General features: G+C 39.3%; 50 protein-coding genes, 7 tRNA genes, 1 pseudogene and 2 riboswitches. Of the genes and pseudogenes, 39 read left to right on the top strand and 19 right to left on the bottom strand.

Translation table 11 applies throughout. The features are described 5' to 3' along the window. Window positions 1–111: 111 nt before the first annotated feature. The gene (locus KI363_RS16670) at window positions 112–1,239 is read right to left on the bottom strand and encodes a PH domain-containing protein (protein WP_212967026.1); all 1,128 of its coding nucleotides are present in this window, start codon (window positions 1,237–1,239) and stop codon (window positions 112–114) included. Beyond that, complete coding sequence (locus KI363_RS16665; protein ID WP_158324266.1) at window positions 1,236–1,730, bottom strand: PH domain-containing protein; 495 nt, start codon at window positions 1,728–1,730, stop codon at window positions 1,236–1,238. Before KI363_RS16665 ends, KI363_RS16670 begins: the two co-directional genes overlap by 4 nt. Before the next feature lie 447 nt (window positions 1,731–2,177). Between KI363_RS16665 and KI363_RS16660 the strand changes: the two genes are divergently transcribed. Next, a complete protein-coding gene (locus KI363_RS16660; RefSeq protein WP_212967025.1) occupies window positions 2,178–2,684 on the top strand; it encodes a hypothetical protein in 507 nt (168 codons plus the stop codon). Window positions 2,685–2,697: 13 nt separating this feature from the next. On the opposite strand, the gene KI363_RS16655 is transcribed toward KI363_RS16660, so the two are convergent. The 3 genes from KI363_RS16655 to KI363_RS16645 all read right to left on the bottom strand — a co-directional run bounded on the left by KI363_RS16655 (window position 2,698) and on the right by KI363_RS16645 (window position 5,504). Continuing rightward, window positions 2,698–3,120 (bottom strand): hypothetical protein, encoded by a 423-nt coding sequence (locus tag KI363_RS16655; RefSeq protein ID WP_212967024.1) that lies wholly within the window; start codon window positions 3,118–3,120, stop codon window positions 2,698–2,700. Between the two features lie 213 nt (window positions 3,121–3,333). Then, window positions 3,334–4,233: a hypothetical protein gene (locus tag KI363_RS16650; protein WP_158324269.1), complete on the bottom strand. Its 900-nt coding sequence runs from the start codon at window positions 4,231–4,233 to the stop codon at window positions 3,334–3,336. A 443-nt stretch (window positions 4,234–4,676) separates the two neighbouring features. Beyond that, window positions 4,677–5,504 carry a sugar phosphate isomerase/epimerase family protein gene (locus KI363_RS16645; RefSeq protein ID WP_212967023.1) on the bottom strand — a complete coding sequence of 276 codons (828 nt, stop codon included), beginning with the start codon at window positions 5,502–5,504 and terminating at the stop codon, window positions 4,677–4,679. A gap of 189 nt (window positions 5,505–5,693) precedes the next feature. On the opposite strand from KI363_RS16645, the gene KI363_RS16640 reads away from it, so the two are divergent. Then, the gene (locus KI363_RS16640; protein ID WP_158324271.1) at window positions 5,694–6,797 is read left to right on the top strand and encodes a hypothetical protein; all 1,104 of its coding nucleotides are present in this window, start codon (window positions 5,694–5,696) and stop codon (window positions 6,795–6,797) included. An 85-nt stretch (window positions 6,798–6,882) separates the two neighbouring features. On the opposite strand, the gene KI363_RS16635 is transcribed toward KI363_RS16640, so the two are convergent. Next, window positions 6,883–8,814 carry a heavy metal translocating P-type ATPase gene (locus KI363_RS16635; RefSeq protein WP_158324272.1) on the bottom strand — a complete coding sequence of 644 codons (1,932 nt, stop codon included), beginning with the start codon at window positions 8,812–8,814 and terminating at the stop codon, window positions 6,883–6,885. Window positions 8,815–9,102: 288 nt separating this feature from the next. Here KI363_RS16635 and KI363_RS16630 point away from each other — a divergent pair, with 288 nt between their 5' ends. The 9 genes and pseudogenes from KI363_RS16630 to tnpA (KI363_RS16590) all read left to right on the top strand — a co-directional run. Beyond that, window positions 9,103–9,774, top strand: a complete 672-nt coding sequence (locus KI363_RS16630; protein WP_158324273.1) for a TetR/AcrR family transcriptional regulator — start codon at window positions 9,103–9,105, stop codon at window positions 9,772–9,774. An 82-nt stretch (window positions 9,775–9,856) separates the two neighbouring features. Next, complete coding sequence (locus KI363_RS16625) at window positions 9,857–10,780, top strand: ABC transporter ATP-binding protein (RefSeq protein WP_306345185.1); 924 nt, start codon at window positions 9,857–9,859, stop codon at window positions 10,778–10,780. Between the two features lie 4 nt (window positions 10,781–10,784). Continuing rightward, entirely contained in the window at window positions 10,785–11,621 is an 837-nt protein-coding gene (locus tag KI363_RS16620) for an ABC transporter permease (RefSeq protein WP_212967021.1), read from the top strand. A 33-nt stretch (window positions 11,622–11,654) separates the two neighbouring features. Next, window positions 11,655–13,973: an ABC transporter permease gene (locus KI363_RS16615; RefSeq protein WP_246516916.1), complete on the top strand. Its 2,319-nt coding sequence runs from the start codon at window positions 11,655–11,657 to the stop codon at window positions 13,971–13,973. Window positions 13,974–13,994: 21 nt separating this feature from the next. Next, window positions 13,995–14,753: an ABC transporter ATP-binding protein gene (locus KI363_RS16610; RefSeq protein ID WP_158324277.1), complete on the top strand. Its 759-nt coding sequence runs from the start codon at window positions 13,995–13,997 to the stop codon at window positions 14,751–14,753. Window positions 14,754–15,722: 969 nt separating this feature from the next. Then, window positions 15,723–16,121, top strand: coding sequence for an IS200/IS605 family transposase (gene tnpA / locus KI363_RS16605; protein ID WP_212967020.1), 399 nt, complete (start codon window positions 15,723–15,725; stop codon window positions 16,119–16,121). A gap of 16 nt (window positions 16,122–16,137) precedes the next feature. Next, window positions 16,138–16,917, top strand: coding sequence for a hypothetical protein (locus KI363_RS16600; RefSeq protein WP_212967019.1), 780 nt, complete (start codon window positions 16,138–16,140; stop codon window positions 16,915–16,917). Window positions 16,918–16,927: 10 nt separating this feature from the next. Next, on the top strand, window positions 16,928–17,653 hold the full coding sequence (locus KI363_RS16595) for a hypothetical protein (RefSeq protein WP_212967018.1): 726 nt from the start codon (window positions 16,928–16,930) through the stop codon (window positions 17,651–17,653). A 330-nt stretch (window positions 17,654–17,983) separates the two neighbouring features. After that, window positions 17,984–18,346 (top strand): annotated as a pseudogene (tnpA, locus tag KI363_RS16590) (IS200/IS605 family transposase); the annotation flags it as partial. A gap of 18 nt (window positions 18,347–18,364) precedes the next feature. Here tnpA (KI363_RS16590) and KI363_RS16585 read toward each other — a convergent pair. The 3 genes from KI363_RS16585 to KI363_RS16575 form a co-directional block, all read right to left on the bottom strand. After that, a complete protein-coding gene (locus KI363_RS16585; protein WP_158324404.1) occupies window positions 18,365–18,736 on the bottom strand; it encodes a YxeA family protein in 372 nt (123 codons plus the stop codon). 120 nt (window positions 18,737–18,856) lie between these two features. Then, the gene (tenA, locus tag KI363_RS16580) at window positions 18,857–19,543 is read right to left on the bottom strand and encodes a thiaminase II (RefSeq protein ID WP_212967016.1); all 687 of its coding nucleotides are present in this window, start codon (window positions 19,541–19,543) and stop codon (window positions 18,857–18,859) included. 109 nt (window positions 19,544–19,652) lie between these two features. After that, a riboswitch (TPP riboswitch) is annotated at window positions 19,653–19,756 on the bottom strand. Between the two features lie 113 nt (window positions 19,757–19,869). Next, entirely contained in the window at window positions 19,870–20,157 is a 288-nt protein-coding gene (locus KI363_RS16575; protein ID WP_158324402.1) for a hypothetical protein, read from the bottom strand. A 222-nt stretch (window positions 20,158–20,379) separates the two neighbouring features. Between KI363_RS16575 and mgtE the strand changes: the two genes are divergently transcribed. Next, the gene (mgtE, locus tag KI363_RS16570; protein WP_246516915.1) at window positions 20,380–21,729 is read left to right on the top strand and encodes a magnesium transporter; all 1,350 of its coding nucleotides are present in this window, start codon (window positions 20,380–20,382) and stop codon (window positions 21,727–21,729) included. A gap of 157 nt (window positions 21,730–21,886) precedes the next feature. Here mgtE and srtD read toward each other — a convergent pair whose 3' ends face one another. Next, window positions 21,887–22,489, bottom strand: a complete 603-nt coding sequence (gene srtD / locus KI363_RS16565; RefSeq protein ID WP_158324400.1) for a class D sortase, LPxTATN-specific — start codon at window positions 22,487–22,489, stop codon at window positions 21,887–21,889. A gap of 271 nt (window positions 22,490–22,760) precedes the next feature. Between srtD and KI363_RS16560 the strand changes: the two genes are divergently transcribed. After that, window positions 22,761–23,201: a cell wall hydrolase gene (locus tag KI363_RS16560; protein ID WP_158324399.1), complete on the top strand. Its 441-nt coding sequence runs from the start codon at window positions 22,761–22,763 to the stop codon at window positions 23,199–23,201. A 322-nt stretch (window positions 23,202–23,523) separates the two neighbouring features. Here the strand turns inward: KI363_RS16560 and pflA are convergent, their stop codons facing one another. Both pflA and pflB read right to left on the bottom strand, forming a co-directional pair. Further along, window positions 23,524–24,285 (bottom strand): pyruvate formate-lyase-activating protein, encoded by a 762-nt coding sequence (gene pflA / locus KI363_RS16555; protein WP_212967015.1) that lies wholly within the window; start codon window positions 24,283–24,285, stop codon window positions 23,524–23,526. A 498-nt stretch (window positions 24,286–24,783) separates the two neighbouring features. Next, window positions 24,784–27,009 carry a formate C-acetyltransferase gene (gene pflB, locus KI363_RS16550; protein ID WP_212967014.1) on the bottom strand — a complete coding sequence of 742 codons (2,226 nt, stop codon included), beginning with the start codon at window positions 27,007–27,009 and terminating at the stop codon, window positions 24,784–24,786. 367 nt (window positions 27,010–27,376) lie between these two features. On the opposite strand from pflB, the gene KI363_RS16545 reads away from it, so the two are divergent. From KI363_RS16545 to KI363_RS16535, 3 genes are all read left to right on the top strand, one after another. Then, window positions 27,377–28,120 (top strand): metal ABC transporter ATP-binding protein, encoded by a 744-nt coding sequence (locus KI363_RS16545; protein ID WP_212967013.1) that lies wholly within the window; start codon window positions 27,377–27,379, stop codon window positions 28,118–28,120. Next, window positions 28,120–28,980, top strand: coding sequence for a metal ABC transporter permease (locus KI363_RS16540; RefSeq protein WP_212967012.1), 861 nt, complete (start codon window positions 28,120–28,122; stop codon window positions 28,978–28,980). Before KI363_RS16545 ends, KI363_RS16540 begins: the two co-directional genes overlap by 1 nt. Window positions 28,981–29,120: 140 nt before the next feature. Beyond that, window positions 29,121–30,059 carry a metal ABC transporter solute-binding protein, Zn/Mn family gene (locus KI363_RS16535; RefSeq protein ID WP_246516914.1) on the top strand — a complete coding sequence of 313 codons (939 nt, stop codon included), beginning with the start codon at window positions 29,121–29,123 and terminating at the stop codon, window positions 30,057–30,059. A 317-nt stretch (window positions 30,060–30,376) separates the two neighbouring features. On the opposite strand, the gene KI363_RS16530 is transcribed toward KI363_RS16535, so the two are convergent. Beyond that, a complete protein-coding gene (locus KI363_RS16530) occupies window positions 30,377–31,072 on the bottom strand; it encodes a hypothetical protein (RefSeq protein WP_212967010.1) in 696 nt (231 codons plus the stop codon). Window positions 31,073–31,216: 144 nt separating this feature from the next. On the opposite strand from KI363_RS16530, the gene KI363_RS16525 reads away from it, so the two are divergent. The 3 genes from KI363_RS16525 to salA all read left to right on the top strand — a co-directional run bounded on the left by KI363_RS16525 (window position 31,217) and on the right by salA (window position 33,952). Next, window positions 31,217–31,654 carry a DUF2521 family protein gene (locus tag KI363_RS16525; protein WP_158323533.1) on the top strand — a complete coding sequence of 146 codons (438 nt, stop codon included), beginning with the start codon at window positions 31,217–31,219 and terminating at the stop codon, window positions 31,652–31,654. 61 nt (window positions 31,655–31,715) lie between these two features. Continuing rightward, window positions 31,716–32,435, top strand: coding sequence for an N-acetylmuramoyl-L-alanine amidase CwlD (gene cwlD, locus KI363_RS16520; protein WP_212967009.1), 720 nt, complete (start codon window positions 31,716–31,718; stop codon window positions 32,433–32,435). Window positions 32,436–32,929: 494 nt separating this feature from the next. Further along, window positions 32,930–33,952 carry an iron-sulfur carrier protein/transcriptional regulator SalA gene (salA, locus tag KI363_RS16515; protein WP_373306802.1) on the top strand — a complete coding sequence of 341 codons (1,023 nt, stop codon included), beginning with the start codon at window positions 32,930–32,932 and terminating at the stop codon, window positions 33,950–33,952. An 80-nt stretch (window positions 33,953–34,032) separates the two neighbouring features. Here the strand turns inward: salA and gerD are convergent, their stop codons facing one another. Then, window positions 34,033–34,617 carry a spore germination lipoprotein GerD gene (gene gerD / locus KI363_RS16510; protein ID WP_158323536.1) on the bottom strand — a complete coding sequence of 195 codons (585 nt, stop codon included), beginning with the start codon at window positions 34,615–34,617 and terminating at the stop codon, window positions 34,033–34,035. 171 nt (window positions 34,618–34,788) lie between these two features. Here gerD and KI363_RS16505 point away from each other — a divergent pair, with 171 nt between their 5' ends. Further along, window positions 34,789–35,469, top strand: coding sequence for a KinB-signaling pathway activation protein (locus tag KI363_RS16505; protein ID WP_158323537.1), 681 nt, complete (start codon window positions 34,789–34,791; stop codon window positions 35,467–35,469). Between the two features lie 23 nt (window positions 35,470–35,492). Here KI363_RS16505 and KI363_RS16500 read toward each other — a convergent pair whose 3' ends face one another. Further along, window positions 35,493–36,242 (bottom strand): polysaccharide deacetylase family protein, encoded by a 750-nt coding sequence (locus KI363_RS16500; RefSeq protein WP_158323538.1) that lies wholly within the window; start codon window positions 36,240–36,242, stop codon window positions 35,493–35,495. A gap of 148 nt (window positions 36,243–36,390) precedes the next feature. On the opposite strand from KI363_RS16500, the gene KI363_RS16495 reads away from it, so the two are divergent. The 8 genes from KI363_RS16495 to KI363_RS16460 all read left to right on the top strand — a co-directional run bounded on the left by KI363_RS16495 (window position 36,391) and on the right by KI363_RS16460 (window position 38,780). Then, window positions 36,391–36,465: transfer RNA gene (locus KI363_RS16495), tRNA-Asn, on the top strand. A 1-nt stretch (window position 36,466) separates the two neighbouring features. Then, window positions 36,467–36,539 (top strand) — tRNA-Thr (locus KI363_RS16490). A 258-nt stretch (window positions 36,540–36,797) separates the two neighbouring features. After that, the gene (locus tag KI363_RS16485; RefSeq protein ID WP_158323539.1) at window positions 36,798–37,820 is read left to right on the top strand and encodes an AI-2E family transporter; all 1,023 of its coding nucleotides are present in this window, start codon (window positions 36,798–36,800) and stop codon (window positions 37,818–37,820) included. A gap of 269 nt (window positions 37,821–38,089) precedes the next feature. After that, a tRNA-Glu gene (locus KI363_RS16480) sits at window positions 38,090–38,164 on the top strand. Window positions 38,165–38,361: 197 nt separating this feature from the next. Next, window positions 38,362–38,434: transfer RNA gene (locus KI363_RS16475), tRNA-Val, on the top strand. A 53-nt stretch (window positions 38,435–38,487) separates the two neighbouring features. Beyond that, window positions 38,488–38,572, top strand: a tRNA-Tyr gene (locus KI363_RS16470). A gap of 56 nt (window positions 38,573–38,628) precedes the next feature. Then, window positions 38,629–38,703 (top strand) — tRNA-Gln (locus KI363_RS16465). Window position 38,704: 1 nt separating this feature from the next. After that, window positions 38,705–38,780, top strand: a tRNA-Lys gene (locus KI363_RS16460). A 95-nt stretch (window positions 38,781–38,875) separates the two neighbouring features. Here the strand turns inward: KI363_RS16460 and KI363_RS16455 are convergent. Next, window positions 38,876–39,043: an aspartyl-phosphate phosphatase Spo0E family protein gene (locus KI363_RS16455; protein WP_158323540.1), complete on the bottom strand. Its 168-nt coding sequence runs from the start codon at window positions 39,041–39,043 to the stop codon at window positions 38,876–38,878. Window positions 39,044–39,256: 213 nt separating this feature from the next. On the opposite strand from KI363_RS16455, the gene sigW reads away from it, so the two are divergent. The 5 genes from sigW to glmM all read left to right on the top strand — a co-directional run bounded on the left by sigW (window position 39,257) and on the right by glmM (window position 44,079). After that, entirely contained in the window at window positions 39,257–39,820 is a 564-nt protein-coding gene (gene sigW, locus KI363_RS16450) for an RNA polymerase sigma factor SigW (protein ID WP_158323541.1), read from the top strand. A gap of 17 nt (window positions 39,821–39,837) precedes the next feature. Then, window positions 39,838–40,458 carry an anti-sigma factor family protein gene (locus KI363_RS16445; protein ID WP_158323542.1) on the top strand — a complete coding sequence of 207 codons (621 nt, stop codon included), beginning with the start codon at window positions 39,838–39,840 and terminating at the stop codon, window positions 40,456–40,458. Window positions 40,459–40,630: 172 nt separating this feature from the next. Next, a complete protein-coding gene (gene cdaA, locus KI363_RS16440) occupies window positions 40,631–41,461 on the top strand; it encodes a diadenylate cyclase CdaA (protein WP_158323543.1) in 831 nt (276 codons plus the stop codon). Then, on the top strand, window positions 41,454–42,695 hold the full coding sequence (locus KI363_RS16435; protein WP_212967007.1) for a CdaR family protein: 1,242 nt from the start codon (window positions 41,454–41,456) through the stop codon (window positions 42,693–42,695). The genes cdaA and KI363_RS16435 overlap by 8 nt, the downstream gene beginning before the upstream one ends. A 31-nt stretch (window positions 42,696–42,726) precedes the next feature. Continuing rightward, window positions 42,727–44,079, top strand: a complete 1,353-nt coding sequence (glmM, locus tag KI363_RS16430) for a phosphoglucosamine mutase (RefSeq protein ID WP_212967006.1) — start codon at window positions 42,727–42,729, stop codon at window positions 44,077–44,079. Window positions 44,080–45,044: 965 nt separating this feature from the next. On the opposite strand, the gene KI363_RS16425 is transcribed toward glmM, so the two are convergent. After that, on the bottom strand, window positions 45,045–46,166 hold the full coding sequence (locus tag KI363_RS16425) for a methionine biosynthesis PLP-dependent protein (RefSeq protein ID WP_212967005.1): 1,122 nt from the start codon (window positions 46,164–46,166) through the stop codon (window positions 45,045–45,047). A 77-nt stretch (window positions 46,167–46,243) separates the two neighbouring features. After that, window positions 46,244–46,351, bottom strand: a riboswitch (SAM riboswitch). A 151-nt stretch (window positions 46,352–46,502) separates the two neighbouring features. Here KI363_RS16425 and KI363_RS16420 point away from each other — a divergent pair. The 4 genes from KI363_RS16420 (at window position 46,503) to KI363_RS16405 (ending at window position 49,041) form a co-directional block, all read left to right on the top strand. After that, window positions 46,503–47,108: a class I SAM-dependent methyltransferase gene (locus tag KI363_RS16420; protein WP_212967004.1), complete on the top strand. Its 606-nt coding sequence runs from the start codon at window positions 46,503–46,505 to the stop codon at window positions 47,106–47,108. 117 nt (window positions 47,109–47,225) lie between these two features. Beyond that, the gene (yfkAB, locus tag KI363_RS16415; RefSeq protein WP_212967003.1) at window positions 47,226–48,356 is read left to right on the top strand and encodes a radical SAM/CxCxxxxC motif protein YfkAB; all 1,131 of its coding nucleotides are present in this window, start codon (window positions 47,226–47,228) and stop codon (window positions 48,354–48,356) included. Between the two features lie 99 nt (window positions 48,357–48,455). Then, a complete protein-coding gene (locus KI363_RS16410; protein ID WP_212967002.1) occupies window positions 48,456–48,737 on the top strand; it encodes a hypothetical protein in 282 nt (93 codons plus the stop codon). A 52-nt stretch (window positions 48,738–48,789) separates the two neighbouring features. Then, window positions 48,790–49,041, top strand: coding sequence for a hypothetical protein (locus KI363_RS16405; RefSeq protein WP_212967001.1), 252 nt, complete (start codon window positions 48,790–48,792; stop codon window positions 49,039–49,041). A 216-nt stretch (window positions 49,042–49,257) separates the two neighbouring features. Here the strand turns inward: KI363_RS16405 and KI363_RS16400 are convergent, their stop codons facing one another. Continuing rightward, window positions 49,258–49,665 carry a hypothetical protein gene (locus tag KI363_RS16400; RefSeq protein ID WP_212967000.1) on the bottom strand — a complete coding sequence of 136 codons (408 nt, stop codon included), beginning with the start codon at window positions 49,663–49,665 and terminating at the stop codon, window positions 49,258–49,260. 270 nt (window positions 49,666–49,935) lie between these two features. Here KI363_RS16400 and KI363_RS16395 point away from each other — a divergent pair, with 270 nt between their 5' ends. Together KI363_RS16395 and KI363_RS16390 are read left to right on the top strand one after the other, a co-directional pair. After that, on the top strand, window positions 49,936–51,318 hold the full coding sequence (locus KI363_RS16395) for an MATE family efflux transporter (RefSeq protein ID WP_212966999.1): 1,383 nt from the start codon (window positions 49,936–49,938) through the stop codon (window positions 51,316–51,318). A gap of 317 nt (window positions 51,319–51,635) precedes the next feature. After that, window positions 51,636–52,112 carry an SRPBCC family protein gene (locus tag KI363_RS16390; RefSeq protein WP_212967027.1) on the top strand — a complete coding sequence of 159 codons (477 nt, stop codon included), beginning with the start codon at window positions 51,636–51,638 and terminating at the stop codon, window positions 52,110–52,112. A 135-nt stretch (window positions 52,113–52,247) separates the two neighbouring features. On the opposite strand, the gene KI363_RS16385 is transcribed toward KI363_RS16390, so the two are convergent. Continuing rightward, window positions 52,248–52,529 carry a divalent metal cation transporter gene (locus KI363_RS16385; protein ID WP_212966998.1) on the bottom strand — a complete coding sequence of 94 codons (282 nt, stop codon included), beginning with the start codon at window positions 52,527–52,529 and terminating at the stop codon, window positions 52,248–52,250. Window positions 52,530–52,877 lie beyond the last annotated feature (348 nt).

The following is a 52,877-nucleotide window of genomic DNA, read 5'->3' as shown; positions in this document are numbered from 1 at the left end:
CACATTTACTCCTTTTTAACGGTGAGAGTTTTCGTTATAAAGAATCATTAATACAGCAATAATTGGAGGCGGTAAGTGGCATGCATTTTTAAATGCCATTTCATACATTTTTTACTTGCCAAATACAATGAGCCAGAACCAGCTTGGCCAGAAAATGCGTATCCAAAAAGATTTTTTGGGAAGACGAATCATTTTCTGGGTAATCGAATAGGATGGCAAAGTGTCCGAAATCATTTCATATGCCTTGTTAAGCGGCAGGAAAGGGTAGAGTGTATTCACTTCGAGGGTATCTTCCTCGGATTGTAAACCTGCACTTGTTAGCTTCACTTCGGCAAGACCAAGTAATCTTTTCATCATTGATTGTTTCATTTCAATCGCCTGCACCTTTTCTTTTGAAATGGAGAAGGCTGTTTCATCGATGACACCTTTCGTAATATAAATATGATTTGAATCTGACGATATTTCATATTTCCCATACTTTAAATAGGTTCTCACGATTCCGAAGGTTGCGGAAGCAATAACGAGTATGATCACAGTGATTGTCACAACCCACCACGAGCCGATCATCTTTTCAAAGAATCCCTCTGCCATATCTTCCACATGAAAAATTTGATTGATTTTGTAATAAAATGAGCCAATTAAAGGGATGAGTACTAAAAAGCTCCAAGATGAAAAGGATGCCTTTAAAATGTCCTTTTTCGTCGGTTGAAAATGGATGGTTCGATTCGGCTCCTGATGTTGTTCTACTTCAACCTCCATTTCATCGTATTTATGATTTTGCTCCTCCGTATCCTGATCCGCATTTTTAAGATGGGCTTCTATCCGATCAGCCTCTGCTTGAGAAATGACCGCAAATGTTATATTCGCATTTTCACCGGTCATGGCTGTTTCAAAATGAATAGAAGTCATATGAAAGATACGATGGAATATCGATGTGTGACGATTAGTGTTTTGAATTTTCGAGAATGGAATTGTTCGTTCCGATTTGTTGAAAAGTCCTTTATACAAATGAAATGCCTCATCATCAAGTTCGTATTTGTGGGTGAACCATTTATAAATGATTGAAAACAATGTTAATCCAACCACGAGCAGGAAAACAATCCGGCCGTATTTGATTAAGGCTGATTCCGAGCCCGCCTTTAGCACATATAAATAAAACACAAAGAAAAAGGAATTCCTTAATAATTTGCCTAAATCAAAAAACATAACAAGTGGAGAATAACGTCTTATCTTTGTCATTGTTCCACTTCCTTAATTTTTGCGTATTGAGCAATCTGATTCCTCAACTCAACAGCCACCTCTTTCGGGAGGACAGGTATGGTGTGAGAAGATCCCATTGTTTCGACCGACACGGAGCAGAGCCCGTATTTTCTCAGAATCGGCCCTTGTTCGGTCATAACCGATTGGATTTTTGTCATCGGGATAAGTTGATGCGTTTCATTGATTGCACCTGATTTCAATTGTAAAAACTCTTTATCTACATCGTAACGCCAATTTTTATAAAGTAAAAAAGGACGAATCAATGACCACCCGGCTCCAATTATAGTTAGCCCTGTAATGCCTATCAGTATCCACTCAATCCATTCTATCCATGAAAAGCGATAATCAAGGTAAAATAAGACACCTAGGATAAGAAAGCCAATGACATTCGTAATCGTATCACTGATGAGCCAAACCTTGATTGCATCCTTCGATAAACGTTTTTGAGGGGAATTTATTGAAGTATACAAAAAAACACCACCTATTATTTCTCTCTATTCTTCAGGCGTAAATTCAATCGTATTCACAACTACATTAGAAAACTCGGCTGAATAATACGCAGTTAATAATAAAATACCAATCGAAAAATTCCCGCTTACTGATGACGTACACACATTGCTACTACCTTCTTATGTTATCAAACTTACACTATTATAAGTAGGCAACCTTAAGTCATCTGAAACATCACCTTAATTTTTCCTTAATTCTTCAACATTTTGGATTAAGATGATATGATAGCTAGTAGATAAAAACGATGCACAAAACATTGCCAATAAAAAGAATCCGCTGATAGTCAAGAAGTTTGTGTGAAAACGCTCTCCCTTTTTGGGGAAAGACAAGAAATTCAAAGGATAAGCTAAAAGATAAACGTATCGCCCTTGTAGTCATTTACCATTTTAATAGGTTTGGGGAGACATATGAAAAATATAATTTCGTGGTTGTTGTTAGCATTTATTTTAGTAGGCTGCTCCAATAATGTGTCAGATGAAAGGAATAGCGCAGGGAAAAAGGCCGATGTGAATAAAGAAGAAGGTTTAAATAAGGAAGATGAGAAACCACCATTACCTTTTGACGTAAATTCTTTTATAGAGGATTTAAAAAAAGAAGTTGATCTGGACCCTGATGAGGTTGATATCTACGTCGTGAATGTATCCGAAGAGTTACTGATAGCGAATTTTGATTCTCTCACTGAAAATGTTTTATTTTTAGAACTGCTTGCTTCATATCTCGATGATACCGAAGATCAAATAAATGAATTAATAAAGGAATTGGAAGAGTATGATAGCTCTGTGGAGAATTATAGCAGCACAATAAAAATAGATGACGTTCGAATTATTACAACTTTAATTGATCATCAAGTCGTTATTAGTGTTTTTCGTGGTGATTGGGTAGAAAAGTCTGTGGAAAAGGAATTACAGGAATAATTTGCTTGTATTATTAAGACCTTATACTAAGTAATACTTCATTCATCCGATTTATGTTTTCTCGGATCTTTGCGGCACTTAAGTAATCAATTTTATTATGGTAGCTCTCGGTTTGCTCCAATTGTTCCTCAAGGGACATTTGTTCATATTGGTTAATCTCATTTCCCGTTGAATGTTTATAATTCTCTAATAAGCTTGCTTCTAATTGTTGTACCAGGTTATTTATTTCTTCCAAATTTATCGTCATGGAAACAGCTTTATCCACCTGTTCCTCAACGGTGTTATTTGTAGACTCTGCAATTTTCGTGTTTTCCTCATTTAACCCATTTTTTATATGCTGAAGTATTTGATCAAGATTCGGATCTACTTCCATGTGGTCAAGAATTTGTATTGTATCACCCATTAATATTTGCAATCGTTTTAAGGCACCTTGCATTATAGACTCCCACCTTTTTAACATATTCCTTTATAATATATATCAAATCATTACATAATATACGGAAGATGAACAGTCTTCGTTGTCAATAGGAGTCTTAACCAGCTGTACTTCCGCAAAATAGTATCAGTAAACAGGTCTTGATATAACGAAGTTCACTAATTCTCGCAATGTGCAAAAATCTGGAATTTTGTTTAAAAAGGTTTCTCGTAGTTAATACATAAGTCGATAAAAACCTATGAACAGTGGTAAGAAGAGAAAAATCAGTAAAATTCGTAATTTGAAGAATGAACTAATTACTTCAAGAAATGATAAATTTGCAATAAACACATTGTAAGGATTTTTCTTAGGTACAGCAATTTTAATGGAATCACCAGGTTCATATTTACTATAAGTGCGAGCAGATACCTCCTTATCTACTACAGTATATTCATCTTTAGAAATTTCATAGCCTATTTCCAGTCTGTGGTAAGAATCGTGATTAGAATTATAATCATAATCTTTAGATATTACTTCCGCTACAAGTATATCTTTATTAAAAGGAATGAACTTCTGGCCTAAATTGGCGAAAAAAAATAGGGAATAAATTAATATAGGGATTATGAGGCCAAGCAAAATAACTCTTTGAATAAGATCATCCTTTTGAAAGATAGGTAGTTTACCCAAAAGGCGAAGGAATGGTCTAAATACTTTGTACTGTGTCATCCAAAGCAGGAGTGTGATGCAAAGTAGCAGAATGCCGATAGAAATAAATAACAGATACATCGAGCTATTATAAAGCACATCTTGGAATGTATGGAAGTCTGTTCCATCGGCTGTGTAGCCGTTGATTGCCTTGCCATTCCTAGCCTCCATTACCTGCCTTTTTGAAATTCGAATTTCTTGTGGATAGATATTATCAGTCGGTTGATCTGCTTTCAATTCAACTTTGGCAAGATAAACAGGCGGAGTATACAGTCCTTTTTCCGTATTAATATCAAAAACAATTCCTTTTGCTTTCTTGAAATCTTTAATCGGGTAATCATATAAAAATTCCTCTGTAAAGTTGTGGGTACATGCCGAAATTGCAGTAGTGGTAAGTAAAAAGGCAAGAAAAACCCAAAATTTTTTCATTTTTCATCTCCTCATACATGGCCACGTATTCCTCTTTAAGGTTGCCGAATAGATATCTGTTCATATTAGTTAGAATTCAGTATACCTCATCTTCATAAAAACTCAATGTTTCCAAAGATCGAAATTTAGTTATCTACCCACTGCCGGATAAGTGTGAATCGACAGAATTGGACAAGGTGCTGGCATCGCACTTAGGAATTCTCGATGAGCAAATAAATAAAGGATGTAAGGAATGTTTAAACGTAGGGAGAGCGATAACAGGGAAATCAAGATAGGTGGTATGATTATAACTTGATTGATCAAACGGCGGTGATGAGTGCTTCAAGTGGTGATTGGGCAGAGAAACCTTTAGAAGATAAGTGAGATTGATCTGAGAAAAACAAGAAGATAATAAAACTAAAAAACGATGCAACTAGGCGCAATATTGTTGCATCGCGATGACTTTATAAGTAATCCTCTACAATTACCTTCGCTCGTTCTATCCCTTCCCACATATCACCCGGTCCGTCATAAATTAAGACAATCGGTCCGTTATAATTCGCTTGTTTCAATAGATCCAAACAATGTCTGAATTCCTCTTCATCAGGTATTCCTGCAGCATTGTAATGTGGCTTTGCATGAATCGATTCACTATAAGGGATGGTGTTGGCTAATTCATTATATTTTTCATCCCCACTCATATTCCCAAAGTCTGTAATCAATCTAACCTGCCCGTTAGACTGATTCACAATATAAAGGCAATTTTCACTCGTACTTGAAAGAGTACGGAAATTTTCTGTCACGATCTTTACTCCTTGCTGATGCGCATAGGCAGCAAGTTCGTTTAAATGTTGGGAAACGCGTGTCAGCGCTTCTTGGTCATCTGCCGGGGCATCTCCTGCAATCACTCTCACACGTTCCGCACCCACGGTCGCTGCTATATCAATCCATTCTCTTATTAACTGCACATCTGCTTCTACACGCAACTTATCCGTAGATGAGAGATCTCCATAATCTAATAAGAGAGTGTATAGGCGTATTTCGGCATCCTCACAAGCCTTCTTTAATCTTTGCAAATAGAGGGCATCTGTAAGAGGAAAATGGAAATGGCAAAGTTCAAAAGCTTGAAAACCCTTTTCCTTTAAAATCGCCGGTAAATCCAACAAATCAATGACGGTCTCCTGTTGTTCTATTTTTGTAATATGCTTTTTTTGTTTGTCATCCCAAGCGGTCCAGCGTAAAGGACCAAGCAATCGATGTAAACTCCAAGTACTGACAGATAAATAAGACATAAAAAAGCCCCTTCCGAAAAGAAATTCTTATTTTAAAGAATTCGATCTAAATTCTATAACTCCTTTATTTCAATGTATTTAATTCATGCCAATGCATAATCCCTTTTTCACATTTAAAAGTTCTGAAGAATTTTACGGTTAAGTTTGTTAAGATATAGTTACTTATTTTGAGATTGGTGGGGATGCAAATTGAAAAAGACAATCATCATGATCTCGATTATTCTTGGAGCGGCTTTTTTAATTTTTGTTCTTCCTGTTTTGGTGATAGGTTATATGATGTCGCATGAGGTTCAGAAAGTAAAAGATGCATATGGTTATTCAAATGAAGATATTATCGAATATGTGGAGGAAGAACACGATTTTGAGGTGGAGGTATTAAGGAATGAAGGACGTGATCCGGGGAGTAAGGGATTACATGTTCAAGATGCTCGTGTCCGTCAAATGGAGGACGATCAATTAGAATTTGATATCTTTATTAATACATTTGGTAGAATTACGGGTGACAATTATAAGGAAATCAAACAAAGGTTTGATTTAAATCAAGCTTATCGCAATTCCGAGTTATTCCATGACCTTCAGCAACTAGGGTTTATCAATCTTTCCTTCGGAGAAGAATCGGATGATCCACAGTTTTATATCGCTTTACCAGAAAACAGGTATATGGCGGACCGGGAAACATTACAAATGCTTTTCGATGCGCTTCCTTTACTTAAAAAGCTACAGGCTGAAGTAGCAAAGGAAGGGTATGAATTGGCTGAAGTTTCAGTTCATGGGGCAAATTTGGTCATAGATGCTGATTACCAGTCTCCAGAAGATTTGGGAAACCAATTCGCCGCTCGTAATATTCCTAGTTTCGTATACCAGTTTATAGAGGATGATCGGGATCAACTTCGGGAGATTTTGCCTCAGCTGCAAAGCTATGACTTCAATAAAGATGGCAATAATTCAATGTTGGAATGCTATGAGATTGTAGAATATCATCAGTGTCACGCCTATGAATTGAACTTATATCCGTACGAAGACCCAGAGGCTGATCACGATTTTTTTCGTTATGACGATGAAAATGATCGAAAGAATCTGTTTCAAGCGATCATGGAAATTAAAAAGATAGAACTGCCGATTAAAAAGATCCGAGTAAACTCTGTATACTCTCCGGAAAATCCGGATGACCAGCTTTATTCAGAGGAAGAGCTGAAGGCACGAGATGAGATTGTGCACTTCGCAAAAAGAACGGTTGAAATCATCAACTTTGATAAACTAGAAACCGCGAAGGATATTGAATTCATTTATTGAGAAGGAAGCTGAATTCGAAACAAAGCCTATACCCATTATTAAAAACAACTATTTCGATTCATCAAAAAAACAGCGGGGCTAAATTTTAGCCCCGCAACAATCTTAAGCCGTTCATAATGACCAGAATCGTACTGCCTTCATGGCCGATTACACCGAGCGGTAACGATAGATCCTGCATGAAGTTCGCTGCAATGAGCACCACGATGACAGCAACGGAAAATACCATATTTTGTTTGACAATCCGGTTCATCCTTTTGGATAGTCGGATTGTGTTGGGAATTTGGCGCAAGTCGTTCTTCATGATCACAACGTCTGCTGTTTCAAGAGCGGCATCGGTCCCTGCTCCCATGGCAATCCCGACATTTGCCATCGCAAGAGCAGGCGTGTCATTTGTTCCATCACCCACCATTGCTACCCAACGGTATTTTTTTGTTAGCTTCTTGATCTCTTCCAGCTTTTCATCGGGCAAGCACTCGGCTTTATACTGCTTCACGTCTATTTCGTGGGCGATTTCACGAGCGGTTTCCTCGCTGTCACCCGTAAGCATAAACGTATCGATGCCTGCTGCATTAATAGCTGATATGGCTTCCTTCGCATCTGAACGTACTATATCTCTTAAGGCCAGCGCTCCGATGATTTCTCGATCTTTTTTTACAAACACAATCGTTTTTCCTATTGCCTCCAAGGGCGTTGTGGTTAAAAATTCTTTAGCGGCTTCCTTTCCGACAAAATCTGCTTTTCCGATTTGATAGCGAACTCCGTTCACCGTTCCTTCTATGCCCCAACCAGGTACATCCTTAATGTCTTCCGCTTCAAGCAAAGGGATCTCCGCCTTTTTTGCCCTTCTTATAATGGCCGAAGCGAGCGGATGATTGGAGTAGTGTTCTATGGATACCGCGATCTGCAGAATTTTATCTTGGTCCCATCCGTCGCGAGCTACGATATTTGTGACTTCGGGTTTACCGATGGTAAGCGTGCCAGTTTTATCAAAAGCAATCGCCGAGAGCTTCGCTAATCCTTCTAAGTGCACGCCGCCTTTAAACAGCACACCCTGGCGGGAACCGTTGGATATAGCTGAAAGGACCGCAGGCATTGTCGAAGCGACAAGTGCGCAGGGCGATGCGACAACAAGAAGCACGAGTGCCCGATAGATCGTCTCATTCCAAGACCATCCAAACAGATAGTGCGGCAAGAACATCATCAAACCAGAACCAATCAGTACGACCATGACGTAGGCATTTTCAAGTCTTTCGATGAAAAGGTGTGCTGGCGGCTTTTCCTCCTGAGCGTTTTGAACAAGCGTGATAATTTTTTGAAAGAGCGTATTCTCGTTTGTTTTGCTAACCTTGACATGTACAACTCCATCGAGATTGACCGTACTGGCAAGGACTTCTTCATGTTCCTTTTTCCCCACCGGCATCGATTCCCCCGTGATGGCCGACTCATTGACAGAGGTTTTCCCTTTTACTACAACACCGTCAGCCGGAATGAGTTCGCCCGGTTTGACAAGAATGGTGTCACCGATTTCCAAATCTTTGGCAAGTATGCTTTCTTCCTTTCCATTACGGAGAACTCGTGCCGTTTCGGGTTGAAGCGACATCAAGGCGGAAAGCTCATTTTTGCTTTTGTTCATGGTATATGTTTCAAGTGCCCCACTTAGCGCGAAAATAAAGATCAACACAGCACCTTCCAGCCAATAACCAATAATCGCTGCACCGATCGCGGCGAGAAACATGAGCAATTCGACGTTCAACGTTTTATCTTTGATGGTTTCCTCAATGCCTTCTTTCGCTTTTGCGAAACCACCAATCACGAAAGCCGCAATAAACAGGATATTGATCACGGGGCCGGACATCACAATTGAAAGACCCCATCCAATCAAAATCAAAACACCTGCGACAAGTGCCGCAACCATTTCACCATGTTTTTGAAACTGTTCTTTCCAACGAGTTTTCTTGTCAGCCGAAGGGTCAGGAGTCATTTTCATGAATTGCTGTTCCGGAATTCCCATATTCATCTCTCCCTTTCTAATTGAGAATGAAATTCAAATTCATTCGCCTTAAAATACCGAAAGCTGCCGCTATATAGCGACAGCAATCATTATTTAAAAACATTACAATATTATATTTATTTTAATATACCATATATCTAGACCAAAAGCAAAGCAAATGTTAACTAAACAGGTAGGCTCTTTAATACTAATTTGAGTGAGCCCTTTTTCTGAAAATCCGCTTGACTTTATCCATAGGTAGATGTTAAATTCATTATAGACTGACGGTCGGTCTATAAAATTGGAGGTAGTAACATGCGAATGACAAAAGATCCGGATGAAAGAAGAATGGAAATAGTGGACGCTGCAGAATATCTTTTTACCACAAAAGGTTATACAAACACGACCATCAATGACATTTTAAAAAGAGTGGGGATCGCAAAGGGAACGTTTTATTATTATTTTCAATCCAAGGAAGAGGTTATGGATGCGGTTGTGATGCGCTTTATTGACATGGGCGTCAAAGCAGCTAAAGCGATTGCGGCTGACCCCCACCTAAACGCCCCAGAAAAAATGTTTCAAATCATTATGGCGCAAAGACCTGACTCGCTGTCTGAGGAAAGCAAGAAGGAAGAAATGATTGAGCAGTTACATGAAGTGAACAATGCAGAAATGCATCAAAAAAGTTTAGTGGAGACGATTTTGCAATTAACGCCCATTCTAACAGAAGTAATCGAGCAAGGAATTGAAGAGGGGATTTTTCATACCCCTTATCCCAGAGAGACGGTTGAGTTTTTATTAGTGTCTTCTCAGTTTTTACTTGATGAAGGAATTTTTCAATGGGAGCCCCAAGAACTCTTACAAAAGGCAGTAGCCCTAGTCCATATCATTGAAACGACGCTGGAAGCAAAAAAAGGGAGCTTTGCTTACATTTTGGAGATGTATCAAGAAGATATGCTCAACCAAACGGAAGGAGGAGGGAAGTGAGACTTGGTTATTCTTATGAAAAATAATTGAAGATGCAATAAGCCCGTCAAGAAAATACGGAACGTTTGCAAAATTAAAAGAGGTGATATTCTTGAAAAAGATCATAGTTGTTCAAGACTTTGTGAAAAAATATGGTCATTTTACAGCGGTGGATCATGTTTCTTTTGAGGTTGAAAAGGGAAGTATCTTTGCCTTTCTAGGACCAAATGGAGCGGGGAAAAGTACCACAATTCATACCCTATGTACAATTCTAGAAAAAACTTCAGGTACGATGCTTATTGACGGTAAAGACGTTGATCGAGATAAAAGTAAAGTGAGGGATGTGATCGGTGTTGTTTTTCAAGACTCCACCCTCGATAGTAAAATGACAGTGGAAGAAAATTTAAAAATGCATGGCCATTTCTATAATCTACCCAAGTCGATAATGGGTGAGCGAATCCAATTTGTTTTGGATCTAGTTGATTTGACAGATTGGAAAAAGGAAATGGTCAGCCGTTTATCTGGAGGAATGAAGCGGAGAGTAGAAATAGCAAGAAGCCTTTTACATTTTCCGAAAGTATTGTTTTTAGATGAGCCGACAACAGGCCTTGATCCACAGACAAGAGCCAATATTTGGGATTATCTTATCAAGCTACAAAAGGAAAAAGAAATGACGATTTTCTTGACGACACATTATATGGATGAGGCGGAATTTTGCGATCAGGTTGCTGTCATGGATTATGGCAAAATAATTGCTTTTGATACCCCTTCAGTTTTAAAACAAAAATATACAAAGGATATAGCACAAATAACAAGCGAAGATACAGAGGGCTTAGAAACCCTGCTTCAAGCGTCTCAAATGAAATTTACGAAAAAGGGCAATACCTATTCGGTTGAATTAACGGAATTATCGGAATTGATTGCGATACTTGGTGAAATTCGATCAGCCATTCAAGGTTTAGAAATAAAAAAAGGCACTTTAAACGATGTGTTTCTAGAGTTGACAGGAAGGAATATAAGGGGGTAATCGTATGAGAGTAATTGCTGCATTATGGTGTAGAAATGTAAAATTATTTGTGAGAAATCGGACCCAACTAATTTTAATCTTTATTATGCCGTTTTTTTACTTATATTTAATCAGTACGATATTTGAAAGTGCCTTCATTAGCAATCCAGAAAATTATGTCCTATCAGGAATTGTGATCATTGTCGTGTTCCAGACCTCACTCAATATCGCTACCTCAACGATTGATGATATTGTTTCGGGCTATATGAAGGAAGTCCTTGTTAGTCCGGTCAAACGAATCCAAATTGCTGCTGGGCAAATATTGTCATCGACAACGATTGCCACGTTTCAAGGGATCATTATTTTATTTATCGGTTATTTCATCGGTTTAAAATATACCCATATGATGACACCCGTTTTTGTAATTGCCTTTATGATTTTTGTCGGGCTTGTCTTTTCGGCATTTGGTTTATTTATAGCGACTGCTGTAAAGAATTCACAGACATTTCAAATTGTTTCTATGGCTATCACAACTCCCATTACTTTTTTATGTGGTGTCTATGTACCATTGAGCCTCTTGCCAAATGGCTTACAATTTCTTGCTCTATTCAATCCAATGACGTATGCGACTGCCTTCTTTCGGACCCTGAGCTTGGAAAAAATGTCCTTCTCTGTAGAGGAGCTACTAGAGGAACAACTTGCTTTTAAAGTGAGTGAATTTGTTATTACACCACAAATTAGTATGCTTATTGTTCTATCATTTGGTTTATTATTTTTATTCCTTTCAACGATGGCCTTTTCTAAAGTCGATTTTTCAAGAATGAATCGTGCGAAGAGTCAAAAGGATATTTTCCAGCAATAGTTTCTGATAATAGGAGGGGGAGTGGGATCGTAGGTGCTCATAAAAATCTTACACAAGGATTTTCTTAAAAATAAGGTTATTTATATAACGTTATGCCTTTTCATCGCCTTATCCGCATTACTCGTCGCAAGTGGTACCAATATGATCACAGAATTAGTTCATTCGATGAATGCCTTATTTGCCAAATCAAATGTACCTCATTTTGTCCAGATGCATGCAGGTAAGATTGATCGAGGGGAAATCGACACATTTGCGGAAGATAATCCTCTAATTAAAAACAAACAGATCGTAGAGATGCTCCACATTGACGCCTCTAATATTGAATTAGGAAATCATTTAACAGGAAAACATAGTGTGATGGATCATTATTTTGTCAAACAGAACTCCACTATGGACCGATTGCTTAATTTAGATAGCGAGGTACTACAAATTTCCAAAGGGGAAATAGCTGTTCCGGTCTATTTTAGGCAAAGGGCTGGTATAAAGCTTGGAGATAAAGTCAAAATTCCGAACAAAGATTTTGATATGGAATGGACTGTTGTCGATTTTGTTCGAGATGCGCAGATGAATCCCTCCGTTGTTCATTCCAAGCGCTTTGTCCTTCATGAAACAGATTTAAATGATTTAAAAAATCGTCTTGGTGAAGTGGAATATCTAATTGAGTTTCAACTGAAAGATCCAGCTACATTGAATGAATTTAGAAATATCTATCAATCTTCTAACCTGCCTCAACAAGGACCAGCCATTGATTACCATTTATTTAAGGCCTTAAATGCCTTAACAGACGGGATTGTGGCGACTGTCGTTTTATTGGTTAGCCTATTACTGATGATAATTGCTATTCTTTGTATAAGGTTTACTGTTCATGCTGCTATTGAAGAGGATATCAAAGAAATCGGCGTCATGAAGGCGATCGGCATCAGCTTGCAAGCTATGAAAAAAATCTATTTGTTCAAGTATATTATTTTAGCTGTCGTTGCTTCTCTTATTGGCTATATCCTATCTACATTCCTTAGTCATTTATTTACAAACAATATTATGTTGTATATTGGCATGGCTCCAAAAAGTCCCTTTCTCAAGATGCTTCCTTTGCTAGCAGTATTCTGCCTATTTATGATCATCGTATTCTTTTGTGTGATGGCCTTCAATGTTATGAATAAGATTAGCGCCGTGGAGGCATTACGGTCGGGCAGTATGAGAAAAACAGATCGGGTCAAAGTTTCTTTTCCTTTAAGTAAGAATAAGTTTATGGATGTTCCGACCTTCCTCGGCTTTGCGGATATTTTCGGACGATTTAAGCTGTACCGTTTATTATTATTTGTCTTCTTCTTATGTTCCTTTATCATCATTGTTCCAGTCAACTTTCTTAATACAATCCAGTCGTCTGATTTTATTCAATATATGGGAGTGGAGCGAAGTGATGTACGAATCGACATCCCGCAAGTAGATTCACAGCGATTCGCTGAACTTATTGCCCATATTCATAATGACCAGGATGTAAAGCGTTACGCGCCACTGAGTACGAGCCAGTTTAAGGTCCTCAATCAAGAAGGGATAGAGGAGAACATCATGGTTGAAATAGGGGATTTCTCTATTTTCCCATTGGAATATTTAAAAGGAAGCGCCCCTATACGTAAAAATGAAATCGCACTTTCATATTTAAATAGTAAAGAAATGAAAAAAACGGTTGGCGATACGTTGCGCTTAATTTTGCAAGGAAAAGAGCAAGAATTGGTGATCAGTGGGATTTACCAGGATGTAACGAATGGCGGACGGACAGCCAAAGCCTTATTACCAATGAATCATCAACCAGTGTTGTGGTATGAAGTTGCGGTAGATTTTAAAACGGGTATTGATATTCAAGCGAAAAAAGAGGAATATGCGCAAGCTTTTTATCCCTCTAAGGTTACCGATCTAAAGGAGTATTTAAAGCAAACGTTTGGAAATACAGTGGACCAACTTAAATTTCTTACGACTTTAGCCATTATCATTGCTTTGTTCATATCCACACTCATCACCTCCTTGTTTTTGAAAATGCTTGTGGCTAAGGATTTCTCAGAAATTGCCATTATGAAAAGGATTGGATTTTCCCCCTATCATATTCGCAAGCATTATATCGTCAAAATTGGCTTTGTGCTGGGAGTGGGGATCATTTTAGGAACGATCACTTCAAATACAGTTGGTGAAAGTCTAGTAAGTGGGATGTTGTCTCTGATAGGTGCTGCAAAAATTACGTTTGTCATTGATCCTGTGAAGACATATATTCTCTGCCCATTGATCGTTCTGTTTGTTGTGATCACCACAACAATTCTTAGCACGGTATCAGTGGGAAAGATTCGTATGGAAGATTGATCGCATCAAAGGAGGAGTTAGATGGAATTCGTTATAGAAGCAAAGAATTTGAGTAAAACATATTCTATCGGTAAGGATAACAAGCAAACCGTACTTAAGGATGTGAATCTCCAAATTAATAAGGGGGAGTTTGTATCGATTATGGGTCCATCTGGTTCTGGGAAATCAACTTTACTTTACACAATTAGTGGCATGGACCGAATGACAACAGGCTCTGTTGTATTCCAAGGAAAAGAGCTTTCTTCCCTTTCGGAAAAAGAGCTGTCATCTATACGACTGCATAACATGGGGTTCATTTTTCAACATGTTCACCTTTTGAAGAACCTGAATATGTTTGATAATATCATTCTTTCGGCCTATTTGGCGAAAAAAAGAAGTCACAAAAAAATAAACGAACATGCCCTAGCACTTATGAAGCAAACAGGTATTACGGAGATTTCTAAGCATGATATGACGCAGGTATCAGGTGGTCAACTACAAAGGGTGGGAATATGCAGGGCTCTTATCAATAATCCGGACATCCTGTTTGGTGATGAACCGACAGGAGCACTTAACTCGAAAGCAGCTAGTGAAATCATGGAATTATTAACAGATATTAACCATGCGGGAACAGCCATTTTAATTGTGACGCATGATGTCAAAGTTGCTGCTAAAACCGAGCGAGTACTCTATATGTACGATGGGGTTATGATCGGTGAGAAAAGGCTCGGAAAATATGCAGGTGATGATAAGCAACGAGAAGAACGGTTATCGAATTGGTTAATGGAAATGGACTTTTAAAATAATAGTCGTAACAAAGCTGCGAGATGAAAGGAAGAAGGTGAGATTTCAATCAGCAGGGATTTTCTCATAGAAGCAGTTCCTAGTAAACGAGTAATTCTTAAGATAATAAAAAACTTGTCGGAATTCTCATATATTTGTTACATCCCCCTTTTTAAAAATGGAAAAAAATGTTAATCTATTAATATTCAGATATATATCCTGGAATAAGGTTCGAATTACACCTAAAGTACGAATGTAATTTTGAAAAGTCGTTCTTTAACATCATTTACTTTTACAAGGTAAATCCAGTTCTCAAAAAAGTCTGCAAATGTTGTTTTTCTATAAGCAAGTTCTTTACCTTCTCCTTTCGCTAATTCCATTTCTAATGCCCAAAGTTCTGCTTCCCTCTTTGTTGGAAAAGTTTTAGAAAATTTTTTTGTTCTCCTCGTTTGTATAAAGAAACTTGCGCCCGATTTTCCTCTATTTATTTTTCTGTCATATTTTGTCGCACGAGAACCTTTTAACCAGTATTGACACTAATAGGGTTGTTTGTTACGTTGGTATCAGTACATAATTTATGTACTAAAAGGTATAAGGAGTCAAGTCCACAATCTTATGTAAAATAGCCTAACAATTTTTTGGGTACCCCAAATGTATTTGGCAATCAATTGATGTAGTTAATGGCAATATATTTATTTACTTTTTGCCATAATTATACACGTGCATTTTGTCGCTTGACATGGAGCCTCTGCGAGTGTGGTATCTAGCGAAGGGCGAAAGGTTAGTAATTCTCCCTTTCGCAAGGCGAAAAGCCTACCACACACGCCACTCCATGTAAAGCGTAGCGTTATACAAATAATACACTGCCACAACTTACATTTTTAAATTGCCACCAACAAAGCAATCCGGATATTCTTATAAAATACTTCAATTATATTTGAGTATGCTCATATTCAATACATACACAAAATATGTTATAATAGGAACATGATAGAAGAATATAGACATACCAAAACCACTGTAAGCCTTCTCAACTATCATTTTGTGTTTTGTCCTAGATACAGGCGAAAAATTTTTTTGAACGAGGCGGTAGATTTAAGATTTAAGCAACTCGTTCAAAAAATTTGTGAGAAGTATGGATTCAAGATAGTCGCAATGAAGACTGATAAAGATCACTGCCACTTAATTGTGAACACACTTCCTACTTTCAGCCCAGCGGATGTCATGAACAAAGTGAAAGGAGGAACTTCAAAGATACTTCGGGAAGAATTCGCACACTTGAACAAAATGCCAAGTTTGTGGACTCGAAACTACTTTGTTTCAACTGCTGGTAATGTATCCAGTGAAACCATTAAACGATACGTTGAGATGCAACGAAAACGCTAGAGAGGGGACGAAATCAATGGGGAAATCGAATACGCCTAGTTATGTCCTTGAATTAGAACTTGATGTAAACAAGAAGGATGTTGTTATTCTCGAAAAGAAAATGCGAATAGCGAAAAACATCTATAATTCATGCCTTAGGTACGCTCTCAAACGTTTAGCTGAACTACGCTCAGACAAAGAATATCGTGAACTTGTGAAAGATAAGAAAGCTAAAGCTAGAACGAAACGGCTAAAGGAAATCGAACAGTCACACGGTTACTCTGAATACCAACTTCATGATTTCGTAAAACCAATACAAGCGAAGTATAAGAAAAATATCGGTTCCTTTGAAGCACAGAAGCTTGCCTCACGTGCATTCAATGCAGTAGAGAAATTGAAGTTTCGACAAGCACAACATGTTCACTTCAAACGACCTGAAGACGATATGTCCGTAGAGAACAAATCCAATGGTACAGGGCTTCGTTTTGATGGCGAATTTCTTCTTTGGGGAGAACAAACTCGGGTATCTAAGAAGAATCCTGTAAGTCAACCTACGAAAGGTGCTCTGAAGCTGAGGGGATTCGTGAAGCCAAATGATCTCTATGCTCAAGAATCCCTTAGTGACAGAACAAAATATTGTCGGGTTATTATGCGAGAAATCCGTGGGACAAAACGTTTCTTCGTTCAGCTGGTACAAGAAGGATTCCCTCCTGTAAAACGAGATAAAGACACTGGTTTAAAAAAACACCCTGTCGATAAGTCAGACAAACGGGTTGGCATTGATATCGGTCCATCCACCATAGCTACTGTTGGCTGAGAATTGCATTATGGATGCCAAAAAGCTTCGCCATATTGAGCGAAGAATGGATAGGTCGAAACGTGCATCCAATCCAGACAACTACAATGAAGATGGCACCATCAAACGTGGAAAAAAACTTTCTTGGAACTTTTCTAAGCGATACATGAGCTTGAAAGCCAAAAGGAAGGACATTCATAGAAAACTTGTGGCTAAGCGAAAACAAGCGCATGAAACACTTGCCAACGATATTCTTTTCCAAGGTTCGGATGTTCGAGTAGAAACCATGCGCTTTCAATCTCTTCAAAAGAAAGTGAAGAAGACGACTCGAAACAAAAAGAATGGTCGTATCAATAGGAAAAAACGGTATGGAAAGAGCCTATTGAACCATGCTCCTGCTATGTTGATAACGATACTTGACCGAAAACTTGGCTATCAAGGAAAATCGGTCAAAAAAATAGATACATATGCCACAAAAGCGAGCCAGTTCAATCATGGGACTGGTGATTATACAAAGAAACAACTCAACGAGCGTTGGAACAACATCCTAGGTTTTCCAGTCCAACGTGATATATACAGCGCTTTCCTTATTAGGAACACCAAAGATAGCCTAGATACCGTTGATGTGGGTCTTTGCAACACACAATGGGATGATTTTTTAGAACTGCACAATCGTGAGATTGCACGAATTCAACAATCATCAAGCAAGACACTCTACTGGTTTGTGAAGCCAGACAAAACGAAAAGGCTGCCGTAGCAGCCTAGGAATACAAAATCAAATTAGGTTGTCGCTTGGACTGACTGGCACCAAGAGAGTTCTCCTTAAACTCAAGTATGCGATAGTGAAGTCGATGTACGGTCTCTTTTGAGGCTAGGCATGTGTAAGCGAGCTATACGCCACGCGCTATCGTGAAAGACTTGCTAAATTCATCCAGTGCTTAGGATGCAAACTCAATCGCAAGGTTGATAAGGTACCTTTGAGAAGATGAAACGCTTGTATTCTTCGCGGCATACAGGCTGCAAGCCACCTGCTGTCTAGGTCGTGGGAACCCCACGTCTTTAGGCGTGGGAGCCGTCAGTTACGTATCAATTAGTGATTGTCACGAAGAATCGGCATACCTTTATTACAACGGAAATGATGAGGAAGTTTAAGCAGTTGGCCAATTTTCATTTCGAAAGGTGGGGATGCGAGGCTTTAGAAGTAAATGGAGAAGAAGATCACCTCTCTATTGTTTTTTCAGCAACACCCCAAGTTCAGCTATCACAGATGATTAATCACTTTAAGTTAGAAACGACGAAATCATGGAAACGAACTACGATTCACCATGATGCTGGTTTTTCACTCTGGAGTTCAGGATATATGCTAACAACTATAGGGAAGATTGGACATAATACTGTTCTTGAATATATTGTCGATCAAGGAAGAAAGGAAAATCCTTTAAACCATTGATTTAGAAAACCAGGCTCTTCAATTAGAAGATGCCTGGTTTTCTAGCTTTTCCCTTACCTCATCTGGGAGCTCTTCCCATAATACCTCTTCCCAAGTTTTGATATATTTTCCTTTCGAATCGACTCGGAGAAAAGCTAAATCCCGCAATTCCCCTCCAGCATAGAAGGTGACCGTTCGTTCTTTTCCCGATTCATCAAAACCGGAAAGCGTATAATCAAACCCGCCTGGAGAACGCGGGGTGCCTTTTTCCGTTATTTGAACGTAAATATCTTTCCTCGGAACAAGAGGATTAAATCGATCCGTAACCTCATTATGAAAAATGAGAGAGGCGGCCACCAAACTCCCAACGAGTATGAATATAGTAAGTAAACCAATGAGCCAGCTTTTCATTCGCTCCCTTCCTTTCTCCTTGTTTATTGCTAAGTTTAGCAAGGAGTTTCACAGAGAGCGATCTAGATTACTTACACATAAATTACATTTTTGTAAGGATTATAAGATTTCATACTTAGATCAGGGTTGAACTACTGGCGTTTGTTCAGATAGCCACTTTTCCTCCTGATAAGCCATCTCCCAAAAAGCTAGCTCATACTCTTTAGCGATGACAAACTGTTCTTTAATTTTCTCCTTTTCTGCCACGGTAGCAGTGGCAACGATATGATTCAATAAGTCGATTTGCTCTTGTGTGGAGGATTGGAACCATTCACTAGCATAGGTTTCAATCCATTTTTGGTAGATCGGCTCTTTGGGTGTCGCATGTTCGTATGTTTTTCCAATATCTGCATAAAGCCAATAGCAAGGTAGCATTGCAGCAATCGTTTGGGCAAAGCTGCCAGAAAGAGCGGCTCGATACAAATGGGATGTATAGGCATAGGCAGTTGGCGCTGGACGGAAGTTTTCCATTTCATCTTCTGTAATATTCAAGATTTTGGCGTGTTCCTCGTGAACGGTTAGCTCTGCCTGGGCCGTTAACTGGGCTTTTTTAGCCAATAATGCCGTATGGCTAAAGTCATCAGCCTGTGCAGCAGCCAGCGCGTGGACTTTTCCGTAATGTTTTAAGTAGTAAATATCCTGGAGAATGTAATATTTAAATTTTTCTAAAGGTAAATCTCCTTGGACGATCCCTAATACGAAGGGATGCTTCAAACTAAGCTCCCAGCTGTGTTCAGTAGCTTGTCTTAATTCCTCTGTAAAATGCATAAAAAAATCCTCCTCTAATTCATCATCGTTTCCGACTGACGGGAGAAGGGTGGTGTTTTTTCCCGAAAAGAATGCTCTGCGCTCGTAGCAAAACAAAGGGGCCTCTCAGGATAAAAATTTTCCACTTCCCTCCGCTGGTATTAACCAGTTCAGGTTCTAAGGGTCCTAAAGAATTCTTTAATCTCAGCCGCAATGGCTCCCCTAGCAGAAACAAATGATTTGATTTTTTGAAAAACTCATATCGATCTTAACATAATAAACCAGAATGTCAAATACTGGCAGAGACCGTGTGTAAAATAGCGTATGCCTTCCTGCTCATTCTGTATCTAGTAACCGGAGGCAGCAGAGGAAAGAATAAGTACAATCCAGAATCCTATTTTATATACAAACGTTAAGGTCCCTAAAATAATTCCTGTGATTGCAAATCCCTTTTTCACCGGGTTCCGCATACCGATAAATCCAAAGATGATAGCCAGTAGCCATAAAGGTAATGTAAACCAACCAATAAAAGGAATGACACCCAGAATAATACCAATAATTCCTAGTACCATTGCAGCTGTTGCAAGGCCGTTTGTTTCTTCTTTTTGAATAATTATTTTTTCTGTATTGTCCATAAACAACACTCCACTTCTCATAAATAAGTAAATTAAAAATACCATCCTTATCATAAGGTGTATTTCAGAATATTTCAATAGAATCAGAGAGATTAATAGTATAAATATCCTGGATAATATGTTTTGGTTTATATAAACCAACAATCGTCCAACAGCATGGAAATGGTTTGACTAAAGAAAAAAGGGGATATAGATGAGTATGGGAAGTAGAGGAGGGTTCGAATGTTAAGTGACAGGGAATGTGAGCAATTAGCCCTTGAAGTCGTTGAATACATGAATAATGAAAAGTTTAACGAAGTGAATGATCTTTTAAAAGAGAAGCATCCCTATAATTTAAGTGTGATCTTTCAAAGCTTACCAGAAAAATATAGAGCCCCATTTCTAGAGCATCTAGAGGATTCGATGATCGCAAGTATTATGAAGAAACTCAGTACAATGCAACAAATGGAAGCTTTGGGGAAAATTGGACCTGAGAAGGCTAACAAGATACTAACGCTGCTCGACGGAGATATTCTAGCCCATCTGTTAAAAGTATATCCAGATGCTCATTTAAAACGTTATTTATCAGGACTGGGAACAGAACAATCAGCTTTTATTCAGAAAAAACTAGGATATCCAGATGGGACTGCGGGGCGTTTAATGAGTAATCAATATATTGCTTTGCAAGAATCTCTAAATGTAGAAGAGGCAATCCTTAAAGCACGGGAATTAGCTTTTTACTCGGAAAGTTTACATTATATTTACTTGCTTAATGAAAACAAACAATTGACAGGTATCATTGCTTATAGAGATTTGGTTATAGCTGCACAAGATGAAAAGCTAAAAGACATTATGAATAGACAAATGATTTGTGTATCAGCTCTTACGAAACGAGCGGAACTTGCTCGGTTACTACAAAGGTATGATTTAAGTGCTTTACCCGTATTGGATGAGGAAAGTCGGCTTATTGGCGTCATCAAATTTGAAGATATTGTCAAGGTGCTCATTCATGAAGCAAGTGAGGACTACGGCAAGTTTTCAACGGCTAGTAAAGAAATTGATTTTCAGACTAAGCCATTAACAGCAACTCTTCGGCGATTGCCTTGGTTAGTTGCTCTTTTATTTATTGGGCTTGTTTCTGGAAGTATTATTGCGAAATTTGAAGGAACGTTAGAACAGGTCGTGGCGCTTGCCTTTTTTATGCCTCTTATTGCCGGAATGACAGGAAATACTGGTACACAATCACTGGCTGTTGTTGTAAGAGGTCTAGCTGAGCAAGAGGTTGGATTGAAAAAGGCGGCCAAGTTACTTTTACGAGAAGCATGGGCTGGAGTATTAATAGGAATCATTTGCGGGCTATCGATCGCGGTGATTGCTTATATATGGCAAGGAAATATATATCTTGGCATTGTTGTAGGAGGATCATTGTTACTAACTTTAATTATTGGCACCTTGGCTGGGACGATTATTCCCCTCCTATTATACAAATTTGGAATAGATCCAGCGGTTGCCTCAGGCCCATTAATTACCACGATTAACGATATCTTCTCTTTATTTATTTTTCCATTGCTTCTTTCTTTTTGGATAAACTAGTATAGTCCGGATGGAGCGCAAGTGTTTTCAATCCTGTATTTATCCCCTCTATTTTTTGCCGTAATGCTTTTTGTAAACAATCGTCGCTAACATAGTTAACAAGAGCCTTCCTCTTTAGTAAAAAGGGGAAGGCTCTCCTCAATGTCATTTCAAAACCTTATTCTTTATCCTTTAGGGGTGTGGCATAAAGGATATAACGATCAGGCGCATTTCCTATATAATGGAAAGGATAACAGGTCGTAACCGTGAGCATTTCTTCTTGGTATTCCTCGGGGTTGATCACAGTAAGGTCGTCTTCCGGAACAATCTCTGAATCTTGAATCGTATACTCAAATGAACCATAGGGCATTTCAACAATAAAGCTGTCCCCAATTTCTAATTCGCCAAATTGGCGGAACACGGTATCCCGATGACCGGATAACACGATTTGGCTTTCCTGTCCAGGGTAAGCTGTCCCCGGATAATGACCAACACCACGTTGTAACTCATCTTCTTCAACCCCCGCTACAATCGGCAATTCTCTGTCTAAAGAAGGGATTTTTAAAATTCCAATGACATCACCTTGATCTGCATGGAATTCAACAGCCTCTGTTTCATTGGCTTGTGAATTCTGTTGTTTTTGACTGGATGATGTAACCTTTTCTTTTGCTTCCTGAATCGCCTTTGCTTGTAATCGATCGGCTTGCCATATCTGCCAAACACTAAAAAGAATTAAAAAGCCACCCCCTACAATGAGCAGGAGAGGAAAGATTTTTTTCATCTCATGATCTTCCTTTCCACTTGAAATACAAATTGGTAAGAACAATATGATAAGTAATTATTTATATTATACCTGTTTATCGCCCTATTTGGGAGTGTAATTCCCCTATTATTTAACTTTTCAGAGATATTGGAAGAAAATGAAACCGGGGTCCTGTATATGCTTCACCAAGAAGGAAAGCCCTTAGTAGATAAGGATTTTAGAAATTAGTAAACCACTTGACATTTTTGCATGCCGTTTTTAATACATTTCTTGATAGGGGTGATGAAAAGTGGCGAGAGTAAAGTACAGAGATAGTGACATTGATTTAATTGCACGGATGATGCGGGCAGAGGCTGAGGGCGAAGGGCGACTAGGGATGCTTATGGTTGGAAATGTCATTGTCAATCGAACGGTAGCTGATTGTTTAGATTTTAAAGATTTAAGAACCATACGGGATGTAATTTTTCAAGTTCAAGGTGGAAATTACTCTTTTGAAGCAGTACAAAAAGGAAATTTATTTTACAGTCCAGCAAGAGATGTAGAGAGAAATTTGGCACGAAAAGTAGTAAAGTCTTGGGGACAACATCCTTCTAAGTATGCTCTTTGGTATTTTAATCCGTATGCTCCGTGTCCACCTACATGGTATGATCAACCATTTGCGGGGCAATATAAACAACATTGTTATTATGAGCCACAGGCTAATACATGCGAAAGTGCTTATAGGTATTAGCGACAGTTGTTACCTGTTACCCATATACACACTTCAAATTAAAAAGAGGCTGGGACAAAAGTGTTTTCACCAAAGAAAAAACCGAACTAGTATGATGCATGTCCCCGCTCCGGAAATATACTTCGCTTTCCGCGGGCGGCTGGTGAGCTTCCTCGTGCTATCGCACTCCGGGATCTCACCGATGCCTTTCCTCCCGCTGGAGTCTACGTATATTTCCTCCGCTAAGGTAATGCATTGTTCGGTTTTAGAGCTTATTTTTTTATTTTTGTCCCAGCCCCTTTTTTTGTTGCAGGAAATTATAAGTCTTTGGCCACTTTTTATATCATTTTCTTTGTAGAACCTGATCTTCATTTGTTAGTAAGTTGTAGGCCCAGTTTACTTTCTCCTCTGATGGTGTTTGTACACCCTTCAATTTATAATCTAATCCCATTGCCTCATATTTATAAACGCCTAATTGGTGGTAAGGGAGGATTTCAATTTTCTCAACATTGTTTAAGCTATGAATGAAAGTGGATAACTGTCGTAAATTATCTTCATCATCTGTCCAACCTGGTACAAGAACGTGGCGAATCCAAACCGGCTTTTGCTTTTCTTCCAAATAATGAGCAAAATCAAGAATATGTTGATTAGATACATTGGTTAAAGCTTTATGTTTTTGCGGATCGATTTGTTTTACATCTAATAAGACAAGATCGGTCACTTCCATTAGAGCATCTAGTGATCGGATAAATCTCTCTTTTCTTGTGAAGCAGCCCCCTGAACTATCGATACATGTATGGATCCCGAGTTTTTTACATTCGGTAAATAACTCTGTTATGAACTCTGTGTGCAACAGCGGTTCACCACCACTTACTGTCACCCCTCCATTAGAGGCTTGTAGAAAAGGAAGGTAACTTCGTATATCCTTCATTAACTCTGCTATGGAAATTTCCTTCCCTTCTCCTCTGCCAAAGGCCCAAGTATCTGGATTATGACAATATAAGCATCGTAATAAACATCCCTGTGTAAAAATGACATATCGTAAACCAGGACCATCGACTGTCCCGCAAGACTCTACAGAGTGAATCCTTGTTTGCACTTTCATCCTTCTAACCCCCTTTTCGGTAAAATTGAAGATCGGTCTGTCACCCCTTGGATGCATAGGTGTGACAGACATTGTCTTCCTATTCCAGGGCGCTTGCACCTTTGTTCTTGTTAAACTATAAAATTCTAGCTTGCGGATAAGATCTAATAGTGGGTATTGACGTCTGGCTCCAGCGCCCAGCGACTAGCAAACTTTCGGTGCCTGCTTGCGTAAGTCAACATCGATTCACCCTTCGGTGTCTAGCTACAGGCGGTAGGGGCTCGAGGTCAAATAACCCTAAACCTAGGAAGGGAAAAACCGCCCTTCCTAGGTTTAGGAACATTTGCTTGTCGCCCCTAAACAACCGCCTTCCGCTTTTCGTGGTTCATCGTGTTTCCTTTATCTCAGGCCAACAGGATGTTGGTCAGAACGGCGTTGCGCCAGGACGGCGCGATTTTAGCCGTTCAACCTTATTATCCAAGTTTGTACGTCGCTAAACGGGCGCTTGCGCCTTTGTTTTCACATTGTTTCATGGAAGGTACGATTAATTACGTCGATTTGTTGTTCTCGTGTTAATTTTATGAAGTTAACCGCATATCCTGACACCCGAATGGTTAATTGGGGATATTGTTCAGGATGCTCCATCGCGTCTAGTAATGTTTCTCTATTGAAGACATTAATATTTAAATGGTGACCTTTTTTCACCATGTATCCATCCAGAATAGCGGCAAGATTCGTATTCCTTACTTTTTCTTCTTTTCCTAGTGCTTTTGGAACGATGGAAAAAGTATTGGAAATGCCATCAAGCGCATAATCATAAGGTAATTTGGCAACAGAGCTAAGGGATGCAAGCGCACCTTTTTGATCTCTTCCGTGAAGGGGATTTGCCCCTGGTGCAAATGGCTCACCTTTACGTCTACCATCTGGCGTGTTTCCGGTTTTTTTGCCGTATACGACATTAGAAGTAATCGTTAGAACAGATAGAGTCGGAGTAGCCCCACGGTAAGCCTGATGCTTCTGAAACTTGTTCATAAATGTTTTCACAACTTCAACGGCGATCTCATCCACTCGATCATCATTATTTCCATATTTAGGGAAATCACCGTCAATATCAAAATCAACGACAAGCCCATCCTCATCACGAATCGTTTTCACCTTGGCGAATTTGATGGCACTTAAGGAGTCGGCCACAACCGATAAGCCCGCAATCCCTCCAGCCATCGTTCTTAAGACATTTCGATCATGCAAAGCCATCTCAATCCGTTCATAGCTATATTTATCATGCATATAATGAATCACATTTAATGTATTCATATATAGCTTTGCTAGCCAATCCATCATTTGATCAAACTTCTCTATGACTTCGTCAAATTGGAGATATTCTGTGGTAATCGGAGCAAATCCAGGTCCAACCTGAACTTTTTGAAGTTCATCGACTCCGCCGTTAATGGCGTAGAGCAATGCTTTAGCTAAGTTCACACGTGCCCCGAAAAATTGCATTTGTTTTCCGATCCGCATCGCGGATACACAACAAGCAATCCCATAGTCATCCCCGTAATGTTCCCTCATAATATCGTCATTTTCATATTGAATCGAACTTGTTTGAATGGACATCTGGGCACAGAAATCTTTAAATGCCTTAGGTAGTTTAGGCGACCACAAAACCGTTAAATTAGGCTCAGGAGCTGGGCCAAGATTCTCTAGAGTATGCAAGAAGCGAAATGAATTTTTCGTTACAAGTGGTACTCCATCAAGGTTGACTCCGCCAATCGATTCTGTCACCCATGTTGGATCCCCGCTAAATAACTCATTATAATCAGGTGTTCTTGCAAATTTTACAAGTCTTAATTTCATCACAAAATGATCAACAAGCTCCTGCGCTGCTATTTCAGTCAATGTTCCATTCCGTAAATCTCGTTCAATATAAATATCAAGAAAAGTAGAGACACGTCCTAAACTCATGGCAGCGCCATTCTGTTCCTTAATCGCAGCTAAATAGGCGAAATATAACCATTGGAAGGCCTCACGTGCATCTTTAGCCGGCTTTGAAATATCGAAGCCGTAGCTTTGGGCAAGCTCTTTTAATTCATGAAGCGCTCTAATTTGTTCGGCGATTTCTTCTCGTTCACGAATGATTACTTCTGTCATTGTGCCATCACTAAGCATTAAATCCTTCTGTTTCTCTTGGATGAGGAAATCGACTCCGTAAAGAGCCACCCGGCGATAATCGCCAATAATTCTTCCGCGACCATAGGCATCTGGAAGGCCTGTGATAATTCCTGCTTTTCTAGCCATTCTCATTTCAGGGGTGTAAACGTCAAAGACACCTTGATTATGCGTCTTTCTATAGGTTGTAAAAATATCATGGACTTCGTCCGCCACTTTGTAACCGTAAGCTTCTGCAGCTGCTTCTGCCATGCGAATGCCCCCAAAAGGTTGGAGGGAACGTTTAAATGGTTGATCTGTTTGAAATCCAACCACTTTTTCCAAGTCTTTGTTTAAATAACCAGCTCCATGAGAGGTAATGGTTGATACAATCCGAGTATCCATATCGAGAACGCCACCATTTTCTCTTTCCTGCTTGGTTAATTCCATAACCTGTTCCCATAGGATCTCTGTTTCCTTTGTCGGCTTAGCTAAAAAGTCGCCATTTCCTTCATATAAAGTAAAGTTAAGCATGATAAAATTACGAACATCCACTTCTGATTGCCAGGATCCTTCTATAAAATTTTGCCACTGATTCATAAAAAGCCCTCCCAGTAAAATTGTCTTGTGAATAATTGAGCAATCCATAACAAAAATTGTGAACCATTGAGCAATACATAACGTGAATGTGAAATGCTGATCAATGTTTCAATTTAAATATAACATATTTTAGTGAGAAAGGGGAGAAAATAATCAACTTTTTCAGGGGGAATTTTCAAAAGTTATATTTTGGACATATTAGCATTCAAGTGTAGTAACAATAATAAAAAATAAAAATAAAATGACACCAAACTGTTTACTAATCTTGAATTTAGTACTATAATAATTAAAAAGTTGCATTAGGGAAACTTAAATTGCTAGGGTGAATTAATATAGATATATACAATATAGTTAGGAGTGGGAAAGCGTGAGTGGAGAAATATCTGTAAATAATCTAAATGTCTCCTATGCAGATAAAGAAGTGATTAAAAATGTAAGTTTCTCCTTTCAGACTGGTAAATTAATTGGCATTATTGGCCCAAATGGGGCTGGAAAGTCAACAATGATCAAGGCTGCACTAGGACTTATTTCAAAAAAGTCCGGTACGATTACCTTTGAAGGGAAATCGTTAGAGGCTGTGAGGAAAAAAATTGCGTACGTACCGCAACGTTCAAATATAGATTGGGATTTCCCCATTATTGTTCAAGATACAGTACTTCTTGGCACATATCCAAAGTTAGGTGTATTTCACCGACCAGCAAAAAAAGAAAAACTGTGGGCAAAGGAATGCTTAGAGAAGGTGGGCATGGCGGATTTTGCCAAACGCCAAATTGGAGAACTATCCGGTGGACAACAGCAACGAGTATTTCTTGCTCGAGCTCTTGCCCAGGAAGCGGAATACTTTTTCTTGGATGAACCATTCGTGGGAATTGATGTTTCTAGTGAAAAAGTAATCATTGATATTTTAAAAGAATTGAAAGCAGCTGGAAAAACAATTTTCGTTGTCCATCATGATTTAGGGAAGGTGGAAGCTTACTTTGATGACTTGATATTGCTTAATGGAGAACTAGTTGGCGCCGGACCTGTCCGTGAGGTGTTTTGTAACGAGAAAATTCAACAGGCCTACCAAACTTCACACATACAGTTGACAGGTTTGGGGGTAGGGGTTTAATGGAATTTATATCTGATTTAATGAATTATGCATTTTTACAAAAGGCGTTTGTTACTTCCATTGTTGTGGGCATTATTTGCGGAGTAATCGGTAGTTTTATTGTGCTCAGAGGGATGGCTTTAATGGGGGACGCTATTTCGCATGCGGTACTGCCAGGCGTAGCCATTTCTTACATTTTGGGCATTAACTATTTTTATGGTGCGGTAGTGGTCGGAGTATTAACTGCTCTTGGGATTGGTGCGATCAGTCGAAATAGCCGAATTAAAAATGATTCGGCGATCGGGATCGTTTTTTCTGCCGCGTTTGCCCTTGGAATCATTATGATTACGTTAGCTAAAAGTGCTACAGACTTAACACAGATTTTGTTTGGAAATATTCTGGCTGTAAGGGCATCTGACATGTGGCTTACGATTATTATTGGGGCCATAGTCGTTTTAACGGTGTTAATTTTTTACAAGGAATTGCTGATTACAAGTTTTGATGAAACGATGGCAGCAGCATATGGCTTGAAAACTCGAATGATTCATTACGGAATCATGGTTTTATTAACCCTTGTTACGGTTGCCTCCTTACAGACGGTTGGCGTTATTTTAGTTGTCTCGATGTTGATTACACCGGCATCAAGTGCCTATCTTTTAACGAATCGGATGTCGACTATGATTTGGCTTGCATCCCTATTTGGAGCGATTTCCGCAGTACTGGGCCTCTACATCAGCTTTGAACTTAATCTGCCTTCAGGTCCAGTCATCGCACTTGTAGCGACGAGCATCTTTCTATTAGTATTTATTTTTTCGCCAAAACAAGGAATATTGTGGAACACAATTCGTAAATATAAGCGGCGTACAGTCATAAATGATTAAACGACGTGCCGAAAAATTTTATGGAAGTGAGTTGGATTTTACAAATTTTTTTCAAGAGGGGATTACAAAACACGGCGATTGTTTTATGCCAATTGTTCCAGAACAGGCAAAATGAGTAGCGATAAAGGAGTATGTGTCAAATGAAAAAGTTTTTTCTAGGAACGACCCTATTGAGTATGGCAATCTTTTTACTTAGTGCTTGTGGAGGTCAGGAAGAGACTTCCGGTAACAGTGAAGATAAGCTTCAAGTGGTCACTTCCTTTACCATCATTGCGGATATGGCAAAAGAAATTGGTGGCGATGATGTCGAAATTCATAACCTTGTTCCAACAGGCACAGACCCACATGAATATGAGCCTTTGCCAGAAGATATAAAAAAAGCAACTGATGCAGATGTCCTTTTTTATAATGGATTAAATTTGGAAGGCGGTAAAGCGGGTTGGTTCTTTAAAATGATTGATTCTGTAGGGCAGAAGAAAGAAAATATATACAGTTTAACAGAACGTGTAAAGCCAATGTACCTTGCTGGAAAAGATGGAAAAGATGAAGAAATCAATCCACATGCCTTTATTGATCCGGCGGTTGGCATTGTGATGGCCGAGGATATGCGTGATGCGCTTATGGAGGTTGACCCCGATCATAAAGAGGGGTATAAGGAAAGAGGAGACGAATATGTAGAAAGGCTGAAGGAGATCAATCAAGAGTATGAAGAGAAGCTTGGGGCTCTGCCTGAAAAAGACAAGATACTTGTGACTAGTGAACGTGCCTTTCAATATTTGGCGGATCATTTTGGATTAAAAGAGGCTTTTATTTGGGAAATTGATACAGAAGAAAACGGATCACCGGAACAAATTAAGAATTTAGTTTCTTATATTAAGGACCATAATGTACCTACCTTATTTGTAGAATCGAATGTCGATACCCGTCCAATGGAAACTGTTTCTTCCGAGACAGGTGTTGAGATTTACGAAAAGCCCATTTATTCAGATGAGATCGGCAAGCCTGGTGAAGAAGTAGATACGTATGTGAAATATTTAAATTATAATATTCAAATCCTTACTGATGGCTTAACGCGATAAACCATAATATAAACTGAAGATTCAAGAGAAATCGAAAATGTCGGAGCAAAACTAATGGAAACTGTGTCAAAAAAGACAGATGCGCGGGTGACACATAATAAAATTTTTGGCGTATACTATCGAGCAGATCTATGATGGACTAAAACAGTAGGAAAAACAGCTTATTTTTAAAAAGTAAGCTGTTTTTTTAATGTAAAGAAATTAAGTTCTTACTTCCGTGCACCAACTAGCGCATTTTCGGTGACTTCTTTTGGTTTAAGTCAGTATGTATTAACTCGAATCTAAAAGGGATCACAAATACATCCAAACGAACGTTTTCACCCACTCTCCGATTCTTCCGTACCCACTAGAAAATCCTCAATTTTTTTTGATAAAATATGATGGTTTTTGTCAAAATAATGTTCACCATTAAAGTAAATCGCATGTTTTTCTGCAATGGGGGAAGTTGAATATAAGATAAAAGTAAACGCCTTTGATTGTGGGTCCTCCTCCCGATAAACAACGGAGTCATTTGTTTGGTTTGATTGTAAAAGAGCTATCAATGTTTGTAATTCTTCGTTTTTCTCAATTAACTTTTTGAAGAGAAACTGATTATATTCAACCTCTTCATAGACCTCTATTTTTTTAAAGGATGGTGGATCTATTTGTTCCAGTATACGTTTATCTGATACATAACCTTCTTTCACGTAAATCTTATACCCATTAATTTTATTTGAATCTCTAACCGCGACAAGATGAGAATGATTAATGACAGAGTATAGTTTCGTCCCCGCTTCTAAATAAGCAGCATCTCCATTTTTAGGAGTATATTTTGCATTTTTGACATGGTCTTTTAACTTTTTCTTAATTTCCCCAATGGGCTCCCCGATAAAATTCGGATCCGAAATTTCAACATGAGGGCTTGCAAGATACTGATCTCCTTGAAATTCTAGAAAATCCGTCCACTCAATCGTTGCCTCAGAGCATCCCGCTAATAATATGAGGATTGTGAATATGAACCACTTCTTCTTCATAGGCATTTCTCCTCCTCCTATATAGACGTTTCTATGTGGGAAAACGTTTCAGTTAAATGGAAAAAAACTGCGCTTTTTTTTATAACCAGTTATGCATGACTTTTATTTGAACGTTGAGACTATAGGTAGGAGGCTGAAAACAAAATGAACAATATCGCATCTTTTTCAGAGAAAAGGCGAGAAAAACAGTTAACATATGAAAGGAAATTATTACGTAATCTTTCAATAGATGAATTAAGGAAAAGTGTTCTTCATCATATGAGGACGATTGGAGTAGGGATATTTGGCGAGAACAGCTTAGAGGAAGCGTGCTTTGATATTGCGATTGAAGCGTACTTAAATGGAGGGGAGTATAGCCGATTCGTTCTTTATGGGGAGACGCTAGAAATGATTAGGGAACGATGTTATGAAGATCGAGCACATTACATGAATACCTTATATAATTTCTGGCTTTATTGGGATTATGGACAAAAGTTAATTGAAGAGAAGTCTACTTACGAAGCTTGTGAACAGTTTGTCAATAACTGGTGGAGCAGAGGTTTTCAAAACGGCGAACAGCGATATAAACTTCGCTTACATTAAAGTTCTAAAAAGGATTCTTGTCCCATAGGTTAAAAAGAGAAAGAGTGAAGGGGATTTGGGGATGAGAAAAAGTATAAAAGTGATCTTATTTTTTATCGGGGCGGCTGTATTATTTCTCTTATTGCAGTATAAGTTTATACCGAAAGATTCCTTTGATGCCTGGAACCTTCCATTATCAGGGAAAATCATTTATTTAGATCCAGGTCATGGTGGCCCAGATGGGGGCGCGGGAGACTCTGAAGCATTGGAAAAGGATATTGCCTTAGAGGTTTCGCTTAAATTGCGTGATTACCTTCAGGAACAGGGAGCTTTAGTATTAATGACAAGGGAGACAGACAAGGACTTAGCTGGTGCTGATGTAAAAGGGTATAGCAGAAGAAAAACTGAAGATCTGCATAAAAGAGTGAAGCTGGTAAATGAGTCAGACGCTGATCTTGTCATTAGTATTCATTTGAATGCCATTCCATCACCCCGCTGGAGTGGGGCCCAAACCTTTTATGCGCCACATTTCGCAGCGAACAAACGGGTTGCCACTTTTATTCAAGATGAATTGGTTGAGACTTTAGAGAACACAGACCGAAAAGCTAAAGTCATTGAACATGTTTATTTATTGAAAAAATCTAAAAAGCCAAGTGCATTAGTGGAAATTGGCTTTTTATCAAATCCATCAGAACGAGAAAACCTACTTTTAGATTCTTATCAAGATAAAGTAGCTTTTTCAATCTATAAAGGCATTACGCGCTATTTCACAAAAGAACCTTCACTTGAATCGGACTCCTAAAAAGTCGTGTTCAAAAAGGAGGATAAAAAGGACCCGTCGGCGACTACGCTGACGTCCTGTCAGCAACGCCGACACTAGCACATCCTGTGCGTCGAAAGTTCGAGGCGGCGCAGTTTCGAGCACAAGGAAAGCTTCCCTGAATCCGCATCGCACGCCGGAAAAGTGGTTTTCTTTTCCAAGGAGCAGACTTGCACAGGATGTGCTGACTTCTACGTTGCCCACAGGACGTGGGCGGTTTTAGCAGAAGAACCTTCTCCTAATACATGAGCAGCACAGAAACAAGCCAACGAAGAAATTCGCAGTGTCATTTTTACCGGACTTTTTGAACATCCTCCTAAAATTATATTTGCACCTTCCTTTCATATTCTTCCCTCCAAGCGTATAACATTCTGATAAAAGTGAAGTATGTTATACTAGGAGTAGAAAGCGAATCCACAAAAAGGAAGGTGCCAATTTTGGTTACGAACGAGCAAGCAATTGAAATATTGAACAAAATGGAAGATCCATTACTACATAAAACGCTTGAAGAGACAAACGGGATTCTAGAGGTAAAAATCAAAGAAGAGAAGTCTCATATTAGTGTAAAAATCGCAATTGCCAAGACAGGAACGCCAGAACAATTACAGTTTCAAATGAAAATTGTAGAGGCTTTGAAAGAAGCTGGTGCGGCCAGTGTTGGCATTCGTTTTGCCCAATTATCTGAAGAGGAATTAGACAAGCACCGAGCTTCCGGATCCATCCCGGGCGAAGAACCTGGAGGACTATTATCTCCCAATAGCTCGACAACTTTTATTGCCATTGCGAGCGGAAAAGGCGGGGTTGGAAAATCAACCGTTTCTGTTAATTTAGCTGTTGCTTTAGCGCGTCTTGGTAAAAAAGTTGGCTTAATTGATGCGGATATTTATGGCTTCAGTGTCCCAGATATGATGGGAATTGAGGAGCGTCCGAAATTAAAAGGAGATCGAATTTTGCCTGTTGAACGCTTCGGAGTCAAAGTCATTTCGATGGGCTTCTTTGTAGAGGATAATGCTCCTGTTATTTGGCGTGGTCCGATGTTAGGGAAAATGTTAAATAACTTTTTTACCGAGGTGGAATGGGGAGAACTTGATTATCTACTGTTAGATCTACCACCTGGAACAGGGGATATGGCCTTGGATGTTCACACCATGTTACCAAGCTGTAAAGAGATTATTGTGACAACGCCACACCCTACAGCTGCGTTTGTTGCGGCTAGAGCCGGTGCTATGGCCTTGAGAACAAACCATGAAATCCTTGGAGTTATTGAAAACATGGCCTATTTCGAAAGTAAAGTGACGGGAGAAAAGGAATATGTCTTTGGCAAAGGCGGCGGAGATAAGCTAGCAGAGGAACTACAAACCGAGCTTCTCGGAAGGCTTCCATTACAACAACCAGATTGGAATGAAGAGGAATTTGCTCCGTCTGTTTATGCAGAAGATCATCGAATTGGAAAGGTTTATCAAGAAATCGCTCATAAAGTTGCCAACATTTTAGGGTAATTTCATTTATAAAAAAATGCCCCTACGTTCTTAATAGAACTTAAGGGGCATTTATTTACCTTGGCTATTACGGTCGTGAATCATGATTTATCTTTGTCCTTCTCCCCCTTATCAGCTTTCTCCCCTGCCTCTTTTGCAGCCTTCAGTAAGAGGTCTTCTATTTGGGCTTTATATAAGGGACTCTCGATCGTCTCTGAGATGACGTTCTGTAAATGTTCACGGAATTCTTTGCTTTTGACAACTGTAGAGTATTCCTTTTGAAGTTCGGGATCTTTAAGGATATCAATGAACAACTGTTGATACTGTGGGTCCTTCATTAGATCTTTAAGCAAAGCCTCATGTTCTGTTTTCATGCTTTTTGCAACAGCTTCTGCAAATTTAGGATCCTGAAAAGACCTTTTCCAAAACTCCTCAGCTTTCTCGGAAGTCAATGCTTGCTCAATAGAGCTTTTGACAACATCTTCGTTCATAATCAATTGTTGCTTTATATCTTCATCACTAATAATTTCTTGAATGGCTTTTTTTCCGTCATCTGTTTTAAGTATGTCGACAATCATTTTCTTTGTTTGATCATAATCCAGTTTTTCATTTCCTACATCCGCTCCACCACAGGATGCAAGCATAAATACAGATATTATGAGGAGCAGAGAGACTCTTGTTTTCATGAGTGAGGAACGCTCCTTTCGTGAATGTAAAACAGTAAATGGATCCCCATTTTCCCTTACCTTTAATATGGTGGTTTGTGAAGAATTTATGCACAATCTGTCCAAACATAGCTTTTTTGTGTGAAGACTGATAAAATCGGTGTGATAAGGACAAGTTATGGAGGATTAAACGTGACGATACGCAACCTGATTAAATTTTTATTTAATTCCCTTTTACTGGGTGGTATTATAACAGGAATTTTAGGGTTTTTAATTCGCTGGAATGAATTTCAGCCATATTTCACTGAGGTAAAAATAGGCGCCATTTTATCTACGTTTATTTGGCTAGTTGGTGTGGGCTTAATCTTCGCTGTTGTAAGCCAGGTCGGTTTTTTTGCTTATTTATTCATTCATCAATTTGGATTAGGTATTTTTAGGTCCATTTCATTATGGAATGCTGTTCAGCTTGTACTGATTGTATTTGTTTTATTTGACCTTATTTATTTTCGTTTTCAAGCCTTTGCAGGAGAAGGGGAGAGTATTCTTCCATATGTGGGATTGGCCATATTTCTCCTTGTAGCCGCATTAATTGTCGCATTCTTTAAGGCAAAAACGACGAATCGTACAACCTTCGTCTCGGCGCTTTTTTTTATGGTCGTTGTCACGATTTTAGAATGGCTACCAGTATTACGAGTGAATGAAGTAAGTTGGGTATATTTAATGATTTTTCCATTGATTGCGTGTAATGCCTACCTCATTCTAATGTTACCTAAATACAATAAATTATCGGCTGAAGAACGTGAAAGAAAGTCGTCTCAGAAAAACAACGTCCAGACAGATCATAAAAAACAAACAAAAAAAGCGAGCCGCTAATCGACTCGCTTTTTTGATACTTCTTATGGAACGAGTTTTGTTTTGACATTGCCGTTGGTAATTAGGACGGATAGGTTTACTAACTCATCTTTTCCCTTTAAGATCGATATGATTTCAGGCAAAGCTTCAGCTGTTTGTGTTGCTGCATCTGAAGCATGCATTAGGATGATGTCTCCTTTTTTGGCCTTTTTAACATTCTCGATGATTTCTTTTGTTCCTGGGTTCTTCCAGTCTTGTGAATTCACACTCCAATGTATGACGGTTAATCCTAACTGGTCCGCTATTTTCAGTGTGCGTTCATCAAAATGGCCTGTTGGGGAACGCAGGAGTGTAATCTCTTTAATGTCCTGCTTTTTCAAAATCTCAATCGATTTTAAAATATCTCCTCTTACTTTTTCGTCGTCCAATTCAGTATAATCTTCATAAGCATAGCCAAGGCTTCCTATTTCATAGCCTAAATCGACAATTCGCTTGACAGTGTCAGGGTGCTTTTCTGCCCAGGCCCCCGATAAGAAAAAGGTGGCAGACCTTACTTCTTTCTCCTCTAATACGTCCAAAATTGGCTCAGCTTGTACATCCCCCCAACCAATATTAAAGGTTAAACCAATCCCTTTATCCCCCTTATATATCGCCTTTGGACCGTCCTTTGTGCTAAAAACAGGAATATATAAAGAGGACTGGGAGAAAAATAATAGGGCTGTAAAAAATGAGATCAAGACAACAAACATTCCTTGCTTTACTCTTCGACCATTTACTGCTAAAAAGAAATTCATTTTCTCTCCTCCTCATGCCCGTCCATTATTTAATCTATGCATAAGAAGTCGACCGATATGATTACAAATGTGATGAATTGGAAAAATAAAAAGGGTTGAAAAAAATATAAAATGGGTTATAATAAAATATGTCTATTGATAAACTTATTCCGCAGTAGCTCAGTGGTAGAGCTATCGGCTGTTAACCGATCGGTCGTAGGTTCGAATCCTACCTGCGGAGCCATGCTTCCATAGCTCAGTTGGTAGAGTGCATCCATGGTAAGGATGAGGTCACCGGTTCAAGCCCGGTTGGAAGCTTAGCTTACAAGCGTTGATATGAAGCGATTCTTGGAGGGGCCAAGGGTCGCTTTTTTCTTTTGAAGTTGTAGTCTTGCCGACATTTTGACGGTAGATCGCTGTTTTTATTTGGAAATTTGTTTTGCTCATTTTGACGGTACAAATACATGGAGGCAGAACGATATAAATATTCGAAATAAATGGTATAATGTTTCTAATCATTGATAGATGATAATGAAAGTAAGGAAAGTATTCTACCAGTAAGGAGAAATGACCTAGATGGATATAGCTGGCCTTTTTCGCAGGAAAAGTACGAAACGTTTGATTATTTTCGGACTCATTATCTTGGTCCTATATAGTATGAGGAGTATGATCAACTTAATTTTACTAACATTCATTTTTTCCTTTTTAATGAATCAGCTTATTGAATTTATCGTGAAACGGTTGCCGGTACCACGGTGGATCTTAGTTTTAATCACCTATACGATTATTGTAGGGTTACTAACGTTTGGACTTGTTAAATATTTCCCAATTATTACTTCCGAAATTACGACTTTGATTAAACAAATTAATAGCTTTTACACGCAGCCGCATGACAATATGATTTTAAACTATATTCAACAGATCATCTCAGAAAACCAAATTGCGGCATACTTAGAAAATGGATTTTCCTTTCTGATTAAATCATTTACGGATATTAGTAAAACAAGTGTTCAAGTTGTGATTGCTTTAATCTTGAGCTTATTTTTTCTATTGGAAAAACCGCGTTTAAAGGAATTTACGGCCAAGTTTAAGGGAAGCAAAATCGCTCCATTTTATTATGAAATTGAATTTTTTGCTAAGAAGTTTACAAGTACGTTCGGAAAAGTTATCGAAGCGCAATTTATTATCGCGCTTATCAACTGCTTTTTAACCGTTATAGCACTAGCAATTATGGGCTTTCCGCAATTATTCGCCTTAGCGATTATGGTGTTTATTCTTGGTCTTATTCCGGTTGCTGGGGTGATTATCTCTCTCATACCGCTTTGTATTATTGCTTATACAATTGGCGGCTTGATAAATGTTGTGTATGTTGTGGCTGTGATTACGGTAATCCATATGATAGAAGCCTATATATTAAATCCGAAATTAATGTCAGCCAAAACGGATTTACCTGTTTTCTACACCTTTGTTGTTTTAATCTTTTCGCAAAATTTCTTTGGGGTGTGGGGCTTGATCGTTGGAATTCCCGTGTTTGTTTTCCTATTAGATGTTCTTGGGGTTACGAATAAACCGGAAAACACTGGGGAAATAAGCCCGTAAAAGAGAGAAAGGGATCCTCCATTATGAGTTCAAGGATATGACCTGAAAAAATCATGTCCTTGTCTTAGTGTAGGCTTTAAGGAGGATCAATTCACTTTTATAGTTTCTTTTTTGATTTATAATTGGGAAGAATCGGATTGAATCTCATAGAAATCCACTTACCCATTTTTTGAAAATAAAAATTTCCTTTTTCTGCTTGACTATATTCTCACTTTCCACTATACTCTTTTTTGGGTCGTAAAAAGCCTGTCTGCAAATTTCAAAGAATAGGCCCCTTGGTCAAGCGGTTAAGACACCGCCCTTTCACGGCGGTAACACGGGTTCGAATCCCGTAGGGGTCACCATCTTAAAAAATTGCAACTTCTGAATAATTGAATGAGTTGACGCAGTCATGCGCCGCTCATCGCACCTCCCGTTAAAATTGGGAGGAGCAAGCAGGACAAGGAAACGAAAGAGAGAAGGAGCGAGCGTACATTAGATACGTGACCGACTGATCGAGAGAGTTGACGCAGTCATGCGCCGCTCATCGCAATTTTAACATGGAGGATTAGCTCAGCTGGGAGAGCATCTGCCTTACAAGCAGAGGGTCGGCGGTTCGAACCCGTCATCCTCCACTCTTATTTAGTGGACAAGTTGTTGTTTCTATAAATAAGTAGACATATATTTTGGTGGGGTAGCGAAGTGGCTAAACGCGGCGGACTGTAAATCCGCTCCCTCAGGGTTCGGCGGTTCGAATCCGTCCCCCACCACCATTTTTTTATTTCATGAATATTTTTTATCCGCATGGGTAAGATACATATATCATCGTTGGGCTATAGCCAAGTGGTAAGGCAACGGACTTTGACTCCGTCATTCGTTGGTTCGAATCCAGCTAGCCCAGCCATGAGCCATTAGCTCAGTTGGTAGAGCATCTGACTTTTAATCAGAGGGTCGCAGGTTCGAATCCTGCATGGCTCACCATTTAATGCGTCTTGAGGAATTCAAGGCTTTTTTAATTTCCTAAAAAATTTTAGCTTATATAAAAAGTAGACGAGCAACAATCTTCCGGTGGATTGTTACTCGTCTATATTTGTTGTAAGAGCGTGATATTTATTGAGAAGCTTGTCCAATTGATCACTAACATGAACAACCCGTTCGTCTGCGAAGGAAAAGGTCAAACCGAGTTCAATCATCTGTTGTCTTTGTTGTTCAATTTTATTGAGTAATTCCGATCTCCTTCCCATATGTATCACCTTCCCATTCGTTTCTTGTTGTTTCTTGTATTCCCAATTTCAGATAAAATTAAACAAGTAGCGAGAAATTTGGTACTATAAGGATAATGTGTGCCTATATTTTTAATAAATGTGGAAAAAGGTATTTTTTCTTTTTTATTTTGAAACTTTTTTTTGCACGATACGTATACATGGATAACCGCATGAGCGGGGGGTAAATTAGGGATGGATTTGATTATCAACCAACGGATCAAAGAGGTTTTAAAAGGTGATCGGGAAGCATTTGGCGAAATCGTAGAATTATTTAAAGATAAGGTATTCCAGTTATGTTATCGAATGTTGGGAAATCGGCATGAAGCAGAGGATATCGCTCAGGAGGCTTTTGTCCGAGCGTATATTAATATTCATAGCTTCGATCAAAAGAAAAAATTTTCAACATGGTTATATCGGATTGCCACAAATCTTTGTATTGACCGAATTCGCAAAAAGAAGCCTGATTATTTTCTTGATGCAGAAGTGGCAGGAACGGAAGGCCTGACCATGTATTCACAAATTGCGGCTGAAGGAAAATCTCCTGATTCTGAAGTGGAAACTCTTGAACTTCAAGAGCTTGTTCAACGGGAAATTATGAGATTACCGGATAAATATAGGATCGTCGTTCTCTTAAGATATATTGATGACCTTTCACTGAATGAGATAAGTGAAGTTTTAGAAATGCCGCTGGGGACAGTGAAGACGCGAATCTATCGGGCGCGTGAAGCGCTTCGTAAACAGCTGAACAATTTGTAGGAAAGGTGAGAAGGAAATTGAAGGCGTGTCCTGAAGAGATCGTTCTCTATATGCATGATTACTTAGATGGTGACCTGCCTTACGAGAAGGAGCGAATTTTAAAAAATCATTTACAGCAATGTTCTAGCTGTCAAACACATTTTCAAGAGCTAAAGAGAACCGTTGCTTATATACAAAGTCCGTCGAATTTACAACCTTCAAATGATTTTGCTAAAAATGTGATGGCTAATCTCCCTAAAGAGAAAGGGAGTGCGGGTGTTAAGCGCTGGTTCCGCCATCATCCGATCCTTGTTGCAGCCTCACTATTCCTTGTTTTGATGGCTGGAAGTGTTTTCAGCATGTGGAGTGATGACCAAAGGTTTTCAGTGACAAAACAATCTAATCTTGTCGTCGAAAATAATACTGTCATCGTACCAGAAGGAAAAGTTGTAGATGGAGATATTACTGTCAAAAATGGTGATATTCGAATTGAAGGCGAAGTAAAGGGTGATGTGACCGTCATTAATGGCGAGAAATATATGGCATCTGCTGGAAAAATTACAGGAGATGTGGAAGAAATCAATGAATTATTTGAATGGCTTTGGTACAAAATAAAACAAGGCGGAAAGAATATTGTTCATCTGTTTGAAAGTGATTAAACGGGACTGTTGGGGGATCAGCAGTCCTATTCTTTTTGCTGAATAAAAATAGGATTGATCACGATGTGTATAATGGTGATTAGTAAATAATGTATGTTATAATGTATGAGTTATAATACATAGTATAATGGAGAATATACACCATTTTGAATAAACAGATGGAGGAAAGATAATGCCGTTTGCCGACCTTCCCATCCTAAAATATGTATCGCAAATCGTTGATATTTTTCTTGTTTGGTTTGTTGTCTATAAATTGATCATGGTTATACGAGGAACAAAAGCTGTTCAGCTACTTAAAGGTATTTTTGTTATTATTATTGTGAAATTACTTAGTGATTTTTTCCATTTAAATACATTAAGTTTGATGATGGAACAGGTGATTACGTGGGGATTTCTAGCAATCATTATTATTTTTCAACCTGAGTTAAGACGTGCCTTAGAACAATTAGGACGTGGGAAGTTTTTTGCTAGGAGTGGAATCCAAGAGGAGGAAGAACAAAAGCATCGAGTCGATGCCATTATAAATGCAACCAATTATATGGCGAAAAGGCGAATTGGTGCCCTGATTTCGATTGAAAAGGAAACAGGCATGGGAGATTATATCGAGACGGGAATACCAATGAATTCTAACTTGACTCATGAATTATTAATTAATATCTTTATTCCGAACACCCCTCTGCATGATGGGGCAGTGATCATACAAAAAACAAAGATTGCCGCGGCAGCTTGTTACTTGCCCCTATCGGAAAGTCCGTTTATCTCTAAAGAACTAGGAACGAGACACAGGGCAGCACTAGGGATTAGCGAGGTTACAGATAGTTTAACCATTGTTGTTTCAGAAGAAACGGGTGATGTATCTGTGACAAAAAACGGTGAGCTTCTTCGTGATTTATCGAATGAAAAATTCAAGGAAATTTTAACGAATGAGCTTATTGATGATCCTAAAACTAAGCCATCCTCCCCATCAATCTGGAAGAGAAGGGAGAAGACAAAGAATGGATAATTTTATGGAAAACCCTTGGTTTGTTCGAATTATCGCTTTGTTGCTAGCTATTTTCCTTTTTGTGACAGCTAATGATATCGGAGGTAAAAATAAAAGTTCTACACCTAATAGCATGGAGAATAGCGATATCGATACCATTGCCGATGTCCCTGTTGAAGTGTATTATGACTCCGAAAATCTAGTTGTTTCTGGTGTACCGGAAACAGTTGAAGTAAAATTGGAAGGACAAAGAAGGTTTGTCGAGGCTGCAAAAAGGCAGCGGGACTTTACAATTTATGTGGATCTATCAGATTTAGAAATTGGGAAACATCGCGTTCCGATTTTATATAAGGATATTTCTGATAAATTAAAGGTGGCAGTTGAACCATCTTATACGGAAGTGAATTTACAAGAGAAGGTTACAAAAGATTTCAGAGTCGAGGCCGAATTTAACCGGAGTATTTTGGCTGAAGGCTTTGAAGCAGAACAACCGGAAGTAGAGCCAAAAACCGTAAAAGTCACGGGGGCAAAGGATGTTATTGAAAGGATCATGTATGTAAAAGCGACAATTGATGCGAGCGGCCTGATTAACGATACAATAAAAAGAGAAGCGCGTGTCACCGTACTTGATCGAGATTTGAATAAACTAAGTGCGAGTGTAGAGCCTGAAACAGTTGCTGTGACGATTCCCATTACGAATCCAAGGAAAAATGTCCCCATCAAGATTAATAAAGAAGGGGAAGCTCCTAAGGGGATCGATATTAAAGCTGTAAGCACCGTCACGCCTGAAGTGATGATATTTGGGACAACTGAGGTTTTAAAAGAGATAGACGAGCTAGAGGTATCTGTGGATATTAGTAATATCCATGAAGATACCGAAATCGAAGTTCCTATTGAGCGGCCTACAGGTGTCAATAAAATTACTCCTGAAAATATAACGGTCAAAGTAACAGCGGATAAACAGCAGCATGAAAAGACTTTAGACGGAATACCCATTGAGGAAAAAGGCCTGAATGCGGGGATGGAATTTGAGTTTTTATCACCGGCTACAGATTCGGTAGCATTGAAAGTGTTTGGTGAGGAAAAGGATGTAAAGGACGTTAAAAAAGGACAGTTTCATGTCATCATGGATTTAGCTGGTCTTAGCTCGGGAACTCATGATGTGGAACTTGCGGTTGAAGCACCTGAAAACGTAAAATGCGAACTATCACAAAAAACAGTAAAAGTGCGAATAAGAGATAAAGAAAATGGTTAAACCATTTTCTTAAGAAGGAGCGAGAATTAGAATGGGTAAATATTTTGGAACGGATGGAGTAAGAGGGATTGCAAATAGTGAACTTACGCCAGAATTAGCATTTAAGTTGGGAAGATTTGGAGGCTATGTTTTGGCTAACCAAACGGAACGCCCTAAAATTCTCATTGGTAGAGATACCCGGGTTTCAGGTCATATGCTAGAAGGTGCCCTTGTATCTGGATTATTATCGATTGGTGCGGAGGTTATGCGTCTAGGTGTTATTACGACGCCCGGAGTAGCCTATTTGACAAAAGTATTAGGAGCGCAGGCGGGAATCATGATTTCTGCCTCTCATAATCCTGTTGCCGATAATGGCATCAAATTTTTTGGTCCAGATGGATTCAAGTTATCAGATGAACAAGAGAATGAAATTGAGCAATTATTAGATGCGGGGGATGACCTACCTCGTCCTACTGGAGCTGCATTGGGGGTTGTCAATGACTACTTTGAAGGTGGGCAAAAGTATTTGCAGTTCCTGAAACAGTCTGTGGATGAAGATTTTACGGATATACATATTGCATTAGATTGTGCGAATGGTTCGACATCCTCTCTTGCTACTCATTTGTTTGCAGACCTGGATGCTGATATTTCAACAATGGGTTCATCTCCGGATGGACTTAATATCAATGATGGAGTAGGCTCAACCCATCCAGAAGCTCTTAGTGCCTTTGTAAAGGAGAAAGGAGCAGATATCGGGCTTGCATTTGATGGGGATGGTGATCGAATTATTGCGATTGATGAAAATGGACAGGTTGTAGACGGGGATTATATTCTTTATATCTGTGCCAAGCATTTACAAGCGGAAGCACGCTTGCAGCAGTCTACCGTTGTTTCAACCGTTATGAGCAACCTAGGCTTCTATAAGGGGCTGGAAGAGCTGGGGATCCAGAGCGTCCAAACAGCTGTTGGTGACCGTTATGTAGTAGAGGAAATGAAAAAGAATGGCTATAATTTGGGTGGAGAACAATCAGGTCATATCATTTTTCTAGATTATAATACAACAGGTGATGGCCTTTTAACCGGTCTTCAGCTTGTGAACATTATGAAGCTGACAGGGAAACCATTGTCAGAATTAGCAAAGGGTATGCAGAAGTTTCCACAAACACTGATTAATGTGCGAGTGAAGGATAAACATCATGTGACCGATAATGAAAAGGTTAAAGCAGTCATAGCAGAGACAGAGGCAGAAATGAATGGAAATGGTCGTATCCTTGTCCGTCCATCTGGTACTGAGCCGCTGGTACGGGTCATGGTAGAGGCTGCAACAGAAGAAGATAGTGAGGCATTCTCAAATCGGATTGTCACCGTTGTCCAGGAGGAAATGGGCCTTCCTGCTGAAGAATAGAAGAAAGGAGATGCGAACAGCTAAGGTATAGCTTTTCGCATCTTTTTGTCTATATGGCCGTCCCCGTTTTTGGAGAAAGTGTAAAAAGGGATACAGCGAGAAAGGTGGCCGTCCCCGTTTTTGGAGAAAGTGTAAAAAGGGATACAGCGAGAAAGGTGGCCGTCCCCGTTTTTGCGAGAAAGTGTAAAAAGGGTTACGGCGAGAAAGGTGGCCGTCCCTGTTTTTGCGGGAAAGTGTAAAAAGGGTTACAGCGAGAAAGGTGGCCGTCCCTGTTTTTGCGGGAAAGTGTAAAAAGGGTTACAGCGAGAAAGGTGGCCGTCCTCGTTTTTGCGAGAAAGTGTAAAAAGGGTTACGGCGAGAAAGGTGGCCGTCCCTGTTTTTGCGGGAAAGTGTAAAAAGGGTTACAGCGAGAAAGGTGGCCGTCCCCGTTTTTGCGAGAAAGTGTAAAAAGGAGGACAGCGAGAAAGGTGGCCGTCCCCGTTTTTGTGAGAAAGTGTAAAAAGGGGTACAGCGAGAAAGGTGGCCGTCCCTGTTTTTGTAAGAAAGTGTAAAAAGGGGTACAGCGAGAGGGGTTGCCGTCCCTGTTTTTGTAAGAAAGTGTAAAAAGGGTTACAGCGAGAAAGGTGGCCGTCCCCGTTTTTGTAAGAAAGTGTAAAAAGGGGTACAGCGAGAAAGGTGGCCGTCCCTGTTTTTGCGAGAAAGTGTAAAAAGGGGTACGGCGAGAAAGGTTGCCGTCCCCGTTTTTGTAAGAAAGTGTAAAAAGGGTTACAGCGAGAATGGTGGCCGTCCCCGTTTTTGCGAGAAAGTGTAAAAAGGGGACAGCGAGAATGGTTGCCGTCCCTGTTTTTGTAAGAAAGTGTAAAAAGGAGTACAGCGAGAGGGGTTGCCGTCCCCGTTTTTGCGAGAAAAGGTGCAAAAAAGAGGACAGCGAGAAGGAAGGCTGTCCCCTTATTTTTATATATAAATTATCTATTTATAAGTGATTGACTCGCTGCTTTAAAAGCCTGTTTCACATCAGCGATCAGATCGTCCGCTTTTTCAACACCAACAGAAAAGCGTAATAATCGCTCACATACTCCCCTTTTAATTCGCTCTTCCCGGGGAATATCCGCATGGGTTTGAGTTGTTGGATAAGTAATGAAACTTTCAACCCCTCCTAGACTTTCTGCAAAAGCAATGAGCTGTAAATTTTGCAGAAATGGGTCGACCCACTCGCTATCCTTAATTCGGAAAGAGATCATCCCACCTTTTCCGGCGTAAAGCACATCTGTAATAAAAGGCTCACTTTCTAGGTATTTGACGATTTCTTTTGCATTTTCTGTATGTTTTTCCATTCTGAGATGAAGGGTTTTTAAGCCTCTCACGAGTAACCAAGAATCAAGTGGCGATAATATCGCTCCTGCCGCATTATGATTGTTAGCAAGTCGTTCGCAAATTTCTTCGCCTTTCGCTACTACAATCCCAGCCACCACATCATTATGTCCTCCGATATACTTGGTCGCACTATGGACAACAATATCAGCTCCTAATTCGAGTGGACGTTGATAGTATGGCGTTAAGAAAGTATTATCTACGATTAGTAATAGTTGGTGTTTCTTAGCAAGTTTCCCGTATTGTTCAATATCAATTTCTTGCATGAGTGGATTTGTTGGTGTCTCGATTAGCAAAGCTTTGGTTTGCGGTGTGATTAATTTCTCCGTTTCGTTGATATTGTTAAACTCAGAATAAACCGTACGAATTTGATAAGATTCCTCGTATTGTTTAAGTAAGCGATAGGTGCCACCGTATAAATCGGCACATGCAATTATTTCGTCGTTTGACCGGAATAGGGAAAGGACTAGCTGAATGGCTGCCATCCCCGAACTACAAGCGAATCCGGCATCACCAGATTCGAGATTAGCCATCCCTTCTTCTAATACAGAGCGGGTAGGATTTTTCGTCCTTGAGTAATCATATCCTGTGGAAAGACCGAGTCCTTGATGTTCAAAAGCAGTCGATAAATAAATAGGTAGATTGATTGCGCCCGTTTTTTCATCTGTTCGGTTTCCTAGTTGCGCTAGCTTTGTTTCAATATCATTGACTGGCATCGTGTTCATCCTTTTCTAAAAATAGTAAAAATAAAAGACCTTCCCAGGTAAGAAGGTCTCCATAATTGAAAACGAACTTCTTATCTTCTAGGTTAAAAAAACCTATTGGAGTTAGCACCATTGCCTAAAAAGGCCGGTTGCTGAGACTTCAAAGGGCCAAATCCCTCCGTCTCTCTGGATAAGAAAAGAAACATATTAATTTTTTGAAAGGTTCAATGATTTATAGTTTAGTACATATTTCCGAAAAAGGCAAGAAAAATAATTACCTATATTTCCGAAAAAGCCTTGTCTTCGTATATGTTAAAATAGAGTCACGTAAAAAAGGAGGCCCATGAAATGAATTCAAAATGGCATGAACGCTTTTTAGGGGATGAGTATTTTTATGGTAAAGAGCCTAATTTGTTCTTAGTACAGGCGGAACAGCAATTACCTAAGGGGAAAATTCTTTGTATTGCCGAGGGAGAGGGACGGAATTCGGTATTTCTCGCTTCCAAAGGGTATGATGTAACCGCGTGGGACTTTGCCCCATCTGGAATTGAAAAGACGAAGAAATTGGCTAGAGACCGTGGTGTAGTCGTTAAGACGGAATTGCATGATTTGGCTGATGTCGTTTGGGGAGAAGAAGAATGGGATGCGATTATACATATATTTGGGCATTTTCCGCCACCTATTTTTGAAAGAACAATGGAGGGGATTCGGAAGGCATTAAAGCCCGGCGGTTTTTATGTGAGCGAATTGTACACAAAAGAACAGATCAAATATGAAACAGGTGGCCCTAAGGAAGTCGATAATCTTTGTAACCCCGGCATACTATTAGGGAATTTTCCAGATTATTTCATTCAACACTTTTATATTGGAGAGGTTGAGAGAATCGAAGGTCAGGGACATACAGGTGTCGCTCATGTTGTCCAAAGTATTTTTCAAAAAAGAGTGCCCCATTAAAATGGGGAAGGAGGATAAATTTTAGATCGCCATGAATAAAGATTAGTGTGAAGAGAATGATCAACTTTTTAAGCGGCTATGGGGAATAGTCGCTTGTGTATGGAAAGGATGTAACCAATGAATATAAAGGAAAAATTACAACCCATTACAGCTGCCTATGATCCTTGGGAAGCTTATATGGATGTGAATGAATTTGGAGAGATGGTGTTATCCAATATTGAATTCACAACGACGACGCTATGTAATATGCGATGTGCCCATTGTGCAGTTGGATACACATTGCAAGATCGTGATCCGGATGCCTTGCCAATCGAATTGCTATTAAAACGCCTCGATGAAATTCCTCATCTACGAACCCTAAGTATTACAGGTGGGGAGCCCATGATGTCGAAAAAGTCGGTGAGGGAATATGTAAAGCCTCTTTTGGAATATGCGCATAATCGGGGAGTGAGGACGCAAGTAAATTCAAATTTAACTCTACCCTTTAGCCGTTATGAATCGATTATTCCCTACTTAGATGTGATGCATATTTCTCATAACTGGGGGACGGAAGATGAATTTATCGACATTGGTTTTGCGAATATGGATCGAAAGCCCTCTAGGGAAAATCGCGGCCAATTTTTAAAGCGTATGTTTGACAATGCTAGGGCACTTTCTGAGGCGGGAGTGTTGGTTGCCGCGGAAACCATGTTAAATAAACGGACCTTTCCTTATCTCGAGAAAATCCATCAAGAAGTAGTGGAGATGGGCTGTGCACGCCATGAAATCCATCCCATGTACCCAGTTGATTTCGCTAGTAAACTAGAAACATTAACTTTAGCTGAAATGAGAAAAGCAATTGAGCGTCTATTAGATCACCACGATCCATCGATTTGGATGATGTTTGGGACCCTTCCTTTCTATCCATGTAGTGGTTCAGAGGAAGACCTTACGTTATTAAAACGATTATATCAATCCCAAAATGTGACGGTCAGAAATGATCCAGATGGGCGTTCACGGCTGAATGTGAATATATTTAATGGTGAGATCATTGTAACGGACTTTGGAGATGAACCATCGCTAGGAAATGTACAAACCACTTCCTTATTAGAAGCCTATGATAGATGGAAGAAGACGAAAACGGCAAAATCACTGAATTGTCATTGTCCAGCTGTCCAATGTTTGGGGCCTAATTTGCTCGTGAAGAATACCTACTATCAAGATGTTGATTTTCAAGAAAGGGAGGAGAGAATCACTTCACAAGGTTAAGATTTTCATTTGTTTTCCTCTCAGACTGAAAACGAAAAGCAGGATATTAATCGTTTTTGTTTAATGGTAACAACAAGATCATTAAAAGGGGAGGAAATTTTGAAAAAAATGAGCCTGTTTTTGCTGATGTTTGTTCTGTTTAGCTCGCCTTTTATATATGGCTCGCCGATTCCAGTGCAGGCTTGTTCTTGTGCGAAGTTACCAGGGGTAGAAGAGGAACTTGAACAATCAAAAGCTGTCTTTTCAGGAGAGGTTATAAATATAAAAGAGAAAGTGAACACATCGGGATATAGGTACAAATCAGTTTTACTTCAGGTACATCATATTTGGAAGGGTGTAAAGGAATCACAAGTCATCATTTGGTGGAGATTGTGGGTTTGATTTTGCAAAGGGACAGGAGTATATAGTTTACGCATTTACGTCGGACACGGACATGTATGATAGCGATACATTATCGACAAACATCTGCAATCGAACGAATACAATTCATGCAGGACAGAAAGATTTAGAAATATTAGGTGATGGGGAAATTCCGACAGATAAGATCAGTCTAATAGAAAAAGAGAACGAAAGAGAAGGTATACCAAAAGATCTTGATCATACAGAGGATCAAAAGGAAGGGAAGAGTATTCCTTTAATTATCTGGATGCTGGGTCCTGTAGGTCTGCTATTCCTTGAGCTTTGATTGCTTTCCTATTTCAGAAAAGGGAAAACTGATTGATTTAAAAATTTTATGTTAAAATGACAAAAAAGCGGGTAGATGCTATCTCACCTGCTTTTTCTATCATTCCAGCCAAGAGGACTCCCTCTCATGTGTCAACTCCACTGTTGATCGGCGCTTGAAGTCGATACCACAGAAACCCCCACTTCAAATTTCGTAGAAATTAAGTGGCGGGAGTATTCATTGAGGCATTTGCACAAATAAGCCGACCAATGAAACAATAGGAATACTCATAGCTAAAGAAAGACCAATCATAGCAAATGTCATCACAAGGTTTTTAATATCTTCAGTCACATCGACCTTTGTTTGAAGAAGGATAAAGCTAGGTCCGATTAAAATGGTGAAGAGAATGATGATAAAAGGTACGAATAACTCACTCAATTCTTGCACAAGTTGCATGGTTGCAAACCCGCTAACCACTAATATGAGTGGAATGACCTCACATATCGCCACTCCTATAAAAAATTTCGTTTGTATTTCTGCCTGTTTTTCAGGATTCATCTTTAGCTTATCCAAGTGAATTTTGAACGTGATGATAATGCTTAGCACTGCGATGATCGAAGCGATTGCAAATAAGTATGGAGACAACGATATTTACCCCCTATGAAAATGTTGTATATAAATTACACCTTAGTGGCTCCGATTTGTAAAGAACCATTTTTACTAAAATTATTTGTTTGCGGTTCATTTAGCATGATAAATTAGTTTTTGACCAAGTTTCTACTATGCTGGAGGTATTAAAACGATCGGTTTTGCCAGAAATAAAAAATTTTTATTCAAAAGAATAAATTCCCCTCTAGTCAACCGCCTCTTTTGGTGGTAAGATACCTTTTGTTTGATTATGAAAAAGGAGGGCGGATGACAATGAAAGGAACACATACGAACGAGAAACAACTTCATTTATTGCATCTTACTTGGCCCATTTTTTTAGAGGTCTTTTTATTTATGTTTATGGGGATTGCAGATACGTTAATGTTGAGTTCGTTATCAGATGATGCTGTCTCCGGTGTAGGGGCAGCGAATCAGTATTTGCAAATTGCCATTCTAATCTTAGAAGTCGTCGGGAATGGGGCGGCCATTGTCGTCTCTCAATATCTCGGTTCAAAAAGATATAAAGAAGCAGCTAAAATTTCCGCGTTGGCGGTCACGCTAAACTTGCTGGTAGGGATCGCCATTAGCGTCGGTTTTCTTATTTTTTCTAAACATATGATGACGGCGATGAATTTACAGGGTGATGTTCTTTATTATGCCACGCATTATTTGGGTATTGTTGGAGGAGCGATTTTCCTTCAAGCTATCATTAATTCATTAGCAGCGATTGTCCGCGTACATGGATGGACGAAGCAAGCAATGCTTGTATCGTTAGGGATGAATATTATCCATATTGCCGGTAACTATGTATTGATCTTTGGAAAATTTGGTTTCCCTGAATTAGGAGTACAAGGAGCGGCTATTTCATCCGTTGTCAGTCGTTTTCTTGCCCTTATTGTATTCTTTTGGCTCTTGTATCAGGCTTTGGATGTACGGATTAAGATTAAATATTACATGACATTATCGAAAGAATACGTGATGAAGATTTTAAGAATTGGCGTTCCATCCGCTTTTGAACAAGTCATGTACCAAGGCTGTCAACTGATGTTTCTTTACTATGCGACATTCCTTGGCGCCGAGTCATTAGCAGCCCGGCAGTATGCGATGAATATTTCCATGTTCACCTATTTATTTGCGATTGCGATCGGCATGGGTACTTCTATCATCGTTGGTCGATTAGTCGGGGGCAATGAAAAGGATCTAGCCTATACAAGGGTATGGAGCAGTGTAAAGTGGTCGGCAGGCATTACCTTTGGAATGGTGTTATGGGTGATGATTTTCCGTAAATCTTTAATGGGTGTGTTTACGGATAATCCTCAGATCATTGCGTTAGGTGCATCTGTATTATTGCTTAGCATTGTCCTTGAAACAGGTCGCTCGATCAATATGGTACTTGTCAATTCTTTACGTGCTTCAGGAGATGCAAAATATCCACTCTTTATTGGCTCTTTTTCGATGATTCTCATGAGCTTGCCACTGGGGTATTTTTTAGTGTTTCATTTAGATATGGGCCTTGCGGGCATTTGGTTAGCCATTGCAGCAGATGAGTGGACACGAGCTTTCATCTTCTTCTTCCGTTGGCGCAGCCGAGCTTGGGAACGACATTCGCTCGTACAACCAGAAGTTACAGATAAACCGGCACCAATTTAAACGTCGTTTAAAAAATATCTGAAATAAAGCAAGTGGGGAAAAGTAGTTTTTTTCTTTCCACTTGCTTTTATTATTAAAGCTGTGCTTGAACATGGACAAGAAGGCAGTATATGCAGAAATTCCCCGGCAAGAATACGGGTTGAAGCCGAACTCCTGATTATCACTTTTTTGCACGCCATTGAGGGATCCTTAGAATTTCTGTGATATGCTGAGGGCATCATACTTTATATAAAGTAAAGAGGGCATATCCAGGTCCATTAGAATCAATGGTTTGGTAGGCCGAAACATTGAAAAAAATCAAGAAGGTAGGTTTAGACATGATCGCGACAATTAAGCAAGTTGATGATGGGTATATGGCTCGATTCGAGCGCCATTTCAAACATCCTGTGGAAAGGGTGTGGGCGATGCTGACGGAAAATGAAAAATTAAAGCTTTGGTTTCCAGAGTTAGCCATTGAAGAACTCCGTGAAGGGGGCATCATTCAGTTCGATATGCAAGATGGGACATATGAGAAAATGACCATCACCGACTATTCCCCCAAGTCTGTTTTAGAATTTACATGGGCGGATGATTTGGTTCGCTTTGAGTTATACGAAGAATCTGCAGGATGTTTTTGTATCATGAAGGAAAAGCTCCAAACAATCACAGAGCATACTCCGCGAGACCTTGCAGGCTGGCATGTATGTCTTGATGTGATTCAAGCTTTACTAGATGGGCGAGTGATAGAGTCTAGAAAACAAGAATGGGAAAAATGGTACGAGCAATATAAGAATGCTGTGAATAAGGTCATCTAAAGTAACCTTCTTTTTTCTTTTCTCCAGGAGTTGAGAAACCTCTTTGGTCACTAGTTATCTAAATGGGCTACTTGAGATCTCTTACTAGCGTAGAAATTGAACATAAGAATAGACTGACAGTGTGCCCTAATATTACTATCCCAACTCCTTGCCTGTTACGGCAATATAAATAATTAAAAATATATTTAAAACAATGATGACCGTTGTACAAATCCAAGCAAGGATTTTGGTCCAAATCCTATTGGAAAATTCACCCATTTTATCTTTAGTGTTTGTAAATACAACGAGCGGCACAACCGCAAATGGAAGTTGCAGGCTGAGAATAACTTGGCTCCAAAGCAAAAGGTCGGCTGTTCCTCTTGAACCGGCAATCCATGTCACAACAAAAGCTGGGACAACGGCATCTTGGATCTGCAATTTCGATGATCCCGTGCTTTATCGTAGATCCAACCTTACTTTGGATCTGCGTTTTTGATGAACCTTCACTTTTTTGTAGATCCAACGGCATCTTGGATCTGCAATTTCGATGATCCTGCGCTTTATCGTAGATCCAACCTTACTTTGGATCTACGTTTTTGATGAACCTTCACTTTTTTGTAGATCCAACGGCATCTTGGATCTGCAATTTCGATGATCCCGCGCTTTATCGTAGATCCAACCTTACTTTGGATCTACGTTTTTGATGAACCTTCACTTTTTTGTAGATCCAACGGCATCTTGGATCTGCAATTTCGATGATCCCGCGCTTTATCGTAGATCCAACCT

The organism is Lederbergia ruris, from assembly GCF_018332955.1.
GTDB lineage: Bacteria > Bacillota > Bacilli > Bacillales > Bacillaceae_C > Lederbergia > Lederbergia ruris.
This window is presented reverse-complemented; position numbering and strand designations above follow the sequence as displayed.

What these genes read in the sequence shown, in the direction of transcription:
- KI363_RS16670 (WP_212967026.1), bottom strand. Translation starts at nt 1,239, where the DNA reads ATGACAAAGATAAGACGTTATTCTCCACTTGTTATGTTTTTTGATTTA.
- KI363_RS16660 (WP_212967025.1), top strand. Translation starts at nt 2,178, where the DNA reads ATGAAAAATATAATTTCGTGGTTGTTGTTAGCATTTATTTTAGTAGGC.
- KI363_RS16655 (WP_212967024.1), bottom strand. Translation starts at nt 3,120, where the DNA reads ATGCAAGGTGCCTTAAAACGATTGCAAATATTAATGGGTGATACAATA.
- KI363_RS16650 (WP_158324269.1), bottom strand. Translation starts at nt 4,233, where the DNA reads ATGAAAAAATTTTGGGTTTTTCTTGCCTTTTTACTTACCACTACTGCA.
- KI363_RS16645 (WP_212967023.1), bottom strand. Translation starts at nt 5,504, where the DNA reads ATGTCTTATTTATCTGTCAGTACTTGGAGTTTACATCGATTGCTTGGT.
- KI363_RS16635 (WP_158324272.1), bottom strand. Translation starts at nt 8,814, where the DNA reads ATGAATATGGGAATTCCGGAACAGCAATTCATGAAAATGACTCCTGAC.
- KI363_RS16630 (WP_158324273.1), top strand. Translation starts at nt 9,103, where the DNA reads ATGCGAATGACAAAAGATCCGGATGAAAGAAGAATGGAAATAGTGGAC.
- KI363_RS16620 (WP_212967021.1), top strand. Translation starts at nt 10,785, where the DNA reads ATGAGAGTAATTGCTGCATTATGGTGTAGAAATGTAAAATTATTTGTG.
- KI363_RS16610 (WP_158324277.1), top strand. Translation starts at nt 13,995, where the DNA reads ATGGAATTCGTTATAGAAGCAAAGAATTTGAGTAAAACATATTCTATC.
- tnpA (WP_212967020.1), top strand. Translation starts at nt 15,723, where the DNA reads ATGATAGAAGAATATAGACATACCAAAACCACTGTAAGCCTTCTCAAC.
- KI363_RS16600 (WP_212967019.1), top strand. Translation starts at nt 16,138, where the DNA reads ATGGGGAAATCGAATACGCCTAGTTATGTCCTTGAATTAGAACTTGAT.
- KI363_RS16595 (WP_212967018.1), top strand. Translation starts at nt 16,928, where the DNA reads ATGGATGCCAAAAAGCTTCGCCATATTGAGCGAAGAATGGATAGGTCG.
- KI363_RS16585 (WP_158324404.1), bottom strand. Translation starts at nt 18,736, where the DNA reads ATGAAAAGCTGGCTCATTGGTTTACTTACTATATTCATACTCGTTGGG.
- tenA (WP_212967016.1), bottom strand. Translation starts at nt 19,543, where the DNA reads ATGCATTTTACAGAGGAATTAAGACAAGCTACTGAACACAGCTGGGAG.
- KI363_RS16575 (WP_158324402.1), bottom strand. Translation starts at nt 20,157, where the DNA reads ATGGACAATACAGAAAAAATAATTATTCAAAAAGAAGAAACAAACGGC.
- mgtE (WP_246516915.1), top strand. Translation starts at nt 20,380, where the DNA reads ATGTTAAGTGACAGGGAATGTGAGCAATTAGCCCTTGAAGTCGTTGAA.
- srtD (WP_158324400.1), bottom strand. Translation starts at nt 22,489, where the DNA reads ATGAAAAAAATCTTTCCTCTCCTGCTCATTGTAGGGGGTGGCTTTTTA.
- pflA (WP_212967015.1), bottom strand. Translation starts at nt 24,285, where the DNA reads ATGAAAGTGCAAACAAGGATTCACTCTGTAGAGTCTTGCGGGACAGTC.
- pflB (WP_212967014.1), bottom strand. Translation starts at nt 27,009, where the DNA reads ATGAATCAGTGGCAAAATTTTATAGAAGGATCCTGGCAATCAGAAGTG.
- KI363_RS16540 (WP_212967012.1), top strand. Translation starts at nt 28,120, where the DNA reads ATGGAATTTATATCTGATTTAATGAATTATGCATTTTTACAAAAGGCG.
- KI363_RS16535 (WP_246516914.1), top strand. Translation starts at nt 29,121, where the DNA reads ATGAAAAAGTTTTTTCTAGGAACGACCCTATTGAGTATGGCAATCTTT.
- KI363_RS16530 (WP_212967010.1), bottom strand. Translation starts at nt 31,072, where the DNA reads ATGAAGAAGAAGTGGTTCATATTCACAATCCTCATATTATTAGCGGGA.
- KI363_RS16525 (WP_158323533.1), top strand. Translation starts at nt 31,217, where the DNA reads ATGAACAATATCGCATCTTTTTCAGAGAAAAGGCGAGAAAAACAGTTA.
- cwlD (WP_212967009.1), top strand. Translation starts at nt 31,716, where the DNA reads ATGAGAAAAAGTATAAAAGTGATCTTATTTTTTATCGGGGCGGCTGTA.
- salA (WP_373306802.1), top strand. Translation starts at nt 32,930, where the DNA reads ATGGAAGATCCATTACTACATAAAACGCTTGAAGAGACAAACGGGATT.
- gerD (WP_158323536.1), bottom strand. Translation starts at nt 34,617, where the DNA reads ATGAAAACAAGAGTCTCTCTGCTCCTCATAATATCTGTATTTATGCTT.
- KI363_RS16500 (WP_158323538.1), bottom strand. Translation starts at nt 36,242, where the DNA reads ATGAATTTCTTTTTAGCAGTAAATGGTCGAAGAGTAAAGCAAGGAATG.
- KI363_RS16485 (WP_158323539.1), top strand. Translation starts at nt 36,798, where the DNA reads ATGGATATAGCTGGCCTTTTTCGCAGGAAAAGTACGAAACGTTTGATT.
- KI363_RS16455 (WP_158323540.1), bottom strand. Translation starts at nt 39,043, where the DNA reads ATGGGAAGGAGATCGGAATTACTCAATAAAATTGAACAACAAAGACAA.
- sigW (WP_158323541.1), top strand. Translation starts at nt 39,257, where the DNA reads ATGGATTTGATTATCAACCAACGGATCAAAGAGGTTTTAAAAGGTGAT.
- cdaA (WP_158323543.1), top strand. Translation starts at nt 40,631, where the DNA reads ATGCCGTTTGCCGACCTTCCCATCCTAAAATATGTATCGCAAATCGTT.
- KI363_RS16435 (WP_212967007.1), top strand. Translation starts at nt 41,454, where the DNA reads ATGGATAATTTTATGGAAAACCCTTGGTTTGTTCGAATTATCGCTTTG.
- glmM (WP_212967006.1), top strand. Translation starts at nt 42,727, where the DNA reads ATGGGTAAATATTTTGGAACGGATGGAGTAAGAGGGATTGCAAATAGT.
- KI363_RS16425 (WP_212967005.1), bottom strand. Translation starts at nt 46,166, where the DNA reads ATGCCAGTCAATGATATTGAAACAAAGCTAGCGCAACTAGGAAACCGA.
- KI363_RS16420 (WP_212967004.1), top strand. Translation starts at nt 46,503, where the DNA reads ATGAATTCAAAATGGCATGAACGCTTTTTAGGGGATGAGTATTTTTAT.
- yfkAB (WP_212967003.1), top strand. Translation starts at nt 47,226, where the DNA reads ATGAATATAAAGGAAAAATTACAACCCATTACAGCTGCCTATGATCCT.
- KI363_RS16405 (WP_212967001.1), top strand. Translation starts at nt 48,790, where the DNA reads ATGTATGATAGCGATACATTATCGACAAACATCTGCAATCGAACGAAT.
- KI363_RS16395 (WP_212966999.1), top strand. Translation starts at nt 49,936, where the DNA reads ATGACAATGAAAGGAACACATACGAACGAGAAACAACTTCATTTATTG.
- KI363_RS16390 (WP_212967027.1), top strand. Translation starts at nt 51,636, where the DNA reads ATGATCGCGACAATTAAGCAAGTTGATGATGGGTATATGGCTCGATTC.